At 72.2% G+C, this 56,853-nt stretch carries 50 protein-coding genes and 1 riboswitch (2 of these 51 only partly in view); of the genes, 18 read left to right on the top strand and 32 right to left on the bottom strand.

Annotated features, from left to right (window positions below):
- On the bottom strand, positions 1–216 hold the beginning of the coding sequence (locus tag ABTZ58_RS14830) for a TraR/DksA family transcriptional regulator (RefSeq protein WP_351355437.1). The gene continues 1,155 nt to the left of window position 1, outside the view; 216 of the gene's 1,371 nt are visible here — the first part of the coding sequence; it begins with the start codon at positions 214–216; the stop codon falls past the left edge of the window.
- A gap of 611 nt (positions 217–827) precedes the next feature.
- On the opposite strand from ABTZ58_RS14830, the gene ileS reads away from it, so the two are divergent.
- Complete coding sequence (ileS, locus tag ABTZ58_RS14835; protein ID WP_351355440.1) at positions 828–3,980, top strand: isoleucine--tRNA ligase; 3,153 nt, start codon at positions 828–830, stop codon at positions 3,978–3,980.
- A gap of 236 nt (positions 3,981–4,216) precedes the next feature.
- Here the strand turns inward: ileS and ABTZ58_RS14840 are convergent, their stop codons facing one another.
- From ABTZ58_RS14840 to rsmH, 16 genes are all read right to left on the bottom strand, one after another.
- Positions 4,217–5,338: a DivIVA domain-containing protein gene (locus ABTZ58_RS14840; RefSeq protein ID WP_351355443.1), complete on the bottom strand. Its 1,122-nt coding sequence runs from the start codon at positions 5,336–5,338 to the stop codon at positions 4,217–4,219.
- Between the two features lie 53 nt (positions 5,339–5,391).
- The gene (locus ABTZ58_RS14845; RefSeq protein WP_351355446.1) at positions 5,392–5,676 is read right to left on the bottom strand and encodes a YggT family protein; all 285 of its coding nucleotides are present in this window, start codon (positions 5,674–5,676) and stop codon (positions 5,392–5,394) included.
- A 70-nt stretch (positions 5,677–5,746) separates the two neighbouring features.
- A complete protein-coding gene (locus ABTZ58_RS14850; RefSeq protein WP_094052512.1) occupies positions 5,747–6,388 on the bottom strand; it encodes a cell division protein SepF in 642 nt (213 codons plus the stop codon).
- A 129-nt stretch (positions 6,389–6,517) separates the two neighbouring features.
- Positions 6,518–7,237 (bottom strand): YggS family pyridoxal phosphate-dependent enzyme, encoded by a 720-nt coding sequence (locus tag ABTZ58_RS14855; RefSeq protein WP_351355449.1) that lies wholly within the window; start codon positions 7,235–7,237, stop codon positions 6,518–6,520.
- Between the two features lie 6 nt (positions 7,238–7,243).
- Positions 7,244–7,975: a peptidoglycan editing factor PgeF gene (pgeF, locus tag ABTZ58_RS14860; RefSeq protein WP_351355452.1), complete on the bottom strand. Its 732-nt coding sequence runs from the start codon at positions 7,973–7,975 to the stop codon at positions 7,244–7,246.
- Between the two features lie 10 nt (positions 7,976–7,985).
- Complete coding sequence (ftsZ, locus tag ABTZ58_RS14865; protein WP_351355455.1) at positions 7,986–9,179, bottom strand: cell division protein FtsZ; 1,194 nt, start codon at positions 9,177–9,179, stop codon at positions 7,986–7,988.
- A 288-nt stretch (positions 9,180–9,467) separates the two neighbouring features.
- Positions 9,468–10,262 carry a cell division protein FtsQ/DivIB gene (locus tag ABTZ58_RS14870; protein WP_351355458.1) on the bottom strand — a complete coding sequence of 265 codons (795 nt, stop codon included), beginning with the start codon at positions 10,260–10,262 and terminating at the stop codon, positions 9,468–9,470.
- 26 nt (positions 10,263–10,288) lie between these two features.
- Entirely contained in the window at positions 10,289–11,386 is a 1,098-nt protein-coding gene (murG, locus tag ABTZ58_RS14875) for an undecaprenyldiphospho-muramoylpentapeptide beta-N-acetylglucosaminyltransferase (protein WP_010039354.1), read from the bottom strand.
- A 6-nt stretch (positions 11,387–11,392) separates the two neighbouring features.
- Positions 11,393–12,757, bottom strand: a complete 1,365-nt coding sequence (gene ftsW, locus ABTZ58_RS14880; protein ID WP_351355461.1) for a putative lipid II flippase FtsW — start codon at positions 12,755–12,757, stop codon at positions 11,393–11,395.
- A gap of 135 nt (positions 12,758–12,892) precedes the next feature.
- Positions 12,893–14,335: a UDP-N-acetylmuramoyl-L-alanine--D-glutamate ligase gene (murD, locus tag ABTZ58_RS14885; protein ID WP_351355464.1), complete on the bottom strand. Its 1,443-nt coding sequence runs from the start codon at positions 14,333–14,335 to the stop codon at positions 12,893–12,895.
- Positions 14,317–15,408: a phospho-N-acetylmuramoyl-pentapeptide-transferase gene (mraY, locus tag ABTZ58_RS14890; RefSeq protein ID WP_309097172.1), complete on the bottom strand. Its 1,092-nt coding sequence runs from the start codon at positions 15,406–15,408 to the stop codon at positions 14,317–14,319. The genes murD and mraY overlap by 19 nt, the downstream gene beginning before the upstream one ends.
- Complete coding sequence (locus ABTZ58_RS14895; protein WP_351355466.1) at positions 15,408–16,823, bottom strand: UDP-N-acetylmuramoyl-tripeptide--D-alanyl-D-alanine ligase; 1,416 nt, start codon at positions 16,821–16,823, stop codon at positions 15,408–15,410. The genes mraY and ABTZ58_RS14895 overlap by 1 nt, the downstream gene beginning before the upstream one ends.
- Positions 16,824–16,851: 28 nt before the next feature.
- Entirely contained in the window at positions 16,852–18,372 is a 1,521-nt protein-coding gene (locus ABTZ58_RS14900) for a UDP-N-acetylmuramoyl-L-alanyl-D-glutamate--2,6-diaminopimelate ligase (protein WP_309097165.1), read from the bottom strand.
- 193 nt (positions 18,373–18,565) lie between these two features.
- Positions 18,566–20,527 (bottom strand): peptidoglycan D,D-transpeptidase FtsI family protein, encoded by a 1,962-nt coding sequence (locus ABTZ58_RS14905; protein ID WP_351355470.1) that lies wholly within the window; start codon positions 20,525–20,527, stop codon positions 18,566–18,568.
- Positions 20,528–20,532: 5 nt separating this feature from the next.
- Positions 20,533–20,982, bottom strand: coding sequence for a cell division protein FtsL (ftsL, locus tag ABTZ58_RS14910; protein WP_351355473.1), 450 nt, complete (start codon positions 20,980–20,982; stop codon positions 20,533–20,535).
- A 267-nt stretch (positions 20,983–21,249) separates the two neighbouring features.
- Positions 21,250–22,206: a 16S rRNA (cytosine(1402)-N(4))-methyltransferase RsmH gene (gene rsmH, locus ABTZ58_RS14915; protein ID WP_351355476.1), complete on the bottom strand. Its 957-nt coding sequence runs from the start codon at positions 22,204–22,206 to the stop codon at positions 21,250–21,252.
- Positions 22,207–22,501: 295 nt separating this feature from the next.
- Between rsmH and ABTZ58_RS14920 the strand changes: the two genes are divergently transcribed.
- From ABTZ58_RS14920 to ABTZ58_RS14935, 4 genes are all read left to right on the top strand, one after another.
- The gene (locus ABTZ58_RS14920) at positions 22,502–23,113 is read left to right on the top strand and encodes a beta-class carbonic anhydrase (protein WP_502996072.1); all 612 of its coding nucleotides are present in this window, start codon (positions 22,502–22,504) and stop codon (positions 23,111–23,113) included.
- A 277-nt stretch (positions 23,114–23,390) separates the two neighbouring features.
- A complete protein-coding gene (locus ABTZ58_RS14925; protein ID WP_351355481.1) occupies positions 23,391–24,431 on the top strand; it encodes an AAA family ATPase in 1,041 nt (346 codons plus the stop codon).
- Positions 24,431–25,792, top strand: a complete 1,362-nt coding sequence (locus tag ABTZ58_RS14930; protein WP_351355484.1) for a DUF58 domain-containing protein — start codon at positions 24,431–24,433, stop codon at positions 25,790–25,792. Before ABTZ58_RS14925 ends, ABTZ58_RS14930 begins: the two co-directional genes overlap by 1 nt.
- Positions 25,792–28,173: a transglutaminase TgpA family protein gene (locus ABTZ58_RS14935; RefSeq protein ID WP_351355487.1), complete on the top strand. Its 2,382-nt coding sequence runs from the start codon at positions 25,792–25,794 to the stop codon at positions 28,171–28,173. Before ABTZ58_RS14930 ends, ABTZ58_RS14935 begins: the two co-directional genes overlap by 1 nt.
- A gap of 610 nt (positions 28,174–28,783) precedes the next feature.
- Here ABTZ58_RS14935 and ABTZ58_RS14940 read toward each other — a convergent pair.
- The 3 genes from ABTZ58_RS14940 to ABTZ58_RS14950 all read right to left on the bottom strand — a co-directional run bounded on the left by ABTZ58_RS14940 (position 28,784) and on the right by ABTZ58_RS14950 (position 30,998).
- Positions 28,784–29,185 carry an SCO2097 family morphological protein gene (locus ABTZ58_RS14940; RefSeq protein WP_309096861.1) on the bottom strand — a complete coding sequence of 134 codons (402 nt, stop codon included), beginning with the start codon at positions 29,183–29,185 and terminating at the stop codon, positions 28,784–28,786.
- 278 nt (positions 29,186–29,463) lie between these two features.
- A complete protein-coding gene (locus ABTZ58_RS14945; protein ID WP_351355490.1) occupies positions 29,464–30,270 on the bottom strand; it encodes a methyltransferase in 807 nt (268 codons plus the stop codon).
- Between the two features lie 164 nt (positions 30,271–30,434).
- Positions 30,435–30,998 (bottom strand): SAV_6107 family HEPN domain-containing protein, encoded by a 564-nt coding sequence (locus ABTZ58_RS14950; protein ID WP_351355492.1) that lies wholly within the window; start codon positions 30,996–30,998, stop codon positions 30,435–30,437.
- Between the two features lie 168 nt (positions 30,999–31,166).
- Between ABTZ58_RS14950 and ABTZ58_RS14955 the strand changes: the two genes are divergently transcribed.
- The 4 genes from ABTZ58_RS14955 (at position 31,167) to ABTZ58_RS14970 (ending at position 36,824) form a co-directional block, all read left to right on the top strand.
- Positions 31,167–32,165, top strand: coding sequence for an ATP-binding cassette domain-containing protein (locus ABTZ58_RS14955; RefSeq protein ID WP_502996073.1), 999 nt, complete (start codon positions 31,167–31,169; stop codon positions 32,163–32,165).
- A complete protein-coding gene (locus ABTZ58_RS14960) occupies positions 32,137–34,221 on the top strand; it encodes a YhgE/Pip family protein (protein WP_351355498.1) in 2,085 nt (694 codons plus the stop codon). Before ABTZ58_RS14955 ends, ABTZ58_RS14960 begins: the two co-directional genes overlap by 29 nt.
- Positions 34,222–34,268: 47 nt before the next feature.
- The gene (locus tag ABTZ58_RS14965) at positions 34,269–34,898 is read left to right on the top strand and encodes a TetR/AcrR family transcriptional regulator (RefSeq protein WP_351355501.1); all 630 of its coding nucleotides are present in this window, start codon (positions 34,269–34,271) and stop codon (positions 34,896–34,898) included.
- 435 nt (positions 34,899–35,333) lie between these two features.
- Positions 35,334–36,824, top strand: a complete 1,491-nt coding sequence (locus ABTZ58_RS14970; RefSeq protein WP_351355504.1) for a phytoene desaturase family protein — start codon at positions 35,334–35,336, stop codon at positions 36,822–36,824.
- Between the two features lie 66 nt (positions 36,825–36,890).
- Here the strand turns inward: ABTZ58_RS14970 and ABTZ58_RS14975 are convergent, their stop codons facing one another.
- The 5 genes from ABTZ58_RS14975 to ABTZ58_RS14995 all read right to left on the bottom strand — a co-directional run bounded on the left by ABTZ58_RS14975 (position 36,891) and on the right by ABTZ58_RS14995 (position 41,621).
- On the bottom strand, positions 36,891–37,832 hold the full coding sequence (locus ABTZ58_RS14975; protein WP_351355507.1) for an SCO2102 family sporulation regulator: 942 nt from the start codon (positions 37,830–37,832) through the stop codon (positions 36,891–36,893).
- A 56-nt stretch (positions 37,833–37,888) separates the two neighbouring features.
- Entirely contained in the window at positions 37,889–38,812 is a 924-nt protein-coding gene (gene metF, locus ABTZ58_RS14980) for a methylenetetrahydrofolate reductase [NAD(P)H] (RefSeq protein ID WP_351355510.1), read from the bottom strand.
- A 114-nt stretch (positions 38,813–38,926) separates the two neighbouring features.
- Complete coding sequence (gene thiE, locus ABTZ58_RS14985; protein ID WP_351355513.1) at positions 38,927–39,583, bottom strand: thiamine phosphate synthase; 657 nt, start codon at positions 39,581–39,583, stop codon at positions 38,927–38,929.
- Positions 39,584–39,853: 270 nt separating this feature from the next.
- Positions 39,854–40,219, bottom strand: coding sequence for an Rv2175c family DNA-binding protein (locus tag ABTZ58_RS14990; RefSeq protein ID WP_309096851.1), 366 nt, complete (start codon positions 40,217–40,219; stop codon positions 39,854–39,856).
- A gap of 160 nt (positions 40,220–40,379) precedes the next feature.
- Positions 40,380–41,621 carry an NAD(P)/FAD-dependent oxidoreductase gene (locus ABTZ58_RS14995; protein ID WP_351355516.1) on the bottom strand — a complete coding sequence of 414 codons (1,242 nt, stop codon included), beginning with the start codon at positions 41,619–41,621 and terminating at the stop codon, positions 40,380–40,382.
- 192 nt (positions 41,622–41,813) lie between these two features.
- Positions 41,814–41,925, top strand: a riboswitch (TPP riboswitch).
- Here ABTZ58_RS14995 and thiO point away from each other — a divergent pair.
- The 5 genes from thiO (at position 41,923) to ABTZ58_RS15020 (ending at position 47,032) form a co-directional block, all read left to right on the top strand.
- Positions 41,923–43,092, top strand: a complete 1,170-nt coding sequence (gene thiO / locus ABTZ58_RS15000) for a glycine oxidase ThiO (RefSeq protein WP_351355519.1) — start codon at positions 41,923–41,925, stop codon at positions 43,090–43,092. Its footprint overlaps the riboswitch before it by 3 nt.
- Complete coding sequence (gene thiS / locus ABTZ58_RS15005; protein WP_351355522.1) at positions 43,089–43,289, top strand: sulfur carrier protein ThiS; 201 nt, start codon at positions 43,089–43,091, stop codon at positions 43,287–43,289. The genes thiO and thiS overlap by 4 nt, the downstream gene beginning before the upstream one ends.
- Before the next feature lie 2 nt (positions 43,290–43,291).
- Complete coding sequence (locus ABTZ58_RS15010; RefSeq protein WP_351355525.1) at positions 43,292–44,089, top strand: thiazole synthase; 798 nt, start codon at positions 43,292–43,294, stop codon at positions 44,087–44,089.
- Between the two features lie 85 nt (positions 44,090–44,174).
- Complete coding sequence (gene pknB, locus ABTZ58_RS15015; protein WP_351355528.1) at positions 44,175–46,103, top strand: Stk1 family PASTA domain-containing Ser/Thr kinase; 1,929 nt, start codon at positions 44,175–44,177, stop codon at positions 46,101–46,103.
- Between the two features lie 50 nt (positions 46,104–46,153).
- Positions 46,154–47,032: a deoxyribonuclease IV gene (locus tag ABTZ58_RS15020; protein ID WP_351355530.1), complete on the top strand. Its 879-nt coding sequence runs from the start codon at positions 46,154–46,156 to the stop codon at positions 47,030–47,032.
- Positions 47,033–47,037: 5 nt separating this feature from the next.
- Here the strand turns inward: ABTZ58_RS15020 and ABTZ58_RS15025 are convergent, their stop codons facing one another.
- A complete protein-coding gene (locus tag ABTZ58_RS15025; protein ID WP_351355533.1) occupies positions 47,038–47,688 on the bottom strand; it encodes a sulfite oxidase-like oxidoreductase in 651 nt (216 codons plus the stop codon).
- Positions 47,689–47,863: 175 nt separating this feature from the next.
- Between ABTZ58_RS15025 and bfr the strand changes: the two genes are divergently transcribed.
- Positions 47,864–48,340, top strand: a complete 477-nt coding sequence (gene bfr / locus ABTZ58_RS15030; protein ID WP_351355536.1) for a bacterioferritin — start codon at positions 47,864–47,866, stop codon at positions 48,338–48,340.
- A 9-nt stretch (positions 48,341–48,349) separates the two neighbouring features.
- On the opposite strand, the gene ABTZ58_RS15035 is transcribed toward bfr, so the two are convergent.
- Both ABTZ58_RS15035 and ABTZ58_RS15040 read right to left on the bottom strand, forming a co-directional pair.
- Positions 48,350–48,583, bottom strand: a complete 234-nt coding sequence (locus ABTZ58_RS15035) for a (2Fe-2S)-binding protein (protein WP_351355539.1) — start codon at positions 48,581–48,583, stop codon at positions 48,350–48,352.
- Between the two features lie 149 nt (positions 48,584–48,732).
- The gene (locus ABTZ58_RS15040) at positions 48,733–50,085 is read right to left on the bottom strand and encodes a class II 3-deoxy-7-phosphoheptulonate synthase (protein ID WP_351355541.1); all 1,353 of its coding nucleotides are present in this window, start codon (positions 50,083–50,085) and stop codon (positions 48,733–48,735) included.
- Between the two features lie 94 nt (positions 50,086–50,179).
- Between ABTZ58_RS15040 and ABTZ58_RS15045 the strand changes: the two genes are divergently transcribed.
- Positions 50,180–50,236, top strand: coding sequence for a trp operon leader peptide (locus ABTZ58_RS15045; protein ID WP_078625594.1), 57 nt, complete (start codon positions 50,180–50,182; stop codon positions 50,234–50,236).
- 95 nt (positions 50,237–50,331) lie between these two features.
- Positions 50,332–52,197: an anthranilate synthase family protein gene (locus tag ABTZ58_RS15050; protein WP_351355544.1), complete on the top strand. Its 1,866-nt coding sequence runs from the start codon at positions 50,332–50,334 to the stop codon at positions 52,195–52,197.
- Positions 52,198–52,242: 45 nt separating this feature from the next.
- Here the strand turns inward: ABTZ58_RS15050 and ABTZ58_RS15055 are convergent, their stop codons facing one another.
- Genes ABTZ58_RS15055 through ABTZ58_RS15070 form a run of 4 tightly spaced genes read right to left on the bottom strand, consistent with a single transcriptional unit; the run spans position 52,243 to position 56,088 of the window.
- Entirely contained in the window at positions 52,243–53,271 is a 1,029-nt protein-coding gene (locus tag ABTZ58_RS15055) for a 6-phosphofructokinase (RefSeq protein ID WP_351355547.1), read from the bottom strand.
- Between the two features lie 53 nt (positions 53,272–53,324).
- Positions 53,325–54,014 (bottom strand): response regulator, encoded by a 690-nt coding sequence (locus ABTZ58_RS15060; protein WP_351355550.1) that lies wholly within the window; start codon positions 54,012–54,014, stop codon positions 53,325–53,327.
- The gene (gene macS, locus ABTZ58_RS15065; RefSeq protein ID WP_351355553.1) at positions 54,011–55,252 is read right to left on the bottom strand and encodes a MacS family sensor histidine kinase; all 1,242 of its coding nucleotides are present in this window, start codon (positions 55,250–55,252) and stop codon (positions 54,011–54,013) included. Before macS ends, ABTZ58_RS15060 begins: the two co-directional genes overlap by 4 nt.
- Positions 55,253–55,284: 32 nt before the next feature.
- On the bottom strand, positions 55,285–56,088 hold the full coding sequence (locus ABTZ58_RS15070; protein WP_351355556.1) for a lysophospholipid acyltransferase family protein: 804 nt from the start codon (positions 56,086–56,088) through the stop codon (positions 55,285–55,287).
- Positions 56,089–56,290: 202 nt separating this feature from the next.
- Here ABTZ58_RS15070 and ABTZ58_RS15075 point away from each other — a divergent pair, with 202 nt between their 5' ends.
- On the top strand, positions 56,291–56,853 hold the 5' portion of the coding sequence (locus tag ABTZ58_RS15075; RefSeq protein ID WP_351355559.1) for an alpha/beta hydrolase. The gene runs 235 nt beyond the window's last position; only the first 563 of its 798 coding nucleotides appear in the window; it begins with the start codon at positions 56,291–56,293; its stop codon lies beyond the right edge, outside the window.

Consider the following 56,853-nt stretch of genomic DNA (forward strand, 5'->3'; position numbering starts at 1 on the left):
CTTCGTGACGTTCTTGACGCTCCTGACGGCCGTCTTGGTCTTCTCGACCGCGGCCTTCGTCCCAGCGGCCGCCTTCTCCACCGCCCCCTTCACCGCCCGCCCCGCCGAGCCCCCCTGCGCGGACTTCTTCCCGCCCACGTTCTTGGCCGCACCGCCGGAGGCCCCTCTTGGCCCGCCGGACGCCGGCTGCTGTACGGCGGTCTTCTTCGCCACCATGGCCGCGGCCCCTTCACATATTGTGATCTTGCTCGCGAATCGTGCTGGGACGATAAATCGACTCGAGTCCCACGGCAACGGGGCACACCGCCCGATTCGCCCGCCTCGCGCACGCCGCGCGGCGAACCTGCATCCGTTGTGCCCAGCTCCCCGTCCGGTAATCCGCCGGGCCGGACGTCCCAGGATCCGAACACCCATACCACTCCATTCAGGTCATCAAACCCATAAGCCGCCACTGTCGGGCCCCGCTCCCCCACCGCCCCGAAAAGCGGTCGGCCGCTGTCCGCCCGGCGCCGTACACTGGGCGGAGCGAAAAGCGTGGATGGGGACGAGTAGCGGCGTACGCAGCCCAGAGCGACCCGGGGACGGTGGAAGCCCGGGGGCGAGCGCGACGTGAAGATCACCCCGGAGCCGCCGGAAGAACGCCGCAGCGAAGGCAGCGGCCAGTAGACCCGGCATCGCGACCCCAATGAGGGGGCTCGCCGGCGCACACCCCGTGCCGGAGGGCCAAGGAGGGTGGTACCGCGGGAGCGCGCCGAAGGCGGCGCAGGCAGACGTAGCTCTCGTCCCTCCGGACGGAAGGCAGCAAGTCCGCCGGAGGAAGCCCGCTGATGACATCGCCGACGTATCGCCAGGTACCCGCCCAGGTCGACCTGCCCGCCCTCGAGCACGCCGTGCTCGACTTCTGGCGCGAGCAGAAGATCTTCGCCAAGAGCCTGGAGCAGTCCGAGGGCCGCCCCGAATGGGTGTTCTACGAAGGCCCGCCCACCGCCAACGGCATGCCCGGCGCCCACCACATCGAGGCCCGCGTCTTCAAGGACGTCTTCCCGCGCTTCCGCACCATGCGCGGGTACCACGTCGCCCGCAAGGCCGGCTGGGACTGCCACGGCCTCCCCGTGGAGCTCGCCGTCGAGAAGGAGCTCGGCTTCTCCGGCAAGCAGGACATCGAGGCGTACGGCATCGCGGAGTTCAACGCGAAGTGCCGCGAGTCGGTGACCCGGCACACCGACGCCTTCGAAGAGCTCACGACCCGCATGGGCTACTGGACGGACCTCCAGGACCCGTACCGCACGATGGACCCCGAGTACATCGAGTCGGTCTGGTGGTCGCTGAAGGAGATCTTCAACAAGGGCCTGCTGGTCCAGGACCACCGCGTCGCCCCCTGGTGCCCCCGCTGCGGCACGGGCCTGTCCGACCACGAGCTGGCACAGGGCTACGAGACGGTCGTCGACCCGTCCGTCTACGTCCGCTTCCCGCTCACCTCCGGCCCGCTCGCCGGCGACGCCGCGCTCCTGGTCTGGACGACGACCCCGTGGACCCTGGTGTCCAACACCGCGGTCGCCGCCCACCCCGAGGTCACCTACGTCGTCGCGACGAAGGGCCCGGAAGGTGCGGAGAAGCTCGTCGTCGCCGAGCCTCTGCTGGCCAAGGCCCTCGGCGAGGGCTGGGAGAGCACGGGCCAGACCTTTACGGGCGCCGAGATGGAACGCTGGACCTACCAGCGGCCCTTCGAGCTCGTCGAGTTCCCCGAACCGGCGCACTACGTCGTCAACGCCGAGTACGTCACCACCGAGGACGGCACGGGCCTGGTGCACCAGTCCCCCGCCTTCGGTGAGGACGACCTCAAGGTCTGCCGCTCCTACGGCCTGCCGGTGGTGAACCCGGTCCGCCCGGACGGCACGTTCGAGGAGGACGTCCCGCTCGTCGGCGGCGTCTTCTTCAAGAAGGCCGACGAGAAGCTCACCGCCGACCTCGACGAGCGCGGTCTGCTCTTCAAGCACATCCCGTACGAGCACAGCTACCCGCACTGCTGGCGCTGCCACACCGCGCTGCTCTACTACGCGCAGCCGTCCTGGTACATCCGCACCACGGCGATCAAGGACCGCCTCCTCGCGGAGAACGAGAACACCAACTGGTTCCCCGACACGGTCAAGAACGGCCGGTACGGCGACTGGCTGAACAACAACATCGACTGGGCGCTGTCCCGCAACCGCTACTGGGGCACCCCGCTGCCCATCTGGCGCTGCGAGGACGACCACCTCACCTGCGTCGGCTCCCTCACCGAACTGACCGAGCTGACCGGCACCGACCAGTCGGGCCTGGACCCGCACCGCCCGTTCATCGACGAGGTCACCTTCGCCTGCCCGCAGGGCGGTTGCGGGAAGACGGCCACGCGTGTGCCCGAGGTGATCGACGCCTGGTACGACTCGGGTTCCATGCCGTTCGCGCAGTGGGGCTACCCGTACAAGAACAAGGAACTGTTCGAGGCCCGCTACCCGGCGCAGTTCATCTGCGAGGCCATCGACCAGACCCGCGGCTGGTTCTACACGCTGATGGCGGTCGGCACGCTCGTCTTCGACAAGTCGTCCTACGAGAACGTGGTCTGCCTCGGTCACATCCTCGCCGAGGACGGCCGCAAGATGTCCAAGCACCTGGGCAACATCCTGCAGCCGATCCCGCTCATGGACCAGCACGGCGCCGACGCGGTCCGCTGGTTCATGGCCGCCGGCGGCTCCCCGTGGGCGGCCCGCCGAGTGGGGCACAACACGATCCAGGAGGTCGTCCGCAAGACGCTCCTGACGTACTGGAACACGGTCGCCTTCCAGGCCCTGTACGCCCGCACGGCCGGCTGGGCCCCGTCGGAGGCCGACCCGGCCCCGGCCGACCGCCCGGTCCTGGACCGCTGGCTGCTGTCCGAACTGCACGCCCTCACCGACCAGGTCACCCAGGCCCTCGACGCCTACGACACCCAGCGCGCCGGCAAGTTGCTGTCCGCGTTCGTCGACGACCTGTCGAACTGGTACGTGCGCCGGTCCCGCCGCCGCTTCTGGCAGGGCGACAAGGCCGCGCTGCGCACGCTGCACGAGGTCGTCCGGACCGTGACGCAGCTCATGGCCCCGCTGACCCCGTTCATCACCGAGCGGGTCTGGCAGGACCTGATCGTCCCGGTCACCCCGGGTGCCCCGGAGTCGGTCCACCTGTCGTCCTGGCCGGAGGCGGACCTCACGGCCATCGACCCGGAGCTGTCGAAGCAGATGGCGCTGGTGCGCCGCCTGGTCGAGCTGGGCCGGGCCACGCGCGCGGAGTCGGGCGTCAAGACCCGCCAGCCGCTCTCCCGGGCCCTGATCGCGGCCACCGGCTTCGAGACGCTGGACTCCGAACTGCGCGCGCAGATCACGGAGGAGCTGAACATCGAGTCCCTGGCGACACTGAGCGAGGTCGGCGGCTCCCTGGTCGACACTACCGCGAAGGCCAACTTCCGCGCGCTGGGCAAGCGGTTCGGCAAGCGCGTCCAGGACGTGGCGAAGGCCATCGCCAACGCGGACGCGGCCGCCCTGTCCCTGGCCCTGCGCGAGGGCACGGCGTCGGTGGAGGTCGACGGCGAGACCGTCACGCTGGCCCCCGACGAGGTCATCATCACCGAAACCCCGCGCGAGGGCTGGTCGGTGGCGTCCGACGCGGGCGCCACGGTCGCCCTGGACCTGGAGATCACGGAGGAGCTGCGCCGGGCCGGCCTCGCCCGTGACGCGATCCGCCTGATCCAGGAGGCCCGCAAGAACAGCGGCCTCGACGTGGCCGACCGCATCGCCCTGCGCTGGACGGCGACGGACGCGGCGACGGTCGCGGCCCTCACCGACCACGCCGGCCTGATCGCCGACGAGGTCCTCGCCACGGACTTCGCCCAGGGCGAGGCGGACGGCGGCTACGGCCAGCCGTTCACCGACGAGGGCCTGACCCTGACGTTCCGTCTGCGCAAGGCGTAACTCTCAAGGCCGTCCACCCCGAAGGCCCGGTTCCGCCAAAGATTCTGGCGGAACCGGGCCTTCGGCGTTGCGTACGCACGACCGCGGACACGTTCGCACGAACACCGTTGCGCGGGCGTACGGACACCGTCGCGCGGGCACGGACGGGCATGGCAAAGGGCGAGGCCCCGGGGTGAACCCGGGGCCTCGCCCTGAACGCTGCCGACGTCTACGCCGTACTCCTGGCCATCAGGCCGTCAGTTGTCGTCCTCGTCGATCAGGAAGCCCCGCATGGGCGAGGGCGCCTGACCCATCGGCGACGGACCCTGCGGACGCACCGGCGCCATCGGCTGGGTCATCGCCGGCGACATCTGCTGCTGGCCACCGTAGGACGGAGCGGGCGGCGAGGGGGGGCCGCCCATCGTCTGGTTGCCACCGTAGGACGGGGCGCTCGCGCCGGCCGGTGCCATGGAAGGCGCCGGGGACGGCGGGAGGGACGCGGTCGCCGGAGTGCGCGGCGGGGCCAGCGAGTCGTCGGCCTGGGTCTCCAGCTGACGCAGCTGCGACTCCAGGTACGACTTCAGGCGCGTGCGGTACTCGCGCTCGAAGCCGCGCAGGTCCTCGACCTTGCGCTCCAGCGTGGCGCGGGCGGACTCCAGTGAGCCCATCGCGACGCGGTGCTTCTCCTGCGCGTCCCGCTCCAGGGCGTCGGCCTTGGCACGGGCGTCACGCTCCAGACCCTCGGCACGCGAACGCGCCTCGCCGACGATCTTGTTGGCTTCGGAACGGGCCTCGGCGATCGCCTGGTCGGCGGTCTGCTGGGCCAGCGAGAGGACACGGGCGGCGCTGTCGCCGCCGGGGCCCCCCTGACCGGGGCCGCCCATCGGACCGCCCATGGGGCCGCCCATCGGACCACCCATCTGCTGCTGCATCGGGGGCTGACCCATCGGACCCGGACCCTGGCCCATCGGACCGGGACCACCAGGACCCTGGGGACCACCCTGACCGCCGGGACCGGCGGGCAGCTGCGGGGCACCGCTCGGCAGCTGGGGCGGACCACCCATGGGGCCACCCATCTGCTGCTGCGGCGGGCCCGATATGCCGGCGGGCACGGGACCACCCGGACCTCGCATGCCCTGCTGCTGCTGTTGCTGCTGCTGGTCCTGCTCCGGCGGCTTGCGCATGTTCTGCTGGTTCTGGGCAGCAGCGCGCGTGGCCGCGGCCAGTTTGGCGCGCAGGTCCTCGTTCTCGCGGAGCAGGCGGGTCAGTTCGGCTTCGACCTCGTCGAGGAAGGCATCGACCTCGTCCTCGTCATAGCCTTCTCGGAGGCGGACGGTCGTGAACTGCTTGTTCCGCACGTCCTCGGGGGTCAACGGCATCTCTTCACCTCAACGTAGTCGTCGGCATTCGGCAAGACCATGGTTCACATCGCTCACAGCCGGCTCACGATCGAGATCAGGATGTAGACGATGATCATCAGTACGAAGAAGGACAGGTCGAGCGCCACGCCCCCGAGACGCAGCGGCGGAATGAACCGCCGCAGAAGCTTGAGCGGTGGATCAGTGACAGTGTAGGTGGCCTCCAGAACGACCACCATCGCCTTGCCGGGTTGCCATGAGCGGGCGAACTGGAAGACGTAGTCCATGACCAGCCGGAAGATGAGCACGATGAGGAAGCACATCAGCGCGATGTAGACAACATCGAAAACCACGCTCATGACCTGTTGCTTCCCTCTCCCCTGTGCCCTGCTGTGTAGTGCTGTGTACTGATGTTTCCGGTGGTGCGTCTCAGCTCTGGTTGAAGAACCCGCCCTCTGCGATGCGGGCCTTGTCCTCCGCCGTGACATCGACGTTAGCAGGCGACAACAGGAACACCTTCTGCGTCACCCGCTCGATACTGCCGTGAAGACCAAACACCAAACCGGCCGCAAAGTCGACAAGTCGCTTCGCATCTGTGTCATCCATCTCAGTCAGATTCATGATCACCGGGGTGCCCTCACGGAAGTGTTCCCCGATGGTACGGGCCTCGTTGTAGGTCCGCGGGTGGAGTGTGGTGATCCGGTAAGGCTCTCGTTCCGACACGACCTTGGGCATGATCACCGGTGCGTTCTTCTCCAGGCTTGCGCGTTCTTGTGTGATGGATGCCACGGGCGCGATGCGCGCCGGGCGGCTGGATTCCGCGGGGAGCGAAGCGGAGCGGGGGGCCGGCTCGCGAGGTGCGGGCGGTTGTACGACTCGTACCTCTTCGTCCCTTTGGGGCTGATGTGAGACATGCGGCTGGTGGGACGGCTCGTGCCGACGGTGGTCCCGCTCGGGTTCCGGGTCCAGCTCGGGTTCGAAGTCGTCGTCGGGGTCGAATCCGCGGCCGTCGTACCCATCGTCCTCCACGAGGCCGAGGTAGACCGCCATCTTGCGCATCGCGCCGGCCATGCTCTGAGTCCTCCGCTCTGTGGTGGATCGGCTGACGACTGCCAAGTGCCCGCGATCCACGAGGTCCTTGAATCCGCCTTTCGGCGGCAATGACCATATTTTCTGCTGTGGTCCGACTTCTTGGCGACGTTACCGGAGCCTGGGGCGGACTCCGAGTACCGCGCTGCCGACGCGCACATGTGTCGCTCCGGCCGCCACGGCCTGTTCGAGATCCGCACTCATCCCTGCCGAGACCATGGTGGCAGCCGGATGACTCCGGCGCAGGTCGGTCGACAAATCCATCAACCGCTCGAACGCCGACTGTTCGCGTCCCGCGTACTCCCCGGTGAGCGGTGCGACGGTCATCAGACCGGCGAGCCGCAGCCCGGGCGCGCCGGCGACGAGGCCGGCCAACCCCTCGACGCCCTCGGGGGCCACGCCGCCGCGCTCGCCCCGCCCGCTCACCCCGGCGTCGAGCGCGACCTGCAGCAGGCACCCCAGCTCGCGCCCGGCCCGCTCGGCCTCCTTCGACAGCGCGGTGACCAGCTTGGAACGGTCGACGGACTGCACGAAATTCGCGTAATTGACCACGGATCGCACCTTGTTGGTCTGGAGTTGACCCACAAAGTGCCATGTCAGGGGCAGATCCGAGCACGCGGCGGCTTTGGGCGCCGCGTCCTGGTCGCGGTTCTCGGCGACATGGCGCACACCGAGTTCCGCGAGGATCCGCACATCGCTCGCGGGATAGGTCTTGGTGACCACGATCAGGGTCACCTCTTCGCGTGGGCGCCCCGCGGCCGCGCACGCGTCGGCGATGCGCCGCTCCACTTTCGCCAGATTCGAGGCGAGTTCGTCCGTACGGTCCGTCATGTCCTGTCAGTCCAGCCACACATAGCCCGCGAGCCGCCCGGTGGTGCGGTCGCGCCGGTACGAGAAGTGATCGCGCGATTCCCGCGTGCACACCGGCGACCGCTCCCGGTCGCGCACCCCGAGCCGTTCCAGTTGGGCGTGCACGCCGGCGCTCACGTCGACCGCCGGCGTGCCCCAGCTCGTCTCGGCGTACGCCGCCGGCTCGACGGCGGACACCTCGGCGCGCATGTCCTCGGGCACCTCGTAACACCGGCCGCACACGGTGGGCCCGGTGCGGGCGACGATCCGGGAGGGTTCGGCGCCCAGGTCCGTCATCGCGCGTAGCGCGGCCGGGACGACACCGGCGATCATGCCGGGCCGGCCCGCGTGGGCCGCGGCGGCGATCCCCGCGACGGGATCGGCCAGCAGCACCGGCACGCAGTCGGCGGTGAGCACCGCGAGGGCGAGCCCCCGCCGCGTCGTGACAATCGCGTCGACCGACGGGATCTCCGGTGAGGATCCCCACGGTTCGTCCACGACCACCACGTCCGCCCCGTGCACCTGGTTCATCCAGACCACCCGGTCCGGTTCGACGCCCAGGGACTTGGCGGCCAGTTCCCGGTTGGTGCGTACGGCGTCGGGGTCGTCTCCGACCGCTCCGCCGAGGTTGAGCTCCTCATACGGAGCGGCGCTCACCCCGCCCCACCGGTCGGTGAAGGCGAAGTGCGCGCCGCTCACGCTCTCGCGCTGTCCTATCACGTCAGAAGGATCACTTGAGGAAGTCCGGTACGTCCAGTTCCTCGGCCGCGCTGTCCGAGTAGGTGCGCGGCGCCGGCGGGACCGGCGGGGCGACCGGGATGTCCTCGACCGGCTTCGGAGCGGGCTCCGGGTCCTCCTTCGGCGTCACGCTGCCGAGCGAGCCGAAGGCCGGACGGCTCTCGGCCTGCCGGACCGGGGCGGGTTCCTCACGCTTGGCCGAGGCCGAGCCGATCACGTTCTCCCGGCGGGCCGGGGGCTGGCCCCCGTCGAAGCCGGCGGCGATCACGGTGACCCGGACCTCGTCGCCGAGGGCGTCGTCGATGACCGCGCCGAAGATGATGTTGGCCTCGGGGTGCGCGGCCTCGCTGACCAGCTGGGCGGCCTCGTTGATCTCGAACAGGCCGAGGTCGGAGCCGCCGGAGATGGAGAGCAGCACGCCGCGGGCGCCGTCGATGGACGCCTCCAGCAGCGGCGAGGAGATCGCCATCTCGGCGGCGGCCACGGCGCGGTCGTCGCCGCGGGCGGAGCCGATGCCCATCAGGGCCGAACCCGCCTCGGACATGACCGACTTGACGTCGGCGAAGTCGAGGTTGATGAGGCCGGGGGTGGTGATGAGGTCGGTGATGCCCTGCACACCGGAGAGCAGGACCTGGTCGGCCGACTTGAAGGCGTCGAGCACCGAGACCTGGCGGTCCGAGATGGACAGCAGCCGGTCGTTCGGGATGACGATGAGGGTGTCGACCTCTTCGCGGAGCTCGGCGATGCCGTCCTCGGCCTGGTTCGCGCGGCGCCGCCCCTCGAAGGTGAACGGGCGCGTGACCACACCGATGGTGAGGGCACCGAGCGAGCGGGCGATGTTGGCCACGACGGGCGCGCCGCCGGTGCCGGTGCCGCCGCCTTCACCGGCTGTCACGAAGACCATGTCGGCCCCCTTGAGGACCTCCTCGATCTCCTCGCGGTGGTCCTCGGCGGCCTTGCGGCCCACGGCCGGGTTGGCTCCGGCGCCGAGTCCGCGGGTGAGTTCACGGCCGACGTCCAGCTTGACGTCGGCGTCGCTCATCAACAGGGCTTGCGCGTCGGTGTTGATGGCGATGAACTCGACGCCCTTGAGACCGACCTCGATCATCCGGTTGATGGCATTGACACCACCGCCGCCGACACCGATGACTTTGATGACTGCGAGGTAGTTCTGCGGTGCTGCCACGTCGAAGGCCTCTCGCCTCGAGTTACGTGTCGCCGAATCCCCGTGACGCCCTGCGCCCCGCGACCCGACGACTGATGCCGAATGGGACGGTCCGTATCGCCGACCCGAACCCTAACCCTGAAGTTTAGGGTTACCAGTGTGTCCGTTCCTTGGAGTCTTCTGAACAGGACACTAAGTCGACAAGTGGCGCTCCTTCAACGAACACGCCGAACCTCCCGTTTTTCTTTTCACCCTATGTGATCAGCCGTAGCGCTGCCCAACCAGGGTGCTGGCCTGCGCGGATGTGCGTCAACTCCCTGATGACGCGGGCGCGGTGGGCACGCTCACGTCGAAGTGACGCGCGTCGCGCGAGGCTTTCATCAGGGCGGTCAGCGCGCGGGCCTTCGCGGCGCCCTTCTCGCTGCTCCCCCAGACGACGGTGCGGCCGTCCCGCAACTCCAGCGAGATGTCGTCGTAGGAACGGACCTTGACGGTCCGTGTGTCGCGGGCGACGGCGGCCGGAACGGCGCGGGCCACGCCGACCGCCTCGCGCACCAGCCTGGGCTCGCCGAAGCGGCGCAGGCCGGCGGCGGCCGAGCCGGAGCGCGACAGCGTCAATTTCAGCGCGGGCACGCCTTTCGGGGCCTCGGAAACCGTGGCGAAACGGACACCTTCATCGTCCACTTCGACGAACTTTCCGCCCTTTCGGACAACCAGAACCGGAGTCCGTTCGACCACCTTCAGGTCGATTCCATGGGGCCAGGAACGGACCACGTCAACCGCGTCAATTCGGGGCAATTTCCGGCGCAGCCGCGTCTCGATCGCGTCCGTGTCCACGGAAATCAGCGGCTCGCCGAGGGGAACCTCGGCGGCCGCCTCGACCTGAGCCGGCGTCAGGACCCGGGTGCCCGAGACGGAGACCCGCTCGGCGCGCAGCCAGTCGGACCCGTAGAACAACCACAGCGTCGGGATGCCGAGGAAGACCAGGGCGAGGGCCAGGATGACGATCACACGAACGTGGCGCCGCCTCAGACGCCTGGCGGGAGGCGGGCCGGACGACTTCTGCTGGCGTTCACCGCGCTCGGCGGTGGTCGATCCGGCCACGCTCCCCTGCCTTCCGTCATACGGGCCTAGCGGTGTGCACGAGCGGCGGCGATCGCCTCGTACACCATGCCGACGAGCAGGTCGTCGGCGTCCCGGCGACCGAACTCGGCGGCGGCGCGGGACATCTGGTACAGCCGGTGCGGGTCGGCGAGCACGGGCAGGACGTTCTGCTGGACCCACTCGGGGGTCAGTTCCGCGTCGTCGACCAGCAGGCCGCCGCCGGCCTTCACCACCGGCTGGGCGTTGAGCCGCTGTTCGCCGTTGCCGATGGGCAGCGGGACGTAGGCGGCCGGGAGCCCGACGGCGGAGAGTTCGGCGACGGTCATCGCGCCCGCGCGGCAGAGCATCATGTCGGCCGCGGCGTACGCGAGGTCCATCCGGTCCAGGTAACTTACCGGGATGTAGGGGGGCATCCCCGGCATCTGCTGGACCTGCGGCAGTTCGTTCTTCGGGCCGACCGCGTGCAGGATCTGGATACCGGCCTGCTGGAGCCAGGGCGCGACCGTCTGCACGACCTCGTTGAGGCGGCGGGCGCCCTGGGAGCCGCCGGAGACCAGCAATGTGGGCAGGTTGGGGTCCAGCCCGAACGCGGCCCGGGCCTCGGGGCGCACGGCGGCCCGGTCCAGGGTGGCGATGGAGCGGCGCAGCGGGATGCCGATGTAGCGGGCGCCGCGCAGCTTGCTGTCCGGCGTGGAGACGGCGACCTGGCTGGCGTAGCGCGAGCCGATCTTGTTGGCCAGGCCCGGGCGGGCGTTGGCCTCGTGGATGACGATCGGCACGCCGAGGCGCTTGGCCGCGAGGTAGCCGGGCAGGGCGACGTAGCCGCCGAAGCCGACCACGGCGTCCGCCTTGGTGCGCTCCAGGATCTGCTCGGTCGCCTTGATCGTGCCGCGCAGCCGGCCCGGGACGGTGATCAGCTCGGGGGTGGGCTTGCGTGGCAGCGGTACGGCCGGGATCAGCGCGAGCTCGTAACCGCGCTCGGGTACGAGACGCGTCTCCAGGCCCCGCTCCGTGCCCAGGGCCGTGATGCCCACGGTCGGGTCCTGCCTGCGCAGGGCGTCCGCGAGGGCGAGCGCGGGCTCGATGTGGCCCGCGGTTCCTCCGCCGGCGAGTACGACATGCACCGAAATTCACCGCTCTCCGGACGGACGCGCCGCCGTGGCGCGCCGTCGCATCGTGTTCCATCTCCGGGGGCTCCGACCCGAACCGGTTCCCCCGGCCCCCCGCTTTCTACCAAAGCGAGGTTGCCGCATCGCAAGCGCTGCCCGCGCAGCGGGCTCGTCGCGTGCGAAGGCGATCAGCAGCCCGATGGCGAACATGGTCGGCAGCAGGGCGGATCCCCCGTAGGAGAACAGCGGGAGAGGCACACCGGCGATCGGCAGCAGACCGAGCACCGCACCGATGTTGATCACGGCCTGGGCCGTGATCCAGGTGGTCACGCCTCCCGCGGCATACCTCACGAAGGGGTCCTCCGTGCGTCCGGCCACGCGGATACCCGCATAGCCTAGAGCCGCGAAGAGGGCGAGGACCGACAGCGTCCCCGCCAGGCCCAGTTCCTCACCGGTGACGGCGAAGATGAAGTCGGTGTGGGCTTCGGGGAGTTGGCCCCATTTCTCCACACTCGCCCCCAGCCCCGAGCCGAAGATCCCGCCGGAGGCCAGGGCGTAGATGCCGTGCACGGCCTGCCAGCAGTCGACCGGTCCGGACTGGGGTTCGGTGGCGCCGAGGCACTGCAGGCGGGCCATGCGGTTGGGGCTGGTCTTGATGAGGATCAGACCGAGCACGGCCGCGACCGACAGGACGCCGGCGAACAGCCGCGTGGGCGCTCCGGCCAGCCAGAGCAGGCCGAACAGGATGGCCGTGAGGATGATCGCCGTGCCCATGTCGCCGCCGATCATGATCAGGCCGAGCAGCATGAAGGCGGCCGGGACCAGCGGGACGAGCATGTGCTTCCACTGGGTCAGCAGCCTCTTGTCCTGCTTGCGGGCGAGCAGGTCGGCGCCCCACAGCACCAGCGCGAGCTTGCCGAACTCACTGGGCTGGATCTGGAAGGAGCCGCCGACGGCGATCCAGTTCTGGTTGCCGTTGACCGAGACTCCTATCCCGGGCACCTGGACCAGCGCCATGAGGAAGACGGCGCCGGCGAGGATGGGGTAGGCCAGGGCCCGGTGGAGTTTCACCGGCATGCGTGAGGCGGCGAACAGCAGACCGGCGCCGATGACCGCCGCGAGCAGCTGCTTGCGGAAGAAGTACGAGCCGGGCAGCGACATCTGCAGCGCGGTGATCTGGGAGGCCGAATAGACCATCACCAGGCCCAGCACGGTGATCAGCGCGCTGCCGCCGAGGATCAGGTAGTAGGCGGTCAGCGGCCGGTCCCAGCCCCGGCGGGCGCGGGTGTACAGGCCGAGGACGCCGTTCTCCCGCGGCGGCCGGGACGCGGCGGGGCGCCTGGGGGCGCGCGGGGCCGGGGGCCGTCCGGTGCGGCTGGTGGGCATCGCCGCTCACCCCGCCTTGCCGGTGGGGAGCGTCGTGCGGCGCACGCTCCCCGGCCGCTCGGGCACCAGCCACATCCGTGTCACGCGTCCCTCCCAGGTACGCCCGGCGTCACCGCCGGGCGAGGCGGACCCGGGTCAGCCCTCGACGGAGCCGAGCTCGCGAACCGCGTCCGCGAAAGCGTCCCCGCGCTTGTTGTAGTCGGCGAACATGTCCATGGAGGCGCAGGCCGGGGCCAGCAGCACCGTGTCGCCCGCCTGAGCGAGCCGTCGCGCCTCGTGGACCGCCGCGCGCATCGCCCCAGTGTCGGTCCGGTCGAGGTCGACGACGGGTACTTCCGGGGCGTGTCGCGCCAGGGCTTCCCGGATGAGCGCGCGGTCCGCGCCGATCAGCACGGCCCCGCGCAGCCGCTTCGCGGCCTTGGCGACCAGTTCGTCGAAGACGGCGCCCTTGGCGAGCCCGCCCGCGATCCACACGATCGACTCGTAGGCCGCCAACGAGGCTTCCGCGGCGTGGGTGTTGGTCGCCTTGGAGTCGTCGACGTAGGCGACCCCGTCCACGTCGGCGACGTGCGCGATGCGGTGGGCGTCCGGGGTGAAGGCCCGCAGCCCGTCCCGCACGGCCCTGGCGGGCACGCCGTAGGCGCGGGCGAGGGCCGCCGCGGCGAGGGCGTTGGCGATGTTGTGCGGGGCCGGCGGCCTGACATCGGCGACCTCGGCGAGCTCCTGGGCGTTCTTCTGCCGGTTCTCGACGAAGGCGCGGTCGACCAGGATGCCCTCCACGACGCCGAGTTGGGAGGGGCCGGGCGTGCCGAGGGTGAAGCCGATGGCCCGGCAACCCTCCTCCACGTCGGCCTCACGGACCAGGTCCTCGGTGGCCTTGTCGGCCACGTTGTAGACACAGGCGACACGGTTGCCCTCGTAGATACGGCCCTTGTCGGCGGCGTACGCCTCCATGGAGCCGTGCCAGTCGAGGTGGTCGGGCGCGAGGTTGAGCACCGCGGCCGAGTGGGCGCGCAGGGACGGCGCCCAGTGCAGCTGGTAGCTGGACAGCTCCACGGCCAGGACGTCGTACTTCTCCTCGCCGAGCACCGCGTCCAGCACGGAGACGCCGATGTTGCCGACGGCGGCGGTGCGCAGGCCCGCCGCCTTCAGGATCGAGGCGAGCATCTGGACCGTCGTGGTCTTGCCGTTGGTGCCCGTGACGGCCAGCCAGATAGCGGCGTCGGGGCCGCGCAGGCGCCAGGCCAGCTCGACGTCGCCCCAGATCTCCACTCCCGCGTCACGGGCCGCCGTGAACAGCGGCTTGTCCGGCTTCCAGCCGGGCGCGGTGACGATCAGCTCGGTGCCCTCCGGCAGAGTGTCGCCGTCGCCCAGGCGCACGGTGATCCCGAGCGCCTCCAGCTCGGCCGCCTGCGCCCGCGCGCGCTCGTCGGCGCCGTCGTTGACGACCGTGACGCGCGCGCCGAGTCCGTGCAGCACCTTGGCCGCCGGGACGCCCGAGACACCGAGTCCGGCGACGGTGACGTGCTTGCCCTGGAAGTCGAAGGGCTCCGAGGAGGTCACTTGTCCGCTGCCCATCCTGCGTAGAAGAGGCCGAGTCCGACGATCACACAAATGCCCTGGATGATCCAGAAGCGGACCACGACGAGCACTTCGGACCAGCCCTTGAGTTCGAAGTGGTGTTGCAGTGGCGCCATCCGGAAGACGCGCTTGCCGGTGAGGCGGAACGAGCCGACCTGGATCACCACGGACATGGTGATCAGCACGAACAGGCCGCCCAGGATGGCGAGGAGCAGTTCGGTGCGCGAGCAGATCGCGAGGCCGGCGAGCACACCGCCGAGCGCGAGCGAACCGGTGTCGCCCATGAAGATCTTGGCCGGCGAGGTGTTCCACCACAAGAAGCCCAGGCAGGCGCCCATGAGCGCGGAGGCGACCACCGCGAGGTCGAGCGGGTCGCGGACCTCGTAACAGGCCCCCGGGTTGGTCAGCGTGCCCGCGTTGGCGCAGGACTCCTGGAACTGCCAGACGCCGATGAAGGTGTAGGCGCCGAAGACGAGCACCGAGGCGCCGGTGGCCAAACCGTCCAGACCGTCGGTCAGGTTCACGCCGTTCGACATCGCGAGGATCATGAACAGCGCCCAGACCACGAACAGCACCGGGCCGATCGTCCAGCCGAAGTCCGTGATGAACGACAGCTTGGTGGAGGCGGGGGTGTTGCCGCGGTTGTCCGCGAACTGCAGGGACAGCACCGCGAAGCCGATGCCGACGATCAGCTGGCCGGCCATCTTCGCCTTGGCCCGCAGACCCAGCGAACGCCGCTTGACGATCTTGATGTAGTCGTCGAGGAAGCCGACCAGGCCCATGCCGACCATCAGTCCCAGCACCAGCAGACCCGAGAAGGTCGGCGCCGCGTCGACGTCCGGGTCCAGATAGCCCGTGATCACCTTGGCCAGGAAGTACGCGGCGACCGTGGCCAGGATGAAGGCGATACCGCCCATGGTCGGCGTACCGCGCTTGCTGGCATGCTCGCGCGGGCCGTCGTCGCGGATGTACTGGCCGTAGCCCTTGCGCGCGAGCAGCTTGATCAGCAGCGGGGTGCCGACCAGCGTGAGAAAGAGACCAATGACTCCTGCGAACAGGATCTGCTTCATCATCGGGCGGCAACCTCACCCTCGGCACCGGACTCCAGCAGCGCCTGGGCAACGCTTTCGAGCCCGACCGAACGGGACGCCTTCACGAGCACGACGTCCCCCGGGCGCAACTCGCTGCGCAACAGGTCGACCGCCGCCTGTGCGTCGGACACGTGCACCGACTCCTCACCCCACGAACCCTCGTTATATGCGCCCAGTTGCAGCCAGGCGGCTTCCCTGCCACCGACCGCGACGAGCTTGCTGACGTTGAGCCGGACGGCGAGCCGCCCGACCGCGTCGTGCTCGGCGAGAGCCTCGTCCCCGAGCTCGGCCATCTTGCCGAGCACCGCCCAGGTGCGACGTCCCTTGCCCATGGCCGCCAGCGCGCGCAGCGCGGCCTTCATGGACTCGGGGTTCGCGTTGTAGGCGTCGTTGACGACCGTCACGCCGTCCGGGCGCTCGGTGACCTCCATGCGCCAGCGGGAGAGGGAGCCCGCCTCGGAGAGCGCGCGGGCGATCTCGTCTGCGGACATGCCCAACTCGTGGGCGACGGCGGCCGCGGCGAGCGCGTTCGACACGTGATGCTCACCGTACAGGCGCATGGTCACATCGCTTGCACCGGAGGGTGTGTGAAGCCTGAACGAGGGCTGTCCGGTGTCCGTGAGTCGCACGTTCTCGGCGCGAACGTCCGCTTCGCCGGACTCTCCGAAAAGGAGCACTTTCGCCTTCGTCCGGGAGGCCATGGCGCGTACGTAGGGGTCGTCCGCGTTGAGGATCGCGGTGCCGCCCTCGGCCTCGGGGGGCAGCGCCTCCACCAGCTCGCCCTTGGCCTGGGCAATCTGCTCGCGGCCGCCGAACTCGCCGATGTGGGCGGATCCGACGTTGAGCACCAGGCCGATCCGCGGCGGGGTCAGTTCCGTGAGGTAGCGGATGTGCCCGATGCCGCGGGCGCCCATCTCCAGGACGAGGAACCTCGTCTCCTCGGTGGCGCTGAGCGCGGTCAGCGGCAGCCCGATCTCGTTGTTGAGCGAGCCGGGCGTGAACACCGTCGGCGCCTTGCGCTGGAGCGCCTGCGCGATGAGGTCCTTGGTGCTGGTCTTGCCCGCCGAGCCGGTGAGGGCGACGAGGGTGGCGCCGAGCCGGGCCACGACGTGCCGCGCGAGGGCGCCGAGAGCGGTCTGGACGTCCTCCACGACGATGGCGGGCACGCCGACGGGACGGGTGCCGAGCACGGCCACCGCTCCCGCCTCGACGACCGCCGCCGCGAAGTCGTGGCCGTCCACGCGCTCACCGGCGAAGGCCACGAACAGGCTGCCCGGCCCCGCCTCGCGGGAGTCCCGGACGACCGGGCCGGTGACCTGGACGGACGGATCCGGTATGTCGTGCGTCTGCCCGCCGACGACTTCTGCGATCTCGGCGAGGGAGAGGGCGATCACAAGTTCATCCCCTGGATCTTCTGGATTTTCATCCCTGGGTCTTCTGGATGGCTTCGCGGAGCACCTGGCGGTCGTCGAAGGGACGGACCACACCGGCGATGTCCTGGCCCTGCTCGTGGCCCTTGCCCGCGACCAGCACGGTGTCGCCGGGTTCGGCACGCGCCACGGCGGCGGCGATCGCGGCGGCCCGGTCCTCGAAGACCTGCACCTCGCCGCGCTCGTGCGCGGGCACGGAGGCCGCGCCCCGCAGCATCGTGGCGAGGATGGCGAGGGGGTCCTCGCCACGGGGGTTGTCGGAGGTCAGGACGGCGGTGTCGGCGAGCCGCGCCGCTGCGGCGCCCATCGGCTCCCGCTTGGTCCTGTCCCGGTCGCCGCCGCAGCCGAGGACGACGTGCAGCCTGCCCTCGGTGACCTTGCGCAGGGCGCGCAGCACCGACTCGACGGCGTCGGTCTTGTGGGCGTAGTCGACGACCGCGAGGTAGGGCTGCCCGGCGTCCACGCGCTCCAGACGGCCCGGTACGCCGGGGACGGCGGCCACACCGTCGGCGGCGGACTGCGGGTCGAGCCCGGCGACGGCCAGGGCGACGATCGCGGCCAGGGTGTTGGCCACGTTGAAGGGGCCCGGCAGCGGCGACTTGGCGCTGATCCGCTCGCCCTCGGGCCCGATGACGGTGAACGTCGAGTCCAGCCGGCCGATCTGCACGTCCTCGGCGCGCCAGTCGGCGTCGGGGTGGCCCTCGGCGGAGTAGGTGACGACCGGGACGCCGGCTTCCTTCGCCAGCCTGCGGCCGTACTCGTCGTCGACGTTGACCACGCCGAGCCTGCTCCGTTTCGGCGTGAACAGCTGCGCCTTCGCCTGGAAGTAGTCCTCCATGTCGGAGTGGAACTCCATGTGCTCCGGGCTGAGGTTGGTGAAGACGCCGATGTCGAAGACGCAGCCGTCGACGCGGCCGAGCACCAGGGCGTGGCTGGAGACCTCCATGGCGACCGCCTCGACGCCGCGTTCGCGCATGACGGCGAACAGGGCCTGCAGGTCGGTGGCCTCGGGGGTGGTCCGCTCGGACTTGATGCGCTCGTCGCCGATGCGCATCTCGACCGTGCCGATCAGGCCGGTGGACCTGACGGTCTTCAGCCCGCCCTCGACGAGGTAGGCGGTGGTGGTCTTGCCGGAGGTGCCGGTGATGCCGATCTGGAGCAGGTCCCGGCCGGGGTGCCCGTAGATCGTGGCGGCCAGCTCGCCCATCTGCCCGCGCGGGTCGTCGACGACCAGGACGGGCAGGCCGGACGCGGCGGCGCGGTCGGCGCCGGCCGGGTCGGTCAGCACGGCGGCGGCGCCCAGGCCCGCGGCCTGGTTCACGAAGTCGGCACCGTGCAGGCGGGCGCCCGGCAGGGCGGCGTACAGGTCGCCGGGGCGCACGGCGCGCGAGTCGTGGGTGATGCCCGTGACCTCGGCGGCGCCCTGTGGCGCGGGAGCACCCAGCTGATCGGCGAGTTCCGCGAGGGATGTGGCGGAGAGCTGCACCGGCCTGGGCGGCCCGGGGTATGTCACGGGATGCCCCTTCTGGGCGGTTTGGGACTGATCAGCGTGTGGCACGGCGGTGAGCGTACCGGGCGTACCCGCCTGCGGGCGAAGTGAGGGGCCCGGGGTGCTCTGGTTCCCGGGGTCCGGGGTGATCATCGTCACGAGTGGTTCCTGGCTGTTCGGTGCGGACGGGCGCGGGTGGCCGGTCGGCGCTGGGAGGTCAGCGCCGGAAGGTGACCGGGAGCTTGGCGGGCTTGGCCCCGGTCGGCGGGACCTGGAGGGACTTCAGTGCGAACTCCATGACCTGCTTGTAGACAGGACCGCAGATCTGCCCGCCGAAGTAGCTGCCCTGGGTGGCGTTCTGGATGGCGCAGTAGACGGTGATGCGGGGCTTGTCGGCGGGTGCGAACCCGGCGAACGAGGAGGTGTAGCCGCTGTACTTGCCGGTGGCCGGATCCACGCGGTTGGCCGTGCCGGTCTTGCCCGCGACGCGGTAGCCGGGGATGCGCGCCTTGGTGCCGGTGCCCTCCTCGTCGTCCACGACGGACTCCAGCATCCGGGCGAGGGTCTTCGCCGTCTGCGCGCTCACGACCCGCGTCTTCGCGGGCTTCGGGGCGGGCGTGAAGCGGCCGTCGGGGCCCTTGGTGCCGCGTACCAGCGTGGGTTCGACGCGGACGCCGCCGTTGGCGATGGTCGAGTACACGGAGGCGGCCTGCATGGCGTTGATGGACACGCCCTGGCCGAAAGGGATCGTGTACTGCTGCGAGGTCGACCACTTGTCGGGCGGGGCGAGGATGCCCTTGGTCTCGCCGGGAAAGCCGAGGCCCGTGTAGCTGCCGAGGCCGAACTTGCGCAGGTAGTCGTAGAGGACCTTGTTGGACTGCGCCTGGGTCCTGCCGAGCTGGCCGGTGGCGAGGATGGTGCCGATGTTGCTGGACTTGGCGAGGACGCCGTTCAGGGTGAGGTACCAGGTCGGGTGGTCGACGTCGTCCTTGAAGAGCCGGTCGCCGCGGTGCAGCCGGTTGGGCACGACCACGTGGGTCATCGGGGTGGCGGCCCGCTCCTGGAGGACGGCGGCCATCGACATGACCTTGGCGGTGGAGCCGGGCTCGAAGGCGTCCTGCAGCGCCGCGTTGCCGAGGGCGGACGGGTCGGCGTCGGACAGGTCGTTGGGGTCGAACCCGGGCGCGTTGGCCATGGCCAGGATCTGCCCGGTGCGGGTGTCCTGGACGATGACGTAGCCGCGGTCGGCCGCGGACTCCTTCACCTGCTCGGTGATGGCGTTCTGCGCGGCCCACTGGATGTCGCGGTCGATGGTGAGCTCGACGTCGCTGCCCGGCACGGCTGGCGTCTCGGTGGCGCCCCCCGCGGTGGGGACGAGGCGGCCGCCGGACTGGGCGTAGCGGATCTTGCCGTCCTTGCCGGCCAGCTGCTTGTCCAGCTGCAGCTCGATGCCGCCGCCGGGCTTGCCCTCGGCGTTGACCCAGCCCAGTATCCCGGCGGCGAGGTCTCCGTTGGGGTACACGCGCTTGCTGGTGGCGACGGAGAAGACGCCCGCGAGCACGTTGCGCACGGACTTGTCCGTCTCCTCCTTCTTCGCGAGCGCGGACTTCAGGTCCTTGATCTGCTTCCAGACCTGCGGGGTCTGGCGGGAGGCCAGTCTGACGTAGCGCAGGGCCTTGTTCTTCGGCCGCAGCTTCTCGACCAGGTTCTCCTGGTCCTGCCCGAGGATCGGCGCGAGCAGGGCGGCCGCCTGCTCGGGGCCGTCGGCGATCTTCAGCATGTCCGGCGCGAACATGGTGGGGTCGGCCGTGATGTCGTAGGCGTCCTCGCTGGTGGCCAGGGCGACGCCGGAGCGGTCGGTGATCTCTCCGCGGTCGGCGGCCAGCACCTGCCCCACGTAGCGGTTCTGCTCGGCCTTCGCGGCGTAGGTGCTCGCGTCGACGGCCTGCACCTGGAAGAGCCGTACGACGAAGGCGATCAGCACGAGGGTGAGCGCGAGCCCGATCAGGCGCAGCCGGGGGCGCGGGCTGCCCAGCCGGAGCGGCTTGGGCGGGGTCGTGCGTCCCGGTCCGGGCCGCCGGGCCGGCCGGGCACCCGGCCCGGGCCTGCGCCGGGCGTCGGGGCGTGCGGGCCTGGCGGGGCCGGGCACACGGCGGCGTGGCGGTTCCCTGTCGGACACTTCCGTCACCTGCCGGGGGTCGATGCGGTGCCGTCGGGCATGGCCTCGGGGGCGAGGACCAGGGGGACGTGGGCGGCGGCCGGCCGGACGCCGGGGGCGGGGCTGGGGACGCCCTTGACCGTGCCGTCGGGGCCCAGGAAGGCGGGGTCGCCGCCGGGGACCATGCCGAGTTCACGGGCGCGGCGCTGGAGGGCCTCGGGGGCGGAGTAGGCGTCGATGTCCCGCTGCAGGGCCTGCTCCTCGTCGGTGAGGTTCCTGGTCTCGCGCTGGAGGTCGTCGAGCCGGAACGCGCCTTCGCTGACGGCCGAGTTCAGCACGAGGAGGGCGATGAGACCGCCGCCGAGGAGGAGGACGACCAGGAGGACGAAGGGGGTGCGGGCGGCCTGCCCGGGGCCGGTGGGCAGGAGCCGCGCGAGACGCGCCGCCCTGCCCGTCAGTTCGGGTCTACTGCTCACACGCGCTCCCTCGGGCCGGGCCGGTCCGCCCGCGGCCGGTGCGCGCTGCGCGCGTCCGGAACGGCCACCCGTCGGGCGGGGACGCTCCACCGGCCCGCGGCAGCCCCCCGTCGCCCACTCGCGCTCCACCGGCCCGACACGGCCGCCCGTCGCGGGCCAACGCTCCACCGGCCCGCGGTGACCGCCCGCCGCCCGCTCGCGCTCCGCGGACCGGCGACAGCCACCCGTCGCCCACTCGCGCTCCATCGGTCCGGGACCACCCCTGGCTCACTCGACGTCCTCCCTGATGCGCTGGGCGCCGCGCAGCCGCGCCGGTGCCGCTCGCCGGTTCTCGGCGATCTCCTCCTCCGTGGGGAGTTCGGCACCGCGGGTGAGCAGCTTGAGCCGCGGCTGGTAGCGCTCCGGCACGACCGGCAGCCCGGGCGGCGCGGTGGTGGCGGCACCCGCCGCGAACACCTGCTTGACCAGCCGGTCCTCCAGCGAGTGGTACGACAGCACGGCGATCCGCCCGCCGACGTCCAGCGCCTTCACGGCGGCCGGGATCGCCCGTTCCAGGACGGCGAGTTCGCCGTTGACCTCGATGCGCAGGGCCTGGAAGGTGCGCTTGGCGGGGTTGCCGCCGGTGCGCTTGGCGGCCTGCGGCAGGGCGTCGCGGATCAGTTCGACCAGCCGCGCGCTGCTGCTGAACGGCTCCTTCTCCCGCTCGCGCACGACCGCGGACACGATCCGCTTCGCCTGCTTCTCCTCGCCGTACGCCCGGAGGATGCGGACCAGTTCGCCCGGCGGGTACGTGTTGAGGACCTCAGCGGCGCTGACCCCGGTCGTCTGGTCCATCCGCATGTCGAGCGGGGCGTCCTGGGCGTAGGCGAAGCCGCGGTCGGCCTCGTCGAGCTGCATGGAGGAGACGCCGAGGTCGAACAGGACGCCCTGCACGCGCGCGATGCCGAGCCTGCGCAGCACGTCGGGGAGTTCGTCGTAGACGGCGTGGACGAGGGTGGCGCGCTCCCCGTACGGCGCGAGGCGCTCGCCGGACAGGCGCAGGGCCTCCTTGTCACGGTCCAGGGCGACGAGACGGACGTCCGGGAACCGCTCCAGGAGCGCCTCGCTGTGGCCGCCGAGGCCGAGGGTGCAGTCGACGACCACGGCGTCCGGGCCCTCAAGGGCGGGTGCCAGCAGATCCAGGCACCGCTGGAGCATCACCGGGACGTGTCGACTCTCGCTCAAGGGGCCCTCTCAGATCCGGCGGGCCCGCACGCACCGCCGGGTCACCGCCCGCTCGTGAGGAGGCCTGCCGGCGCCGGAAGCGTCAGTCGACCGGGAGCGGGAGGAGGCCGAGCCGTACGTACGCGCCGCGCACGCGGGGAGATCTCCGGTCGTCGCCGGGGTCTCCGGGAATTCAGTCCAGCGGGGAGAGTCTCGCCTCCCGCTTCGCGTCACTTTAGTCCACCCTGTGTCGCGGTCAATCAACCGGCCTGCGCGTCGCACACCACCCCTGTGGGTTACCTCACTACAAGGTCCGATGGCGTTCTTTGTCCCCTCTCACAGCGGGACGAGGACCCGGGTGACCAGTAACGTCATGGTTATGACGACTTCTGCATCGGTTCCCACTGGCCCCCACGCCGCGACCACCGGCGGCACCGTCACCGACCGGCTCGTCGAGGCGAACCAGCGCTACGCCGAGGCCTTCACCGATCCCGGCATGGACGCCCGCCCCGTCCTGCACGTCGCCGTCGTGGCCTGCATGGACGCCCGCCTCGACCTGCACGCGGCGCTCGGTCTTGAGCTCGGTGACTGCCACACGATCCGCAACGCGGGCGGTGTCGTCACGGACGACGTGATCCGCTCCCTCACCATCAGCCAGCGCAAGCTGGGCACGCGCAGCGTGGTCCTCATCCACCACACAGGCTGCGGCCTGGAGAGCCTCACCGAGGACTTCCGCAACGAGCTGGAGGTGGAGGTCGGCCAGCGCCCGGCGTGGGCCGTGGAGTCCTTCCGGGACGTCGACCAGGACGTCCGGCAGTCGATGCAGCGCGTGCGCACCTCCCCGTTCCTGCTGCACACCGACGACGTGCGCGGCTTCGTCTTCGACGTCAAGACCGGCCTGCTGCGCGAGGTCGACCCCGCCTCCTGACCTGGTCGCCCACCCCGTCGGCAACCCCCGGTAGCTGTCGAAAGCCTGTCAGTCACGCGTTCGAATGGCCGTAAGACCGACATATCGCGGCCAGTTGTCCACAGTCGAGTGACACGAATCGGTAACGGCAGCAAGAATGCGGGAGTGGCGTCACGCGGAACTTTTCACGCGTGGTGTGCGTGTTCGGGGTGGGCCGGCCCGCGTCATGCGGCGTCGGCCCGGGAAACTGGGGTATCCCGTGCTTCCTGGGAGCAGGGGAAAGGCCGAGGAGGGCCGGGTGACGACCTATGACGATCGAGCGAGCCTCACTGATCTGACCGCCGTGGTGGAGCGCGTGCGGGAGTCGGTGGAAGGCGTGATCGAGGGCAAGCCCGAGGTCGTACGGCTCTCGCTGACCGTACTGCTCGCCGAGGGGCACCTGCTGATCGAGGATGTCCCGGGCGTCGGCAAGACCATGCTGGCCAAGGCGCTGGCGCGGTCCATCGACTGTTCGGTGCGGCGCATCCAGTTCACGCCGGACCTGCTGCCGTCGGACATCACCGGTGTCTCCATCTGGGACCAGCAGCGCCGCGACTTCGAGTTCAAGCCGGGTGCGATCTTCGCGCAGGTGGTGATCGGCGACGAGATCAACCGCGCCTCGCCCAAGACGCAGTCCGCGCTCCTGGAGTCGATGGAGGAGCGGCAGGTCACCATCGACGGCAAGACCTACGAGCTGCCCAGCCCCTTCATGGTGGTGGCGACGCAGAACCCGGTCGAGATGGAGGGCACCTACCCGCTGCCGGAGGCCCAGCGCGACCGCTTCATGGCGCGGGTCTCGGTCGGCTATCCCAGCGCGGAGGCCGAGCTGCAGATGCTGGACGTGCACGGTGGCGTCTCCCCGCTGGAGGACCTCCAGCCGGTGGCGCACGCGCACGAGATCCTCAAGCTGATCGAGGCGGTGCGCGGTGTGCACGTGGCCGAGCCGGTCCGGCGCTACGCGGTCGACCTGGTCGGCGCCACGCGCACGCACCCCGACCTGAGACTGGGCGCCTCCCCACGTGCCACGCTGCATCTGCTGCGCGCGGCCAAGGCGTCCGCGGCCCTGAGCGGCCGGGAGTACGCGCTGCCGGACGACGTGCAGGCCCTGGCCGTCGCCGTCCTGGCCCACCGTCTGCTGCCCACCGCCCAGGCCCAGCTCAACCGCCGCACGGCCGAGCAGGTCGTCGAGGAGATCCTGCAGCGCACCCCGGTGCCGGCCTCGCCCCAGCAGCAGAGCGGCTTCGGCGCCGTGGGCCGCACCGCGCCGACCTATCCCTCGCACCCGCCGCGGAGGCTGTGATGAGCACCGCCGGGACGGGGCAGGCGGAGGCCGACCGGGGCGAGAAGGGCGGCGTCCGCACCGCCCTGGCCGGTCTGACCACCCGCGGACGCTCCTTCCTGGCCGCCGGCGTCGCGGCCGCCGTGTGCTCGTACGTGCTCGGACAGGCCGACCTGCTGCGCGTCGGCCTGCTGCTGGCGGTGCTGCCGCTGGTGTGCGCGACGGTGCTGTACCGCACGCGCTACCGGGTCGCGGGCAGCCGCCGGCTCTCCCCCGCGCGCGTGCCGGCCGGCAGCGAGGCGCGGGTCCACCTGCGGATGGACAACATCTCGCGGCTGCCCACGGGCCTGCTGATGCTCCAGGACCGCGTCCCGTACGTGCTCGGTCCCCGGCCCCGCTTCGTGCTGGACCGGGTGGAGGCGGGCGGCCGGCGCGAGGTGTCCTACCGGGTCCGTTCCGACCTGCGCGGCCGCTATCCGCTGGGCCCGCTCCAGCTGCGCCTGACCGACCCGTTCGGCATGTGCGAGCTGACCCGGTCCTTCTCCACGTACGACACCCTGACCGTGATCCCGCGCGTGGAGCCGCTGGCTCCGGTGTGGCTGAGCGGCGAGGCGAAGGGCTACGGCGACGGGCGGCAGCGCTCGCTGGCGCTGGCCGGCGAGGACGACGTGATCCCGCGGGGCTACCGCTACGGCGATGACCTGCGCCGCGTGCACTGGCGCTCGACCGCTCGCTACGGCGAGCTGATGGTGCGCCGCGAGGAGCAGCCCCAGCGCGCCCGCTGCACGGTGCTGCTCGACACGCGGGGCATCGCCTACGCGGGCGCGGGCCCGGACTCGGCCTTCGAGTGGGCCGTCGCCGGGGCCGCCTCCGTGCTGGTGCACATGCTCGAACGGGGCTTCTCCGTGCGGCTGCTGACGGACACCGGCAACGCGGTGCCCGGCGAGGGCGGCGACGGCTTCGCGGGCGCGAGCCAGGAGTCGGCGGATGCGGCCGGGCTGATGATGGACACCCTCGCGGTGATCGACCACTCCGACGGCGCGGGCCTGTCCCGGGCCTACGACGTGATCCGCGGCGGGAACGAGGGGCTGCTGGTGGCCTTCCTCGGCGACCTGGACGAGGAGCAGGCGGCCGTGGTGACCCGGATGCGGCAGCGCAGCGGGGGCGCGGTGGCCTTCGTGCTGGACAGCGGCACCTGGACGCGGGAACCGAGCGACGTGCCCGGTCCGTTGCACGGGAGCGGGGAGCGGCTGCGCATGCTGCGCGAGGCGGGGTGGACGGCCCTCGGCGTGCCGCGGGGCGTCTCGCTGGACGAGCTGTGGCGGCAGGCCGACCGGGAGCGCCGGGGCGTGGCCGCCGCGAGCGGCGGGGAGGGACCGTGATGAGCGGGCGGGTACGACTGACGCTGGCCGCGTGGGCGGCCACGCTGATGGCCGCGTGCGCCCTGCTGCCCCTCGTCGAGCCGGCCACGTGGATCGTGCAGGCGGCGTTCCTGCTGGCCGTGCAGGCGGGTGTGGGCGCCGCGGCCCGCCGGGTGCCGCTGGCGCGACCGCTCACGGTGGCGGCCCAGGCCCTGGTGACGCTGTTCCTGCTGACCTTCGTCTTCGCCCGGGAGCAGGCTCTGGCCGGGCTGATCCCCGGACCGCAGGCCTTCGAACGCTTCGCGCTCCTGCTCGAACAGGGCGGGCAGGACATCGCGCGGTACGCGATCCCGGCCCCCCTGGAGTCCGACGGCATCCGGCTGATGCTGATCGGCGGGGTGCTGGTCATCGGGCTGCTGGTGGACACCCTCGCGGTGTCCTTCCGCAGCGCCGCCCCGGCCGGTCTGCCGCTGCTCGCGCTGTACTCGGTCGCGGCGGGGCTGTCCGACGGGGGCACCGACTGGCTGTGGTTCCTGGTCGCGGCGGCCGGCTATCTGATGTTGCTGCTGGCCGAGGGACGGGACCGGCTCTCCCAATGGGGCCGGGTCTTCGGCGGCGCCCCTCGCACGGGGACGGGCGAGTCGAGCGGCGCGGTCGCCCCGGTCCGCACCGGCCGGCGCATCGGCGTGGTGGCACTGGGCATCGCCCTGGTGGTGCCGCTCGGCCTGCCCACGATGAACGGCGGGCTGCTGGACTCGGTGGGAGCGGGCGCGGGCGCCGGCTCGGGCGGCGGTGGCACGATCTCCGCCGTGAACCCGCTGGTGTCGCTGCGGGACAGCCTGAACGCGGACGAGGACCAGCAGGTCCTCTCCGTGAAGACGGAGCTGGCGGACGTCTCGGACCTGTATCTGCGGATCGTGTCCCTGGACGACTTCGACGGCACCACCTGGAAGCCGTCGAGACGGTCCATCACCGCCGTCCCCGACGGAACGTTCCCGACCCCCATCGGCCTCTCCCCGGACGTCAAGCGCGCGGAGGTCGACACGTCGATATCGGCGGCTGACTGGTACGCCCAGGACTGGCTGCCGATGCCGTACCCGCCGAGCGGGGTGCGCATCAGCGGCAACTGGCGGTACGAGCCGCTGGGCATGACCCTGGTCGGCGACCACGGCCAGAACACGCGGGGCCTGACCTACCAGGTGAGGAGCCTGGACGTGCAGCCGACGGCGGAGCAGCTGGCCTCCGCCGAGCCGGCGCCCGAGGCCATCCGGCGGGACTTCACCGAGCTGCCCGACTCGCTCCCGTCCGTCGTCGCCCGCACCGCCCGCCAGGTCACCGCGGGTGCCGCCAACCCGTACGACCAGGCCGTCAAGCTGCAGGACTGGTTCGCGGTGACCGGCGGCTTCGAGTACGACACGCAGGTGCAGGTCGGCAGCGGCTCGGAGGCGATCGCCCGGTTCCTGCGGGACAAGCAGGGCTTCTGCGTGCACTTCTCCTTCGCCATGGCGGCGATGGCCCGCTCCCTGGACATACCGGCCCGGGTCGCGGTGGGCTTCGCGCCCGGGTCCCCGCAGGCGGACGGCTCGGTGTCGGTGGGGCTGCGCGACGCACACGCCTGGCCCGAGCTGTACTTCGAGGGCGTGGGCTGGACCCGCTTCGAGCCGACTCCCAACCGCGGCTCGATTCCGCCGTACACCGTGCCGGACACGCCGGGCAGCTCGGTGCCGGACGAGGTGCGTCCGAGCCAGTCGACGTCCGCCGCGCCGTCCGCGACGCCCTCGGCGAGCGAGAGCTGCACGCCGGAGCAGAAGAAGCTGGACGGCGGCTGCGGCAGTGAGTCGCCCCAGGCAGCGCTGCCCACCGGCGGTGACGGCCCCCCGTGGTACGCGTTCCTGGTCTGGGTCCTGGGGGGTCTCGCCGTGGTGGCACTCCCCCTGGCCCCGATGCTGTGGCGCCTGCGCACCCGCTCGGTACGCCTGGGGGCGCACGGCCGGGGAGAGGCGGACGTGGCGCCGCACACCCTGGCCGTCTGGCAGGAGCTGACGGACACCGCGTGGGACTTCGGCATCCCGCCGGACGAGTCGCTGACCCCGCGCAAGGCGGCCGCCCGCATCGTCCGGCTGGGCAGCCTCGACGGTGAGGCGGCGACGTCGGTGCACCGGGTGGCGGACGCGGTGGAGCAGGTCCTGTACGCACCGCACCCCCGTCTCACGGCCGGGCTGCCGGACGACGTCCGCCGTGTGGCGGCGGGTCTGAGCGCCGGAGCGGGCCGTGCGGCGAGGTTCCGCGCGGTTCTCGCCCCGCGCTCCACGACGCGGGTGCTGTGGGCGGCCTCGGACTGGTGGTCCGGTGTCCGGCAACGGGCCGTGGACCTACACCCCAACTGGGGCAGGCAGGGCTGAGACCCGGGCGGAGCCGGTGGGCTACTACGGCTGGGGCCCGGGCGGGGGGAGCCGGGCGGCAGCTGCCAGCCAGGGCTCGGGCAAGGTGGAGCCGCGCAGCAGCTGCGGTTGAGGCCCGGCAGGTGGAGCCGGGCGGCAGCTGCGGCCGGGGCCCGGGCAAGACGGAGCCGGGCGGCAGTTGCGGCCGGGGCGGGTCCTAGGGGGCCTGACAGGCCGCCGGGCGCGCATGGCCCCGGCTCCCGGCACCGCCCCGCCCACGCCGGCCGTCCTCGACGCCTGCCTCCGCGCCTGTGGGGCCGGGTCGGCGCTCGGCGTGGTTCCCTCCCGGTGTGCGGGCCGCGGCCGGCCAGGGGCCGAGGGCGTGGCGAGAGGGGGACCGTACGGCTGAAGCCGGTTGGACGAGATGGCGTCCGGCCGGCTTCGTCCTGCGGGCTCCGGGTGTCGCACCGCCTGCTGGGACGGCGCTCGGACGCTGCCGGGCCGCGCTCGCACCGGGCGCACCCCGCCGGGTACGGATCTCCCCACCCCGGGCATGCGTCAGGGGGTGACCACGACTCGGTGGTCACCCCCTGACGAGGTGTTCATGGGGACCTGACGCGGCTCCGCGGGGCTAATGGCCGCCCTGCTCGTCGCGGCGCTTCTGCCAGCGCTGCTCGATGCGGTCCATCATGGAGCGCCGTGGCCGGCCCTGGCGGCGTCCCTGCGGGCCCGCAGCGGCACCGGCGGCCTGTTCCCCCGGCTTGGGGGCCTTGCGCCAGCCGGTCACGGCGAGCACCGCACACCCCAGCATGACGAGGAAGCCCACGACGCTGAGCCAGACCTGCTTGGCGACCATACCGGCCATGAGGAGCGCAATACCAACGAGGAAGCCCGCGACCGCCTGGTAGACCCGCCGCCGGGTGTACGTACGCAGCCCGCTTCCCTCAAGCGCCGACGCGAACTTGGGATCTTCGGCGTACAGCGCTCGCTCCATCTGCTCGAGCATGCGCTGCTCGTGCTCCGAGAGCGGCACGGAGTCCTCCTCATCGTGCAGTCGCCGGGGCGACCCGGGGGGTCCCTTCAGGATAGGCAGGGAATCGCCCCCGTGAAACCCGCCCCTCTGCGCCAATTGGCAACCGGTATCCGCCATGGGCGTCCCGACTCGCTGAGGCTTGTCATTCCCCGGCGGCCGACCCGTCATGCCGGAACGGTCTCCTTCGATCATACGGCGCCAAGCCCCCATTCGGGGGGCCTGTGGCGTACTCCATCCCCAGCCGAGCCGCTGATCAGCGGCGGTGCCTCAGAGGTGGCTCACACCCCGCCGGACCCAGGCGCCTCATTGCCCCCACCGGTTTCGGAGGTCTCACCGGTCTCACCGAGCACGTGGAGCTGTGTGGCCACCGAATGGAAGGCCGCAAGCTCCGCCGCCGCCTCCTCCAGCTTCAGCAGCGCCTCCAGGGCCCCGGGCTCGGTGTCCACGAGGACGCCCGGCACGAGGTCGGCGAAGACCCGCACGCCGTGCACGGCGGCGACCCGCAGGCCCGCGCCCTCGACCAGGCCGGTGAGCTGCTCGGTGGTGAAGCGGCGCGGGACCGGGTCACCCGAGCCCCATCGTCCGTTCGGGTCGTCGAGCGCCTGCCTGGCCTCCTTGAAGTGCCCGGCGAGGGCCCGCGCGAGCACGGCACCGCCGAGCCCGGCAGCCAGCAGGCTGAGGACGCCCTCCGGGCGCAGCGCCGCCACCGCGTTGCGGACGCCCTCGGCCGGGTCGTCCACGTACTCCAGGACGCCGTGGCACAGCACCGCGTCGTAGCCGTCGCGCTCGACCACGTCGAACAGGCCGTGGGCGTCGCCCTGCACGCCCCTGACGCGGTCGGCGACGCCGGCCTCGGCGGCGCGGCGCTCCAGCGCGAACAGCGCGTTGGGGCTGGGGTCGACGACGGTGACCCGGTGGCCGAGCCGGGCGACGGGCACGGCGAAGTTGCCGCTGCCGCCCCCCGTGTCGAGGACGTCCAGCGACTCCCGGCCCGTGGCCTTGACCCGGCGCTCCAGGGCGTCCTGGAGGACCTCCCAGACCACGGCGGTACGGAGTGAGGCGCGGGGGCGCATCGGGTCCGACACGGCAGTTGACTCCTCGGCGCGGCACCGCCTCTTGCGCGGCGGAGCGAACGGGCTGCCTTCCCCGGCCCCGGCTGCGGGGAGGGAAGACTTCAGGCTCCCCCACCCTATTGCCTCCGGCCCGGCGCCCGGCATGACCCGGTGCGGGGGCCGGCTCCTCCGGCCGGTCAGCCCGCGTCCGGCATGTCCGCCCCCGGTCCCCGGTCGTCGGGCCGGTCCTGGTCCGGCCGGGGCTGTGGGAGGACCGGCTGGAGGACCAGCATGCGCTCGACGAGACGCAGGAACATCGACACGTCGCGTATGAGGTCGTCGGCGTCCCGGCCGCTGGCCGCGCCCTGGATGCCGGCCTCGGCGCGGGCGCGGCGCCGGGCGCCGGATGCGAACAGCGCGCTCCACTCGGACAGTTCGGGCGCGATCTCGGGGAGCACTTCCCATGCGCTTCGGATCTTGGCCCTGGCCCGGGGCGAGGTCTCCGGCCTGCCCCGGGCTGCGAGCACGGCGGCGGCGGTACGCAGGGCGGCCAGGTGTGCCGTCGCGTAACGCTCGTTCGGGGTCTCCAGGACGGTGGCCTCGTCGAGACCCGCGCGGGCCTGGGCGAGCAGGTCGAGGGCGGCGGGCGGGGCCGAGGCCCGGCGCAGCACGGGGTGCACGTCGCTCGCGGGGCCGGTCAGTGAGGGGGCAGGGCCGGTGGCGCGGCGCCGGCGGGCGGCTGCTGCGTGGTAGCTGGCCATGACGAACCTCCTGTCGTCTGTGTGACGGCGCGTCCGTTACGGAGTGCCGTATGTGACCCATCGTGAGGTATGGCACTGACAATCCGTTCTGACCTGCTGTTTTGCCTCGCTCGTAGGTTCGGAGTAGTTTTTGCACTGACCAGTCAGTTCAGATTTTTGGGGAGTCTCGTGGGGGAACCGACGGGAGGGGTGCGGATCGCCGCGGAGGGCCTGGGGATCAAGGGGCCCAGAGGGTGGGCGGTCCGCGGGATCTCCGTGGACGCCGAGCCGGGGACGCTCGTCGCGGTGGAGGGTCCGTCCGGATCCGGCCGGACGTGCCTGCTGCTCGCGCTGACGGGACGGATGAAGGTCACGGAGGGCACGGCGGCGGTGGGCGACGCGCGGCTGCCCCGGCAGATGGCGGCGGTGCGCCGGGTCAGTGCCCTGGCGCACGTGCCGGGGGTCACCGACCTGGATCCGGCGCTCACCGTCGGCGAGCACCTGCGGGAGCGGGCCCTGCTCCAGCGGCGCTTCGGCGATTCCCTGCGCGCCCTGCTGCGGCCCCGGGGCGAGCGGGCGGCCGAGGCCGGCCGGCGCGTCGACGAGGCGCTGGCCGCCGCCGGTCTCGACCTGGAGACCCTGCCCAAGGGGCCGCGCACCGCCGTCCGGGACCTGGAGCGCCTGGAGGCGCTGCGGCTGTCGGTCGCGCTGGCGCTGGTCGGCCGCCCGCGGCTGCTCGGCGTCGACGACACCGACCTCAAGCTCTCGGGCAAGGAGCGGGACGAGGTCTGGGCCCTGCTCAGGTCCCTCGCGGCCGCCGGGACGACGGTCGTGGCGGTGTGCAGCGAGGCCCCGGCGGACACCCTGCCGGTGTCCACCCGGGAGAGCCACGCCGACCGGCCCGCCGAGGACGCCCCGGACACCGCAGACGCCCCGGACACCGGAGACGACCGGGACCCCGCAGACGCCCCGGACACCGAAGACGTCAAGGACGCCGGAGACGACCGGGACGCCAAGCACGCCCCGGACACCGTGGGCGAGCACGCCGACGGGAGCGGCCGGGACCTCGGGGACGCGCAGGCCGTCGCCCGCGCGGACGCAGATCAGGGAGACCAGGGAGACCAGGGAGACCAGGGAGACCAGGGAGAGGGGAAGGCCGATGCGCTCGCCGAGACTGGCCGCGCTTGAGCTCCGCCGCTTCGGCCGGGGGAAGCTGCCGCGCGCCGCACTCGTGGCGCTGCTGGTGCTGCCGCTGCTGTACGGCGCGCTGTACCTGTGGTCGTTCTGGGACCCGTACGGCAGGCTCGACCGCATTCCCGTGGCGCTGGTGAACGAGGACCGGGGGGCCACCGCCGGCGGAAAGCGCATCGCGGCGGGCGACGACATCACGAAGGGCCTGCGCGACAGCAGGACCTTCGACTGGCGCGAGGTCAGCGCCGCCGAGGCCCGCAGGGGCGTCGAGGACGGCACGTACTACCTGTCGCTCACCATGCCCGCCGACTTCAGCGAGCGGATCGCCTCCAGCTCCGGGAACACCCCGGAGACCGGCGCCCTGCAGGTGCACACCAACGACGCCAACAACTACATCGTCGGGCAGATCTCCCGGACCGTGTTCGGCGAGGTGCGGCAGGCCGCGTCGACGAAGACCTCGCGCTCCTTCCTGGACAGGATCTTCGTGTCGTTCTCCGACATCCACGGCGAGACCGTGCAGGCGGCCAAGGGCGCCGACAAGCTCAAGGGCGGCATCGGCAAGGCCGAGAAGGGCTCCAAGGACCTCGCCGACGGCCTGAAGGACGCCAAGGACGGCAGTGGCAGGCTCTCGAAGGCGCTGACGAAGCTCACCAGGGGCGCCGGCGCCCTCCAGGACGGCTCGCAGGGCGTCGCGGACGGCACGCAGACGCTCGCCGACAAGGTCAACGGCACCGCCGGCAAGGTCCGCCCCTTCCTGAAGGGCAACGAGAAGACCATCGGCGACACGGCCCAGCTCGTCGCCGACTCCTCCGGGGTGATCCGCAAGCACCTGGACACCCTGGTGAAGACGGCCCCGACCGCCGCCAAGGGCGCCCGCGCGGCGTCCGGCACGCTGACCGACGTCTACACCCGGCGCTGCGAGGACCCGACCCTGCCCGACGCCGCCTGTGCCGACCTGAAGAAGGCCAAGGAAGCGGCCGCCGACGTCACCCTCATCGCCGACGACCTCAACACCCTCATCGCGGACCAGGACGGTGACCTGGACCGGCTGGACAAGAACCTCGCCACCCTGCAGCAGCAGTCCCAGGCGCTGGCCGACCGCGCGCCGCACCTGTCCGAGGACCTCGACGACGCCGTCAAGAAGATCAACAAGCTGAACGACGGGGCCGCCCGGGTCGCCGCGGGGGCGAAGAAGCTGCACTCGGGGCTCGGCAAGGCCAAGACCGGCGCCGTCGATCTGGACAAGGGCGTCGGAAAGCTGAAGACGGGCGCGGACGACCTCAACGGCGGCATCTTCAAGCTCGTCGACGGCTCCGGCAAGCTCGCCGGGGGGCTGCACGACGGGGCGGAGAAGATCCCCGACTACGACAAGCAGGACCGCGACCGGCGCACCGAGGTCATGGCCGACCCCGTGCGGCTCGCCTCCCAGGACCTGCACAAGGCGCCCAACTACGGCACCGGATTCGCCCCGTACTTCATCCCGCTGTCCCTGTGGGTGGGCGCGATGGTGGCGTACATGCTGATCACGCCGATGAACCGGCGCGCGCTCGCCGCGGGCGCCCCGGCGTGGCGGATCGCGCTGGCGGGCTGGCTGCCGGTGGTGGCGATCGGGGTGCTGCAGACGGTGGCCCTGATGTCGGTGCTGCACTGGGCGGTCGGCCTGGAGATGGTGCGGGCGGCCGGGACGGTGGGCTTCCTGTTCCTGGTGACGGCGTGCTTCGCGGCGATCGTGCAGTGGCTGAACGCGCGCTTCGGGGCGGCGGGCCGGATCCTCGTCCTCGCGCTGCTGATGCTCCAGCTGACCTCGGCGGGCGGCACGTACCCCGTGCAGACCAGCCCGGGCTTCTTCAACGCGCTGCACCCCTTCCTGCCGATGAGCTATGTCGTCGAGGCGCTGCGGCGGCTCATCACCGGGGGTGGTCTCGAACCGGTGTGGCACGCGTGCGTGGTGCTGACGGCGTTCACCGCCGGTGCCCTCGCGCTGACCGCCGTGGCGGCCCGCAGGCGCCAGGTGTGGACGCTGGACCGGCTGCACCCGGAGCTGACGCTGTGAGCGCCTCCGTCACTTCTCCGGGAAAGGTTCCTGTGACAATCAGGGCCATGGAAAGCAGCAGTGCCGCGTCGGGCGGCAGCACGCGCCGCGAGGCCACCCGGCAGAAGCTCTACGAGGCGGCCGTCACGCTCATCGCCGAGCAGGGGTTCTCCGCCACGACCGTGGACGAGATCGCCGAGCGTGCCGGGGTGGCGAAGGGCACGGTGTACTACAACTTCGCGAGCAAGTCCGTCCTCTTCGAGGAGTTGCTGCGGCACGGGGTGGGGCTCCTCACCGCCTCCCTCAGGGAAGCGGCCGAGCGCACCGCCCGGGACGGCGGCGGCAAGGTGGACGCGCTGGACGCGATGATCCGCGCGGGCCTGGTCTTCATCGACCGCTACCCGGCCTTCACCCAGCTCTACGTGGCCGAGCTGTGGCGTACCAACCGGGCCTGGCAGTCGACGCTGATGGTGGTGCGGCAGGAGGCCGTCGCGGTCGTGGAGGACGTCCTGCGCGAGGGGGTCGGCAACGGCGAGCTCAGCGAGGAGATCGACGTGCCGCTCACGGCGGCGGCGCTGGTCGGCATGGTCCTGGTCGCCGCGCTCGACTGGAAGTCCTTCCAGCCGGAGCGCTCCCTGGACGACGTCCACGCGGCCCTGTCGCGGCTGCTCCAGGGGCGGGTGAGCGGCTGCCGCTGACAGCGCGGCCGGCGCCCACGGGAAAGCGCCGGTCCGCTGTGGCCGCGTCCCCCGCGGGCCACCTCGAACCGGCGCCTTCCGTGCTCCCCCGTACCTCCCCCCGCAGGACCCCCGTTGCGGTCGTCCCCCGGTTCTCCCCCGTGCCTCGCTCCCGCCGACACGGTCGGCGGAAGGAGCGGATCGCGGGCCGGCCCCGTTCCGGCGCCCCGTGTCGCCGGTGCCGGAGCCGAGCCCCTCTCCGTGTCTCCACTCTCTCGTTCGCGCAGGTCGTCCCCCATCCGCGCGCGTACTCAAGTCCCCCACTAGGTACGGGTACTCAGTCCTGCGCACTCAGCCCCACACCGCCGTGCCGGCGTCCGGTCACGAGCGCGTCCGCGCCCGTACTCGCCGGGTGGCCCGGCGGGACTGTCGGTGGGGGCGGATAAAGTCCCTGGCATGGCACGGATTGCGGTGATCGGCGCCGGGATGGGCGCACTGACGGCCGCCGCCCGGCTGGCTGTCGCGGGCCACCGGGTGGCGGTGTACGAGCGGACGGACACCTACGGCGGAGCGTTGCGCCGCTTCGAGCGGGACGGGTTCTCCTTCGACACCGGCCCCGGCCTGCTCCCGCTGCCCGCCGTCTACCGCGACCTGTTCGTCAAGACCGGCAAGGAGCCGCTGGAGGCGTGCGTCGAGCTGGTCCAGGTCGACCCCTCGTCCCGGCACGTGTTCGCGGACGGCACGGCGGTGTCGCTGCCGAACGCCTCGCGTGCGGGTGTCGTCACCGCCCTGGACGACGCCCTCGGCGCGGGCGCCGGGGAGCGGTGGGGCGACTTCCTGGTCCGGGCCCGTGAGGCCTGGGACCGGACCCGCCGGCCGCTCCTGGAGGAGCCCCTGTGGCCCAACTGGCAGGTGCTGGCCGAGCGCGAGCCCTACCCGGCGGTCCCCCACCGGCGCCTGCTGCGCACCCGCCGGGCGGGCACGCTCGCCGAGGTCGGGGCCTGGGAGCTGCGCGACCCCCGGCTCACGGCCCTGCTGGAGGGGTACGCCCTCGCGCAGGGCCTGGACCCGCGGACCACCCCGGCGAGCGCGGCCGTCCTGCCGTACATGGAGCACGCCTTCGGCACGTGGTACGTGCGCGGCGGGCTGCGCGAGCTGGCCCGTGCGGTGTACGAGCGGTGCCTGGCCCGGCGGGTCGAGTTCCACTTCGGCGCCGGCGTCACCGCCGTGCGGGAGAAGGACGGCCGGGCCTGCGGGATCGAACTGACCGACGGGACGGTCGCCGAGGCCGACTTCGTGGTGGCCGGGGTCGCGCCCGGCGTGCTGGACGGGCTGACGGCGGGCCGTGGGGTGCGGGCCGACGGCGAGGTGCCGCCGCAGCCGGCGGCGGCCAGCCGGCTGACCGTCCTGCTCGCCCTGCGCGGCGCCCGCCCCGAGGGCACGGCCCACCGCACGGTGGTGCACGCCCCGGACCGGGAGGCGGAGTTGGCGGCCCTGTTCGGCTCGGCGGCGCCGGACGCGCAGCCGACCGTGACGGTGCTGCGGCCGGGCGACCCGCGATCGGCCCCGCAGGGCCACGAGGCGGTCTCGCTGACGACGGTGGTGCCCGCGCGGCAGGACGGACCCTACGACGCGCTGGCCGAGCGCGTGATCGCCGCCGCCGAGCGGGCCGTGCCCGGGCTGCGCGACCGTCTGCTGTGGCAGGAGGTGCTCACCCCGGCCGACATCGCGGAGGCGACGGGCGCGGAGGGCGGCGCGGTGCCCGTCCCCGCGCTGGCGGCGGCCGGGGGGCGGTTGCTGCACCCGTCCAACGGCACGCGGGTGCCCGGCCTGTTCGCCGTGGGCGGCTGGGCGCATCCGGGCGGCGGGCTGCCGCACGCGGGCATGTCGGGCGCGCTGGTCGCGGGACTGATCGTGGAGGGGCCGGAGTTCCGGGGCTCCCAGTGACCGGCCCGGCCCCCGGCCCGGGCGCACAAGAGGACTTGAGAGGGCTCAAGGGGGCTCAAGACGGCTTCAGAAACGGTACTGCTCGTCGAATCCGTTGCCGTGCGGCTGCTGCCCGCCGCCCTGGTAGGGGTAGGCCTGCTCGGGCGGCAGCTCCTGCCCGTACTCGTCGGTGTTGCGCTGCTGCGGCACCCACACGCCGCCGGGCGGGGTCTCGCCGCCGTAGGTCCCGGCGTACTGGTCCTGCCCGTACGCCTGCTGCTGGGCGTAGTACTGCTGGTCGCCGTAGCCGCTGTCGTACGGGGTTCCGCCGTAGTTCGAGGAGCCGATGTACGGGTCGGAGTAGGCGGCGTACTGCTGCTGGCCGCCCGCGTCATAACCCTGCTGCTGGGCGTAGCCGGAGTAGTCGTAGGCGTAGGACTGGTCGCCGTTCTGGGCGGCGTACTGGTCGTGCTGCGGGGCATCCGGCCGGGGGTAGCCGTTGTCGCCGTAGACGCCGTAGGAGCCGGTGTCCTCGGGCATGGGCTGCGGCTCGTAGACGGAGGTGGCCTCGGCGGCGGTGTCCCGGCCGGGGCGCGCCGGCGTGAAGACGTCGTCGCGGTCGTAGTCGTCGTCCGGGCCGTAGGCGGTGGCGCGGCGGTGGCCGCCGGCCTCGTCGCCGTAGCCGCCGTCGGCCTCCTCCAGGCCGGAGACCTCCAGGGTCGGCTCCTGGCGGCCGCGCTCGCTGCGGCCCCGGCGCTTGCTGCCGCCGAGCATCGGGGCGTTGACCGCCCAGCCGGCCGCGAAGCCGCTGCGGAAGGAGAGGGTGACGTAGGTCTGCCCGACCGCGAAGGCGGCCGCGCCCAGTCCGATCACGACGACGGACGGGATGAGCACACCGACCACGACGCCGAGGAAGCCGACGAAGGCCAGCAGCCGCCAGCGCAGCCGCGCCTTGTACTGCAGCAGCACCTCGCCCAGCAGCCACAGCGCGACGATGCCGAACGCGATGTAGAGGACCGCCCAGCCCATGTACGCCCCTCTCCCAGTGGCCGCTACGCAGTGTGTCGTATACCGGTGCGAACGGTCTAGGCCTGCGATGAGTGGTGCAGGCCCAGGTTCTCGTAGATTTCCAGTGTCGCGGTGGAGTTGTTGAGCGTGATGAAGTGCAGGCCGGGCACACCCTCGGCGAGCAGCCGCGCACAGAACTCCGTGGCGAATTCGATCCCAATGGAGCGTACAGCGGCCGGATCGTCTTTCGCCGCGAGGATCCGCTCTTTCAGAGCGGCCGGGAACGCGGCGTTGGTGAGCGAGCCGATCCGCTCCAGCGACCGCACGCTGGCGATCGGCATGACCTCGGGGATGATCGGGGTGTCGCAGCCGGCCGCCGAGACGCGGTCGCGCAGCCGCAGGTAGTCCTCCGGGTGGAAGAACATCTGCGTGATGGCGTAGTCGGCGCCCGCGCGGCACTTGTCGACGAAGTGGCGGACGTCGGTGTCCCAGTCGGTGGAGCGCGGGTGCATCGCCGGGAAGGCGGCGACGCCCACGCAGAAGTCGCCGGACGCCTTGATCAGTTCGACGAGTTCGGCGGCGTAGGCCAGGCCCCGGGGGTGCGGCACCCACTCGCCCATCGGGTCGCCGGGCGGGTCGCCGCGCAGGGCGAGCATGTTGCGGATCCCGGCGTCCGCGTACTGGCCGATGATGTTGCGCAGGTCGGCCACCGAGTGGTCGACCGCGGTGAGGTGGGCGATCGGGGTGAGGGTGGTGTCGGAGGCGATCGCCTCGGTCGCCTTGACCGTGCCCGCGCGGGTGGAACCGCCGGCGCCGTAGGTGACGGAGACGAAGTCGGGCGCCACGGCCTCGACCCGCCGCAGCGCGTTCCACAGCATCCGCTCGCCCTTCGGGGTCTTCGGGGCGTAGAACTCGAACGAGTACGTCGTCTTGCCGGTCGCGAGCATGTCGCGGACGGTGCGCGCGTGGTCCGATCTGATGGATGCGGTGCCGAGGGCCATACGGGCAGGTTAGCCAGGGGCGGTCGGTCCCCCAACCGGGCGCTGCGATTTGCACTGTTTGTCCACTTGCTGTCCACCCCTTGGACATTCCGTCCCGTGACGGGCCCGCCCGGGCTACCGCTCCCGCAGCCGCTTGGCGAACTCGGCCGCCGCCGCGCCCGGGTCGTCGGCCTCGGTGATCGCCCGTACGACGACGACGCGCCGGGCGCCCGCTTCCAGGACCTGGTCGAGCGTGGTCAGGTCGATGCCGCCGATGGCGAACCAGGGGCGGTCGGTGCCGAGGGCGGCGGTGTACCGGACCAGGTCCAGGCCGGGGGCGTGGCGGCCGGGCTTGGTGGGGGTGGGCCAGCACGGGCCGGTGCAGAAGTAGTCCACGCCGTCCTGCGCGGCGGCCGCGGCGGCCTCCGACTCGGCGTGGGTGGAGCGGCCGATCAGGACGTCGTCGCCGAGGATCGCGCGGGCCGCGGGGACCGGGAGGTCGCCCTGGCCGAGGTGGAGCACGTCCGAGCCGGCGGCGTGGGCGACGTCCGCGCGGTCGTTGACCGCGAACAGCTTGCCGTGCCGGGCGCAGGCGTCGGCGAAGACGGCCAGGTGCTCCAGCTCCTCGGCGGCCTCCATGCCCTTGTCGCGCAGCTGCACGATGTCGACGCCGCCTGCCAGCACGGCGTCCAGGAACTCCGCGAGATCACCCTGCCGCTCGCGGGCGTCGGTGCACAGGTAGACCCGGGCGTCGGCGAGCCGGGCGCGGGCGGTGGTGGCGGTGCCGGGCATGGGTGTCCCCCTGAAGGTCGGTGCCGCGGGGTGCGCCCGCGGTACGTCGGTGCCGTACGGGTGCGTGTGCGGTCGCGGGGAAGGCCCCGGCCCGCCATGACGCCTCGGGCACCCTACGCCCGCCCCTCGGCCGGCCGGGGCGCGCCTGTGGCCCCGAACGGGCACGGCCTGCCTCCGGGCCGTGACCTCGCGGGCCACGGCCCCCTACGGGCGGTTGTTCAGGTCCGGCCCCGCTCGCGCGGTGCCGGACGGTTGTCCGGTCGAGGTCGGTCAGACCGCGAGCGCCTGGGCGCGGCGCTTCACCTCCGTGCCGCGATTCTCACGGAGTGCCTGCGCCGGGGTGCCGGGCAGGGACGGGTCGGGGGTGAAGAGCCACTCCAGCATCTCTTCGACCGTGAAGCCGTCGTCCCGCAGGAGCGTCAGGGTCCCGGACAGGCCCTTGACGACCTTGTCCCCGTCGATGAAGTCGGCGGGGACGTGCAGCGCGCGGTTCTCACCGCGGCGTACGGCGATGAGCTGGCCCTCCCTGACCAGCTGCCGCACCCGCGTCACCTCGACGCCGAGCTGTTCGGCGATGTCGGGGAGGGTGAGCCAGGCTGGGACGAGAGCATCGATCTTTGCGTCAATCTCGGTCACGGAAACAAGCCTGCCATCCGCCACTGACAGCCGGAAGCCGACCCGGTCCACCCGGGCGGACGCGCCGGGCCCGCCACCCGCCCGGACAGCGGGCCACAGACCTGCGCCACGGCCCCACCGGGACACAACCCTGCGCCACGGCCGCACCGGGCCGCGGGCCCTACGCCGCGGCCGCCTTCATCGGCCGGGCCGGGTCCGCCAGCAGCACCGGGTTCATCGGCGTGCCCGACTCGATCAGACGGCGGCCCTGGGCCAGGTCGCGGGGGCGGCCCACCGCCAGCAGGGCGACCAGCCGCTCGTCGCGCAGCCAGCACACCGTCCAGGCCGGACCGGACGGGTCACCGCGCCACAGGGTCCGGTCGGCGTCCGCGTGGTGCCCGGCGAACTGCACGAACCGGCCGAACTGCTCGGACCAGAAGTACGGGACCGGGTCGTAGACGGCCGGCGGCTCGCCCGTGGCCCGGCCGACGATGTTCGCGGCGACCGTGCGCGGCCCCTGCAGGGCGTTGTCCCAGTGGTGCACCAGCAGGCGCTCGCCGTACCGCCCCGAGGGGAAGGAGGCGCAGTCGCCGACCGCGTACACGTCCGGCACCGACGTGCGCAGGTGCGCGTCGGCCGTGATCTCGCCGTGGCCGCCCAGCTCGATCCCGGAGCCGGCGAGCCAGGCCGTCGCCGGGCGGGCGCCGATGCCGACCACGACCGCGCCCGCGGGCAGCCGCGAGCCGTCGTCGAGGACGACCGCGCCGGGTTCGACGCGCTCCACGCGCGCGTGCGTGCGCAGCACCGCCCCGGCGTCGGCGTACCAGCCGGCCATGGGTGCGGCGACCTCGGCGGGCAGCGCCCCGGCGAGCGGCCGTCCGGCGGCCTCCACGACGGTCACCGCGCAGCCCGCCTCGCGCGCGGCGGTGGCGAACTCCGCGCCGATCCAGCCCGCGCCGACGACCACGATGTCGTGCTGGCGGGACAGGACCGGCCGCAGCCGCTCGGCGTCGTCCAGCGTGCGCAGCAGATGCACGCCGGGCACGCCCTCCGCGCCGGGCAGCCGGACCGGTTCGGCACCGGTGGCGACCACCAGGACGTCGTAGGGCACCGGCCCGTCCTCGGTGTCCAGTTCGTGATCGCCGGGACGCACGCCCAGCACCTCGCAGCCGAGCCGCAGTTCGATGCCGAGGGCCTCGAAGTCGACGTCGAAGGCGGAGCCCTCGGACTTGCCCAGCAGGACGGCCTTGGACAACGGCGGCCGGTCGTAGGGCTGGTGGGGTTCGGCGCCGATCAGCAGCACCGTGCCGGCGAAGCCCCGCTCCCGCAGCGCGACCGCGGTCTGCACACCGGCCATGCCCGCGCCCGCCACGACCACGCGCCGCGGCGCGGACGCCCCTGGTTCCTGCGTCTGCTCGCTCACCTGATCACCATAGTCAGCTGACGTTGCGTCAGTCAGTGCCCGTGCGCCGTGACCTGCTCCACAGCGCCCGCCCGGCCACCCGGGTCTTCCCGTCCGGATACCCGCAAACGGCCCGCGTACGACGCCTCAGTGGCCGGTTCGGTTCGGAGGCTCCCTTACTGCGGCCCACGGCGTCCGGCTAGGGTGGTGCGCGCAGAGACTCGCGGGAGCCCGGACGCACCGGGCTGAGAGGGAGGCTGGCGGCCTCCGACCGTACGAACCTGATCCGGGTCATGCCGGCGAAGGGAGGGGCTGGACGCCCATGTCGCGTACGCCGACCTCAGACGTCCTCGTCATCGGGGGCGGGATCATCGGGCTGGTCACGGCCTGGCGGGCCGCGCAGCGCGGGCTCGCCACGGCGGTGGCCGACCCCGAGCCGGGCGGCGGGGCCGCGCAGGTGGCGGCCGGGATGCTGGCCGCCGTCACGGAACTGCACTACGGCGAGCAGACCCTGCTCGGTCTGAACCTCGCCTCCGCCCGGCGCTACCCGGACTTCGCGGCCGAACTCACCGAGCTGACCGGCCACGACGTCGGCTACCGCCGGTGCGGCACGCTCGCCGTGGCCCTGGACGCCGACGACCGGGCCCACCTGCGCGAGCTGCACGCCCTGCAGCGGCAGTCGGGGCTGGACTCCCAGTGGCTGTCGGGGCGCGAGTGCCGGCGCCTGGAGCCGATGCTCGCGCCGGGCGTGCGCGGGGGCCTGCGAGTGGACGGCGATCACCAGATCGACCCCCGGCGGCTGGCCGGGGCGCTGGTCGCCGCGTGCGAGCGGGCCGGTGTGGTCTTCCACCGGGTGTGGGCCGAGCGGCTCACCGTCTCCGGGGACCGGGCCACCGGAGCCGTCACGGCCGACGGCACCGCGCTGGCCGCCGGGCAGGTCGTGCTGGCCGCGGGCAGCCTGAGCGGACGCCTCGCCGGGGTGCCGCGGGACGTGCTGCCGCCGGTGCGGCCTGTGAAGGGGCAGGTCCTGCGGCTGACCATGCCGGGGCGGCACGGGCCGTTCCTGAGCCGGACGGTGCGCGCGGTCGTGCGCGGCAGCCATGTCTACCTGGTGCCGCGCGAGAGCGGCGAGCTGGTCGTCGGGGCGACCAGCGAGGAGCTCGGCTGGGACACCACCGTGACCGCGGGCGGCGTGTACGAGCTGCTGCGCGACGCCCACGAGCTGGTCCCGGGCATCACCGAGCTGCCGCTCACCGAGACCCGGGCCGGACTGCGCCCCGGCTCCCCCGACAACGCGCCCCTGCTCGGCCCGACCGGCCTGGAGGGCCTGCTGCTGGCCACCGGGCACCACCGCAACGGCGTCCTGCTCACGCCGGTCACCGGCGACGCCCTGGCGCACGCCCTGGTCACGGGTGAACTCCCGGAGGAGGCCCGTCCGTTCACCCCCAAGCGCTTCAGCACCGTCACCGCACTCACGGAGCAGCCCGCATGAACATCTCCGTCAACGGGGAGCCCCGGGACGTCCGGCCCGGCACGGCTCTCGACACCGTCGTGCAGTCGCTCACCGCATCGCCCTCGGGAGTGGCCGCCGCCCTCAACGAAACCGTCGTCCCGCGCGCCCAGTGGCCGTCCACGCCCCTCACCGAGGGAGACCGCGTGGAGGTCCTCACCGCCGTCCAAGGAGGCTGACCATGGCCGACGATCCGTTCGTCCTCGGGGGTACGACCTTCACCTCCCGCCTGATCATGGGCACCGGCGGGGCGCCCAGCCTCGACGTGCTGGAGCGCTCGCTGGTGGCGTCCGGGACGGAGCTGACCACGGTCGCGATGCGCCGCGTGAACCCCTCGGTCCACGGCTCGGTGCTGTCCGTCCTGGACCGGCTCGGCATCCGGGTGCTGCCCAACACCGCGGGCTGCTTCACCGCCGGCGAGGCCGTCCTCACGGCCCGTCTCGCGCGCGAGGCCCTCGGCACCGACCTGATCAAGCTGGAGGTCATCGCCGACGAGCGCACCCTGCTGCCGGACCCGATCGAGCTGCTGGAGGCGGCCGAGACGCTGGTCGACGACGGGTTCACGGTGCTGCCGTACACCAACGACGACCCGGTGCTGGCCCGGAAGCTGGAGGACGTGGGCTGCGCCGCGGTCATGCCGCTCGGCTCGCCGATCGGCTCCGGGCTCGGCATCCGCAACCCGCACAACTTCCGGCTGATCGTCGAGCACGCGCGCGTGCCGGTGATCCTGGACGCGGGGGCCGGAACGGCGTCGGACGCGGCGCTGGCCATGGAGCTGGGGTGCGCCGGTGTGATGCTCGCCTCGGCGGTGACGCGGGCGCAGGAGCCGGTGCTGATGGCCGACGCCATGCGGCACGCCGTGGAGGCGGGGCGGCTGGCCTTCCGAGCCGGGCGGATCCCGCGGCGGCATTTCGCCGAGGCGTCGTCGCCGGCCGAGGGCATGGCCGTGCTGGATCCGGAGCGCCCCGCCTTCCAGTAGGGCAGACGTCACAGGACGGCTGCAGTCCCGCCCCGAATCCGCCGGTCGGGGAGGGCTGTCGGTCACGGCTCGTAGACTCCCCTGCGTGGACACGACCCTTCAGGACCCCTTGGTCGGGCAGGTGCTCGACGGGCGGTACCGCGTCGACGCGCGGATCGCGGTCGGCGGGATGGCCACGGTCTACCGGGCCGTGGACACCCGCCTCGACCGGGTCCTCGCGCTCAAGGTGATGCACCCCGCCCTCGCCGTCGACGCCTCGTTCGTCGAGCGGTTCATCCGCGAGGCGAAGTCGGTCGCCCGGCTGGCCCACCCGAACGTGGTGCAGGTCTTCGACCAGGGCACCGACGGCGGTTACGTCTACCTGGCCATGGAGTACGTCGCCGGCTGCACGCTGCGGGACGTGCTGCGCGAGCGCGGGGCGCTGCAGCCGCGGGCCGCGCTGGACATCCTGGAGCCGGTGCTGGCCGCCCTGGGCGCCGCGCACCGCGCCGGGTTCGTGCACCGCGACATGAAGCCCGAGAACGTCCTGATCGGGGACGACGGCCGGGTCAAGGTCGCCGACTTCGGGCTCGTCCGGGCGGTGGACACGGTGACCAACACCACGGGCACGGTGCTGGGCACGGTGTCGTACCTCGCCCCCGAGCAGATAGAGAACGGCACGGCGGACCCCCGCGTCGACGTCTACGCGTGCGGCGTGATGCTCTACGAGATGCTGACCGGCGACAAGCCGCACGACGGGGACTCCCCCGCCGTGATCCTCTACAAGCACCTGCACGAGGACGTCCCGCCCCCCTCGGCCGCCGTCCCGGGCCTGGCCTACGAGCTGGACGAGATGGTGGCCGCGGCCACCGCCCGCACGCCGGAGATCCGCCCGTACGACGCCGTGGCCCTGCTCGCCCAGGTCCGCGACGGACGCGGCCGGCTGAGCGAGGAGCAGCTGGACTCGACGCCACCGCAGGCGCTCGCGGCCGGACACGACAACGCCGACGACCGCACGAGCGTGATCCCCCGCGCGCTGACCACACCGCGCCCGCTGCCGGTGAACGAGGACGAGGCGCCCGAGGCGGAGCTGCACCGCACGAGCCGCTTCGCCTCCCCGCCGCCTCCGCCGAGGCGCCGCACGGGATCGCGGCGCGGCCCGATGACGATCGTGGTGGCCGTCCTTCTCGTGCTCGGCCTGGGCACGGGCATCTGGTACATCAACTCGGGCCAGTTCACCGAGGTCCCGCCGCTGCTGGCGAAGACGCAGGCCCAGGCCGAGGACCGGCTGGCGGACGCCGGCCTGGAGCTCGGCAAGGTCGAGCACGCCTACAGCGACACCGTCGAGCGCGGCCAGGTCATCAGCAGCGACCCCGAGGCCGGGACGCGCATCCGCGGCAACGACGCGGTGAGCATCACCGTCTCGGACGGCCCCGAGACGGTGCGCGTGCCCGCCCTGGCCGGCCGGAAGCTGGCCGAGGCGCGGTCCCTGCTGAAGCAGGACGGGCTGGAGCCGGGCATGGTCACGCGCGCGTTCAGCGAGGACGTGCCGCGCGGCTCGGTGGTCTCGGCCCGGCCGGCGGACGGCACGAAGGTGCGCGCGGGCACGGCGGTCGCGCTCGTCGTCAGCAAGGGCAGCCCGGTCGACGTCCCCGACGTCACCGGTGACGACGAGGCCGATGCCCGGGCCGAGCTGGAGGACGCCGGCCTGAAGGTGAGGATCGCCACCGAGCGGGTCAACTCCTCGGAGTTCGACAAGGGCCAGGTCGTGAAGCAGAGCCCGAACGCCGGCGGCCGGGCGGCCGAGGGCGACACGGTGACGCTGACGCTGTCCAAGGGCCCCGAGATGATCGAGGTGCCGGACGTGGTCGGCGACAGCGTCGACGAGGCCCGGCAGGCGCTGGAGGGCGCCGGGTTCCAGGTCGACGAGGACCGCGGCCTGCTCGGCCTGTTCGGCGACACCGTCAAGGGCCAGTCGGTCGAGGGCGGCGAGACGGCGCCCAGGGGCTCGACGATCACGATCGAGATCAGGTGACGGCCGGGCCCCTGGACGGGGCACGGCCGGACGCATGACACCCTGAACGGGTGAACAGTCAGCTGTCCGGCCCTACCCGCAACCCCGTGGGCGGCCATGTCCCGGTGGCCGGCGGCCTCCACCGCGTCGGCCTGTCGTACGCCCGTGACCTGGGGGCGGAGACCGTCCAGGTCTTCGTCGCCAACCCGCGCGGCTGGGCCACACCGGCCGGGAACCCGCGGCAGGACGAGGCGTTCCGCGCGGCGTGCGAGGCCGAGTCGATCCCCGCGTACGTGCACGCCCCCTATCTGATCAACTTCGGCTCGCACACCGAGGCGACCGCGCGGCGGTCGGTGGAGTCCCTGCGGCACTCGCTGCGGCGGGGGCGGGAGATCGGGGCGCGGGGCGTGGTGGTGCACACGGGCAGCGCGACCGGCGGCCGGGACCGGTCCGTGGCGCTGAAGCAGGTCCGCGAGCACCTGTTGCCGCTGCTGGACGAGCTGACCCACGACGACGACCCGTTCCTGCTGCTGGAGTCGACGGCCGGCCAGGGCGCCTCGCTGTGCTCGCGGACGTGGGACTTCGGCCCGTACTTCGAGGCGCTGGACGCCCACCCGATGCTGGGGGTGTGCCTGGACACCTGCCACATCTTCGCGGCCGGGCACGACCTGACCGGCCCGAGCGGCATGCACCGGACGCTGGACCTGCTTGTGGAGACGGTCGGCGAGGGCCGGCTGAAGCTGATCCACGCCAACGACTCCAAGGACGTGGTGGGCGCCCACAAGGACCGGCACGAGAACATCGGCGCCGGCCACATCGGCGAGGACCCGTTCCGCGCCCTGATGACGCACCCGGCGACCGCGGGCGTGCCGCTGATCATCGAGACGCCGGGCGGCAGGGAGGGGCACGCCGCGGACGTGGAGCGGCTGAAGAAGCTGCGCGACGGCTGACGCCCTCAGAGGTCGGGGCCGTCCCCCGGTTCCTCCTGGTACGAGTAGCGCTGCTCACGCCAGGGGTCGCCGATGTTGTGGTAGCCGCGCTCCTCCCAGAACCCGCGCCGGTCGGCGGTCATGTACTCCACGCCGCGCACCCATTTGGGGCCCTTCCAGGCGTACAGGTGGGGCACGATCAGGCGCAGCGGGAAGCCGTGCTCGGCGGTGAGGAGTTCGCCGTCCTTGTGGGTGGCGAACAGGACCCGGTCGTTCGCGAAGTCGGTCAGCCGCAGGTTGGAACTGAATCCGTACTCGGCCCACACCATCACATGGGTGACGTCGTCCGCGGGCGGGGCGAGGTCGAGGATCGTCCGGGCGGGGATGCCGCCCCACTCGGCGCCCAGCATGCTGAACTTCGTGACGCAGTGCAGGTCGGCCACGACGCTGGTGTGGGGCAGGGCCGTGAACTCCTCGTGGGTCCAGCAGTGCTTGCCGCCGTCGGCGGTGGCGCCGAAGACCCGGAACTCCCAGCGCTCGGGCCGGAACTTGGGGACGGGCCCGTAGTGCGTGACCGGCCAGCCGCGCTGCACCCGCTGCCCCGGGGGGAGTCCGGGCTGCGTCTCTCCGGCCGCATCGCGCCCTTCTCCCGATGCGTTTTCCAGCGGCTGACCCATGACTCCATCCTGACAGACCTCGGGTGATGCCCCTCACCGGGGCCACCGCAAACCAGGCATTTTCCACTAAGCATGCCCTTACTTACTAAGTGAAGACTTACTGGACGATCTTCGCCGCCGGTGGAATCATGCGGCGCAACCTGCCAGTTCCCCCGCGTTGGAAGGAGCCTCTGCGATGCAGGGCGACCCCGAGGTCCTCGAATTCCTGAACGAGCAGTTGACCGGCGAGCTGACGGCGATCAACCAGTACTGGCTGCACTACCGGATCCAGGACAACAAAGGCTGGACCAAGCTCGCCAAGTACACGCGTGAAGAATCCATCGACGAGATGAAGCACGCGGACAAGATCACCGAGCGCATCCTGATGCTGGACGGCCTGCCCAACTACCAGCGGCTCTTCCACGTCCGGGTCGGTCAGACGGTCACCGAGATGTTCCAGGCCGACCGGCAGATCGAGGTCGAGGCCATCGACCGCCTCAGGCGCGGGATCGAGGTGATGCGCAGCAAGGGCGACGTCACGTCGGCGAACATCTTCGAGGAGATCCTCGCGGACGAGGAGCACCACATCGACTACCTGGACACGCAGCTGGAGCTGATCGAGAAGCTGGGTGAGGCGCTGTACATCGCGCAGCAGATCGAGCAGCCGAGCTAGGGCCTGCCGTCAGGCGGCGTCTTCCAGCTCGGCGAGCACCGGCTCGCCCCGGTCGGCCAGGTCACGGCGGGGGCAGTTGGCCCTGCCCAGGATCGCCTGGATCCGGCGGACGCACGACCCGCAGTCCGTGCCCGCCTTGCAGGCGGAGGCGATCTGGCGGGGGGTGCAGGCGCCGCTGTCCGCGTGCTGCTTGACCTGCTGCTCGGTGATCCCGAAGCAACTGCAGACGTACACGCGGTCCACCTCCCGACGGGTTCGTTCTGTGGTGCCGTCCCCGTTGATCGGTGAGGCAAACCTAACCTTACCCGCCGGGTCGGAGGCGCAAAAGTCGAGAGGGGCGCGGATCGTGTGTGATCCGCGCCCCAGTCGATGCCCGGTAACAGGCGGCCCCGCTACTGGTCCCTGTACATCTCCGCCACGAGGAACGCCAGGTCCAGCGACTGGCTGCGGTTGAGCCGCGGGTCGCAGGCCGTCTCGTAGCGCTGGTGCAGATCGTCGACGAAGATCTCGTCGCCGCCGCCCACGCATTCGGTGACGTCGTCGCCGGTGAGCTCCACGTGGATGCCGCCCGGGTGCGTGCCGAGCTCCTTGTGGACCTCGAAGAAACCCTTGACCTCGTCGAGCACGTCGTCGAAGCGGCGGGTCTTGTGCCCGGAGGCCGCCTCGAAGGTGTTGCCGTGCATCGGGTCGGTCACCCAGGCCACGGTCGCGCCGGAGGCGGTGACCTTCTCGACCAGCTCGGGGAGCTTGTCGCGGACCTTGTCGGCGCCCATGCGGACGATGAAGGTCAGCCGGCCGGGCTCGCGCTCCGGGTCGAGGCGCTCGATGTACTGCATCGCCTCCTCGGCCGTGGTCGTCGGGCCCAGCTTGATGCCGATCGGGTTGCGGATCCGCGAGGCGAACTCGATGTGCGCGTGGTCCAGCTGCCGGGTGCGCTCGCCGATCCACACCATGTGCGCGGAGACGTCGTACAGCTGCCCGGTGCGCGAGTCGACCCGGGTCAGGGCGGACTCGTAGTCGAGCAGCAGCGCCTCGTGCGAGGAGAAGAACTCGACGGTCTTGAACTCCTCCGGGTCGGCCCCGCAGGCGTGCATGAAGTTCAGCGCGTTGTCGATCTCGCGGGCGAGCTGCTCGTAGCGCTGCCCCGACGGGGAGGACTTCACGAAGTCCTGGTTCCAGGCGTGGACCTGGCGCAGGTCGGCGTAACCGCCGGTGGTGAAGGCGCGCACCAGGTTCAGCGTGGAGGCGGAGGCGTGGTACATCCGCTTCAGCCGCTCGGGGTCCGGGATCCGGGCCTCTTCGGTGAAGTCGAAGCCGTTGACGGAGTCGCCGCGGTAGGTCGGCAGTGTCACGCCGTCGCGGGTCTCGGTCGGCTTGGAGCGCGGCTTGGAGTACTGGCCGGCGATCCGGCCGACCTTCACGACCGGCACGGACGCGGCGTACGTGAGCACGGCGCCCATCTGGAGCAAGGTCTTCAGCTTGTTGCGGATCTGGTCCGCGGACACCGCGTCGAACGCCTCGGCGCAGTCGCCGCCCTGGAGGAGGAACGCCTCTCCCTTGGCGACGGCCGCCATCCGGGCGCGCAGCTGGTCGCACTCGCCCGCGAAGACGAGCGGCGGATACGACTCGAGGTCCGCGATCACTGCGCGCAGAGCCTCGGTGTCGGGGTACTCGGGCTGCTGCGCCGCGGGCAGGTCTCGCCAGGTGTTGCCAGCACTCGCGCTGGTCTTAGCGTTCACGGTCACGGCCTCAACACTACGGGGTCACATCGGGCGCCCAGACCCATGCCCAGCAAGTGAGACACCGGGTACCCCTCGGACATGGGGTAGGGTCCGTGGCATGTTCGCGCACTCGACCCAGACCTGGTGGTGGACCGCTCATCCGGCGGCCCGCTGACTGCGCGTACTCGAGACTTCGCGAAGGCCGCCCGAGGGGCGGCCTTCGGTGTTTCCGGGGTCCGTTCCTCCCTCCCTGAGAAGGAGCACGGACCCATGAACCTGCTCGGCTTGCCGGACGACTCCCGTCCGTTCGCCCTGCTCCGCCGCCGTACCCCGGGCCACGACCACGAGCTGGTCGAGGTCCTGATCGGCCCGGTCGCCGCCCACGAGCGGCTCGCCGACCTCCCCGGCGAGAGCCTCGCGCTCGTGCCCTTCCGGCAGATCCGCGAGCGCGGCTTCGACGTCCGCGACGACGGCACGCCCCTGCTGGCGCTCACCCCCGAGGAGTCGTACTCCGTCCCGCTGGCCGAGGCACTGGAGCAGCTCCCGGCGCACGACGTCCGTGTCGACGACGGAGGCTTCGACGTCGCCGACGAGGAGTACGCGCGGATCGTCGGACGCGTGCTGGAGGAGGAGATCGGCCGGGGCGAGGGTGCCAACTTCGTGATCCGCCGGACCTACCGCGGCCGGATCCCCGGGTTCGGGCGGGCCGACGCCCTCGCCCTGTTCCGGCGGCTGCTGGAGGGCGAGCGGGGGGCGTACTGGACGTTCGTCGTGCACACCGGGGACCGCACGCTGGTCGGGGCGAGTCCGGAGGTGCATGTGCGGATGTCCGGCGGCACGGTCGTCATGAACCCGATCAGCGGCACCTACCGCTATCCCGCCGAGGGGCCGACGCCCGGGCACCTGCTGGACTTCCTCGCCGACGGCAAGGAGACCGAGGAGCTGTCGATGGTCGTCGACGAGGAGCTCAAGATGATGTGCACCGTCGGCGACATGGGCGGGGTCGTGGTCGGGCCCCGGCTGAAGGAGATGGCACACCTCGCGCACACCGAGTACGAGCTGCGCGGCAGGTCCTCGCTGGACGTGCGGGAGGTGCTGAGGGAGACCATGTTCGCCGCGACCGTCACCGGCTCGCCGGTGCAGAACGCCTGCCGGGTGATCGAGCGGCACGAGAGCGGGGGACGCGGATACTACGCCGGGGCGCTGGCCCTGATCGGCCGGGATGCGGGCGGGGCCCAGACCCTCGACTCCCCCATCCTGATCCGCACCGCCGACATCGACGCGGACGGACGGCTGCGGGTCCCGGTCGGCGCGACCCTGGTGCGCGGCTCGGACCCGGCGGGCGAGGTGGCCGAGACCCACGCCAAGGCGGCCGGGGTGCTGGCGGCCCTGGGCGTACGGCCGCCGCGGCCGCGCGCGGAGCACGCGCCCGTACGGCTGGCGGACGATCCACGCGTGCGTGCGGCGCTGGACGGGCGCCGGGCCTCGCTCGCGCCCTTCTGGCTGCGGATGCAGGAGCGCTCCGGGAGACTCGCGGGGCACGCCCTGGTCGTCGACGGGGAGGACACCTTCACGGCGATGCTCGCGCACGTGCTGCGCTCCGGCGGCCTGGAGGTGAGCGTGCGGCGGTACGACGAGCCGATGCTGCGGGAGGCGGTGCTCGGCCACGAGGGCCCGGTGGTGCTGGGGCCCGGGCCGGGCGATCCGTCCGACCCGGCCGATCCGAAGATGCGGTTCCTGCGTTCCCTGACCGCCGAGGTGATGCGGGCGGAGCGGCGGGGCGTGCTGGGCGTCTGCCTCGGCCACGAGCTGATCGCCGCGGAGCTGGGGCTGGACATCGTGCGCAAGGAAGTGCCGTACCAGGGGGCGCAGACGGAGATCGAGCTGTTCGGGCGGCGGGAGACCGTCGGGTTCTACAACAGCTACGTGGCCCGCTGCGACGACGAGACGGCCGCCGGGCTGACGGCCCGCGGGGTCGAGGTCTCCCGGGCCGTGAACGGTGAGGTGCACGCGCTGCGCGGGCCCGGGTTCGCGGGTGTGCAGTTCCATCCCGAGTCGGTGCTGACGCTGAACGGGGCACGGGTGGTGCGGGAACTGGTGGCGCAGCTGCGCGGCACGGGCGCGCCCTCGGTCTGACCGGGTGCCGGCCGGGGCCGCCCGCCCCCGGCCGGCCTCGGGCGGTCAGCCGAAGAACACCCCGACCTCCTCGTACAGCGCCGGGTCCACCGTCTTCAGGCGGGCCGTGGCGTCCGCGAGGGGGACCCGGACGATGTCGGTGCCGCGCAGGGCGACCATCGTGCCGAAGGCGCCGTCGCGGACGCAGTCGATGGCGTGCAGGCCGAAGCGGGTGGCGAGCCAGCGGTCGAACGCGCTGGGGGTGCCGCCGCGCTGGACATGGCCGAGGACGGTCGTGCGGGCCTCCTTGCCCGTGCGCTTCTCGATCTCCTTGGCGAGCCACTCCCCCACCCCGGACAGCCGGACGTGCCCGAAGGAGTCCAGGGACCGGTCCTTGAGGACCATGTCGCCGTCCTTCGGCATCGCGCCCTCGGCGACGACGACGATCGGCGCGTACGACGCCCGGAAGCGGGAGGTCACCCAGTCGCACACCTGCTCCACGTCGAAGCGCTGCTCCGGGATGAGAATGACGTTGGCACCGCCGGCCAGGCCCGAGTGCAGGGCGATCCAGCCGGCGTGCCGGCCCATCACCTCCACGACCAGGACCCGCATGTGGGACTCGGCGGTGGTGTGCAGCCGGTCGATGGCCTCGGTGGCGATGCCGACGGCGGTGTCGAAGCCGAAGGTGTAGTCGGTGGCGGACAGGTCGTTGTCGATGGTCTTGGGGACTCCCACACAGGGCACGCCGTGCTCGCCGGACAGGCGGACGGCCACGCCCAGGGTGTCCTCGCCGCCGATCGTGATGAGCGCCTCGACCTCCAGCCGGGCGAGGTTCTCCTTGATCCGGCGGATGCCGTCCTCCTCCTGCAGCGGGTTGGTCCGCGAGGAGCCGAGGATCGTGCCGCCGCGGGGCAGGATGCCGCGCACCGCGGGGATGCCGAGCGGGACGGTGGCGTTCTCCAGGGGCCCTCGCCAGCCGTCCCGGAAGCCGGTGAAGTCGTAGCCGTACTCCTGCACGCCCTTGCGGACGACGGCCCGGATGACGGCGTTGAGGCCGGGGCAGTCGCCGCCTCCGGTCAGTACTCCGACGCGCATGGAACAGTCCCTTCGCCGCAGGTGCCTGACGAAGGGTCAGTGTGACGTGCCTCTCACTCGTCGTCGAGGCCGCGCTCGATGGCGTACCTGACCAGTTCGACCCGGTTGTGCAACTGGAGCTTGCCTAGGGTGTTCTGGACGTGGTTCTGCACCGTGCGGTGCGAGATGACCAGGCGCTCGGCGATCTGCTTGTAGCTCAGGCCCTTGGCGACCAGGCGCAGCACCTCGGTCTCTCGGTCGGTGAGCCGGGGCGCCTTCGGCTCGTCGGTGTCGGGGGCCGGGGCGGGCTCGGAGGCGAGGCGGCGGTACTCGCCGAGGACCAGTCCGGCCAGGCCCGGCGTGAAGACGGGGTCGCCGACGGCCGTGCGGCGCACCGCGTCCTGGAGCTCCTCGGTGGAGGCCGACTTCAGCAGGTAGCCCGTCGCGCCGGACTTCACCGCCTCCAGGACGTCGGCATGCTCGCCGCTCGCGGACAGCACCAGGACGCGCAGCGCCGGGTTCGCGGCCACGACCTCCTTGCAGACCTGGACGCCGGGCTTGCCGGGCAGGTTCAGGTCGAGCACCAGGACGTCCGGGGCGGCGGCCTTGGCGCGGCGCACGGCCTGGTCGCCGTCGCCGGCGGTCGCGACCACCTCGAAGCCCGTCTCGGCCAGGTCGCGGGCGACCGCGTCGCGCCACATGGGGTGGTCGTCGACCACCATGACCTTGATCGGTTCCTGCCGGTCCCCAACGCTCCGCGTCATCGCCGCTCCGCCTTCCCCCGTGTGTCCGTCACGTCCTTCGGTACCTTCAGCTCGACCTCCGTGCCCTGGCCCGGCACCGAGATCAGTTCCGCGCTGCCGCCGAGGTCGCGCAGCCGGCCGCGGATCGACAGGGCGACACCGAGCCGCCCCTCGCCCTCGGCCTGGGCGAGCCGTCCCTCGGGGATGCCGGGGCCGTCGTCCCGGACGGTGACGATCACCTCGTCCGGTTCGTCCTCGACCAGGATCCAGGCGCGCGCCTGCTCCCCGGCGTGCTTGCGGACGTTGTCCAGGGCGGCCCCGACGGCGGCGGCCACCTCCCGGGCGGCGGCCGGTGCCAGCGGCACGGGCGCCCCCGGCTCGGCCAGGCTGACCCTGGCCCCCGCGTACGGCGCGAGCAGGGCGCGCAGGTCGACCGGGACGCCGTCGGCCGGCTCGTCCTCGTCCGGGCCGTCGTCGACGGCCCGGACGAGCGCGCCCTGGGCCGCGTCCTCCGAGACCCGCGAGACGGGCACGAGCCCGCCGGAGACCAGGGTGCGCAGGGCGACCTCCTGCTCGCCGGCCATCCGGCCCAGCTCGGCCGCCTCGCCGCCGATCACCGCCCCGCGCCGCTGCACCATGGCCAGCACCTGCAGGACGCTGTCGTGGATGTCCCGGGCCAGGCGCTCCCGTTCCCGTGTCGCGGCCTCGATCTCCAGGGCGCGGGCCAGGGTGCGTTCGGAGGCGCGGGCGACCTCGACGACGTAGCCGATGGCGATGGAGGCGATGCAGACCAGGATGACGTTGTGGACGGTGTCGCGGGCCGGGCTGCCGCGCTCGATCAGGTTGGCGACGGCCACCAGGCCGCTGGCCGCGGCCGCCCAGCGCCAGCCGCCCTTGATGGCGAAGGCCAGGACGGCACCGGCCGTCCATATCGACGGCAGGGTGGGGCCACCCGACTGGACCCGCTCGTGCGCGTCGGCGACGGGCGTGAGCAGGATGCCCGTGAGGGCGATGGTCAGGTCGGCGGCGAGGAACGCCTTGGTGCAGCGGGCGGCGTTCGCGACCCGGGGCAGCGTGGCCAGGGTCCACGCGCCCAGTACGGCGAAGTAGGCGACGGCGACCCAGGGGCGGACGAACTCCTCGTAGGCGGTGGCGAACAGGCCGACCGCGTACAGCACCGTCAGCACCCGGTACGCCGTGAGCGCACGCCACAGCGGCTGCTCGACCGACATCCTCATCACGCGCTCGCGTCCGGCCATGTCCCCCACCCCCCGGCCTGCCCCGTCCCGGGCTAGGTCCGCGGCTCGCCCGTCTGCTCGTCCTTCCCGGCCTTCTCCTTCTCGGCCTGTTCCTTCTCGGCCTGTTCCTTCTCCGCCCGTGCGAGCGCGGCCCTGGCCGCCTTGTCGGCTTCCTTCTCCGCCTTCGCCGCGTCCGCGAGCTGCCGCTTCATGGCCGTCGCGTACATGTCGACGTACTCCTGACCGGAGAGCTTCATGATCTCGTACATGACCTCGTCGGTCACCGCGCGCAGCACGAAGCGGTCGTGCTCCATGCCCTGGTAGCGGCTGAAGTCGAGGGGCTTGCCGATCCGGATGCCGGGCCGCATGAGTTTGGGCACGACCTTGCCGGGCGGCTGGATCTTCTCCGTGTCGATCATGGCGACCGGGACGACGGGCGCGCCGGTCGCGAGCGCCACGCGCGCGAGGCCGCCCGGCTTGCCCCGGTAGAGCCGGCCGTCGGGCGAGCGCGTGCCCTCCGGGTAGATCCCGAACAGCTCGCCGCGCTCCAGCACCTCGATCCCGCTCCTGATGGCGGCCTCGCCGGCGCCGCGCGCACCGGAACGGTCGACGGGCAGCTGGCCGACGCCCTTGAAGAAGGCGGCCGTCAGCCGGCCCTTCACCCCGGGCGTGGTGAAGTACTCGGCCTTCGCGATGAACGTGACCTTGCGGTCCAGGACCGCGGGCAGGAAGAACGAGTCCGAGAAGGACAGGTGGTTGCTCGCCAGGATCGCGGGGCCCTCTGCGGGAACGTTCTCCAGGCCTTCCACCCAGGGCCTGAAGGCGACCTTGAGCGGTCCCCCAACAGCGACCTTCATCGCGCCGTACAACAACCGAGTGCCTCCTGTGTGTGTCGGTCAGACCTTAACCCGGAGCGCTGTCGAAGGCGCCGACGGCCCTGGTCGGTGTCAGTGCGGTCGCGTACGGTGAAGGTCCCGCGAACGACGTGCGACCCCTTCCATGACGTTCCGTGACGATCCGTGATCGTGTCCGTCCCTTCTCACGACCTGGAGGCCGAAGGTGCCGGTCCTTGCCGGAGCCGAGCCGTTTCGCCACGAGGGCGGGGAGGTCGCCGTCCTCCTCTGCCACGGTTTCACCGGTTCACCGCAGTCGCTGCGCCCCTGGGCGCAGTACCTCGCCGAGCACGGCCTGACCGTCTCCCTGCCGCTGCTGCCCGGGCACGGCACCCGCTGGGAGGACCTGCGGATCACGGGCTGGCAGGACTGGTACGCGGAGGTGGACCGCGAGCTGCGCGCCCTGCGCGAGCGCCGCGCCAAGGTCTTCGTGGCCGGTCTGTCCATGGGCGGCGCCCTCGCCCTGCGCCTGGCCGCGAAGCACGGCGACGCCGTGAGCGGCGTGGTCGTCGTCAACCCGGCGAACAAGGTGCACGGCCTGGCCGCGCACGCCCTGCCGGTGGTCCGCCACCTGGTCCCGGCGACGAAGGGCATCGCCAGCGACATCGCCAAGCCGGACAGCCGGGAGCTGGGCTACGACCGGGTGCCGCTGCACGCGGCGCACTCGCTGCGCCGGTTCTTCCGGATCGTCGACGGTGAGCTGCCCCAGGTCACCCAGCCGGTGCTGCT

Origin of the sequence: Streptomyces sp. NPDC094143 (assembly GCF_040303825.1) — a bacterium.
Classification (GTDB): domain Bacteria; phylum Actinomycetota; class Actinomycetes; order Streptomycetales; family Streptomycetaceae; genus Streptomyces.

Excerpts from the sequence above, each read along its gene's own strand:
- ileS (WP_351355440.1), top strand. The coding sequence starts at position 828 with ATGACATCGCCGACGTATCGCCAGGTACCCGCCCAGGTCGACCTGCCC.
- ABTZ58_RS14840 (WP_351355443.1), bottom strand. The coding sequence starts at position 5,338 with ATGCCGTTGACCCCCGAGGACGTGCGGAACAAGCAGTTCACGACCGTC.
- ABTZ58_RS14845 (WP_351355446.1), bottom strand. The coding sequence starts at position 5,676 with ATGAGCGTGGTTTTCGATGTTGTCTACATCGCGCTGATGTGCTTCCTC.
- ABTZ58_RS14850 (WP_094052512.1), bottom strand. The coding sequence starts at position 6,388 with ATGGCCGGCGCGATGCGCAAGATGGCGGTCTACCTCGGCCTCGTGGAG.
- ABTZ58_RS14855 (WP_351355449.1), bottom strand. The coding sequence starts at position 7,237 with ATGACGGACCGTACGGACGAACTCGCCTCGAATCTGGCGAAAGTGGAG.
- ftsW (WP_351355461.1), bottom strand. The coding sequence starts at position 12,757 with ATGCCCACCAGCCGCACCGGACGGCCCCCGGCCCCGCGCGCCCCCAGG.
- murD (WP_351355464.1), bottom strand. The coding sequence starts at position 14,335 with ATGGGCAGCGGACAAGTGACCTCCTCGGAGCCCTTCGACTTCCAGGGC.
- mraY (WP_309097172.1), bottom strand. The coding sequence starts at position 15,408 with ATGAAGCAGATCCTGTTCGCAGGAGTCATTGGTCTCTTTCTCACGCTG.
- ABTZ58_RS14920 (WP_502996072.1), top strand. The coding sequence starts at position 22,502 with ATGGCGTTCTTTGTCCCCTCTCACAGCGGGACGAGGACCCGGGTGACC.
- ABTZ58_RS14930 (WP_351355484.1), top strand. The coding sequence starts at position 24,431 with ATGAGCACCGCCGGGACGGGGCAGGCGGAGGCCGACCGGGGCGAGAAG.
- ABTZ58_RS14935 (WP_351355487.1), top strand. The coding sequence starts at position 25,792 with ATGAGCGGGCGGGTACGACTGACGCTGGCCGCGTGGGCGGCCACGCTG.
- ABTZ58_RS14950 (WP_351355492.1), bottom strand. The coding sequence starts at position 30,998 with ATGGCCAGCTACCACGCAGCAGCCGCCCGCCGGCGCCGCGCCACCGGC.
- ABTZ58_RS14960 (WP_351355498.1), top strand. The coding sequence starts at position 32,137 with ATGCGCTCGCCGAGACTGGCCGCGCTTGAGCTCCGCCGCTTCGGCCGG.
- ABTZ58_RS14965 (WP_351355501.1), top strand. The coding sequence starts at position 34,269 with ATGGAAAGCAGCAGTGCCGCGTCGGGCGGCAGCACGCGCCGCGAGGCC.
- ABTZ58_RS14970 (WP_351355504.1), top strand. The coding sequence starts at position 35,334 with ATGGCACGGATTGCGGTGATCGGCGCCGGGATGGGCGCACTGACGGCC.
- ABTZ58_RS14975 (WP_351355507.1), bottom strand. The coding sequence starts at position 37,832 with ATGGGCTGGGCGGTCCTCTACATCGCGTTCGGCATCGTCGCGCTGTGG.
- metF (WP_351355510.1), bottom strand. The coding sequence starts at position 38,812 with ATGGCCCTCGGCACCGCATCCATCAGATCGGACCACGCGCGCACCGTC.
- thiE (WP_351355513.1), bottom strand. The coding sequence starts at position 39,583 with ATGCCCGGCACCGCCACCACCGCCCGCGCCCGGCTCGCCGACGCCCGG.
- thiO (WP_351355519.1), top strand. The coding sequence starts at position 41,923 with ATGTCGCGTACGCCGACCTCAGACGTCCTCGTCATCGGGGGCGGGATC.
- thiS (WP_351355522.1), top strand. The coding sequence starts at position 43,089 with ATGAACATCTCCGTCAACGGGGAGCCCCGGGACGTCCGGCCCGGCACG.
- ABTZ58_RS15010 (WP_351355525.1), top strand. The coding sequence starts at position 43,292 with ATGGCCGACGATCCGTTCGTCCTCGGGGGTACGACCTTCACCTCCCGC.
- ABTZ58_RS15025 (WP_351355533.1), bottom strand. The coding sequence starts at position 47,688 with ATGGGTCAGCCGCTGGAAAACGCATCGGGAGAAGGGCGCGATGCGGCC.
- bfr (WP_351355536.1), top strand. The coding sequence starts at position 47,864 with ATGCAGGGCGACCCCGAGGTCCTCGAATTCCTGAACGAGCAGTTGACC.
- ABTZ58_RS15050 (WP_351355544.1), top strand. The coding sequence starts at position 50,332 with ATGAACCTGCTCGGCTTGCCGGACGACTCCCGTCCGTTCGCCCTGCTC.
- ABTZ58_RS15055 (WP_351355547.1), bottom strand. The coding sequence starts at position 53,271 with ATGCGCGTCGGAGTACTGACCGGAGGCGGCGACTGCCCCGGCCTCAAC.
- ABTZ58_RS15060 (WP_351355550.1), bottom strand. The coding sequence starts at position 54,014 with ATGACGCGGAGCGTTGGGGACCGGCAGGAACCGATCAAGGTCATGGTG.
- macS (WP_351355553.1), bottom strand. The coding sequence starts at position 55,252 with ATGGCCGGACGCGAGCGCGTGATGAGGATGTCGGTCGAGCAGCCGCTG.
- ABTZ58_RS15070 (WP_351355556.1), bottom strand. The coding sequence starts at position 56,088 with ATGAAGGTCGCTGTTGGGGGACCGCTCAAGGTCGCCTTCAGGCCCTGG.